General features: G+C 43.9%; 51 protein-coding genes (2 of these 51 cut by a window edge). 23 read left to right on the top strand and 28 right to left on the bottom strand.

The annotated features are described in order from the left end of the window. The 3 genes in view from L2W36_RS03605 to L2W36_RS03595 are tightly spaced (at most 26 nt apart) and all read right to left on the bottom strand, a layout consistent with a single transcriptional unit that may run on beyond the window. Window positions 1-812, bottom strand: the 5' portion of a protein-coding gene (locus L2W36_RS03605) for an aldehyde dehydrogenase (RefSeq protein ID WP_236109349.1). Its footprint begins 673 nt before the window's first position; 812 of the gene's 1,485 nt are visible here — the first part of the coding sequence; it begins with the start codon at window positions 810-812; its stop codon lies beyond the left edge, outside the window. Window positions 813-838: 26 nt separating this feature from the next. Beyond that, window positions 839-1,396, bottom strand: coding sequence for an HTH-type transcriptional regulator PuuR (gene puuR, locus L2W36_RS03600; protein WP_006070391.1), 558 nt, complete (start codon window positions 1,394-1,396; stop codon window positions 839-841). Window positions 1,397-1,412: 16 nt separating this feature from the next. After that, window positions 1,413-2,159 (bottom strand): gamma-glutamyl-gamma-aminobutyrate hydrolase family protein, encoded by a 747-nt coding sequence (locus L2W36_RS03595; protein WP_038222015.1) that lies wholly within the window; start codon window positions 2,157-2,159, stop codon window positions 1,413-1,415. A gap of 347 nt (window positions 2,160-2,506) precedes the next feature. Here L2W36_RS03595 and L2W36_RS03590 point away from each other — a divergent pair, with 347 nt between their 5' ends. The 3 genes from L2W36_RS03590 (at window position 2,507) to katG (ending at window position 7,921) form a co-directional block, all read left to right on the top strand. Continuing rightward, window positions 2,507-3,853 carry a glutamine synthetase family protein gene (locus L2W36_RS03590; RefSeq protein WP_006070389.1) on the top strand — a complete coding sequence of 449 codons (1,347 nt, stop codon included), beginning with the start codon at window positions 2,507-2,509 and terminating at the stop codon, window positions 3,851-3,853. A 17-nt stretch (window positions 3,854-3,870) separates the two neighbouring features. After that, entirely contained in the window at window positions 3,871-5,346 is a 1,476-nt protein-coding gene (locus L2W36_RS03585; protein ID WP_006070388.1) for a Na+/H+ antiporter NhaC family protein, read from the top strand. 370 nt (window positions 5,347-5,716) lie between these two features. Then, entirely contained in the window at window positions 5,717-7,921 is a 2,205-nt protein-coding gene (gene katG / locus L2W36_RS03580) for a catalase/peroxidase HPI (RefSeq protein WP_236109348.1), read from the top strand. A gap of 76 nt (window positions 7,922-7,997) precedes the next feature. Here katG and L2W36_RS03575 read toward each other — a convergent pair whose 3' ends face one another. Next, window positions 7,998-9,185: an MFS transporter gene (locus L2W36_RS03575; protein WP_236109347.1), complete on the bottom strand. Its 1,188-nt coding sequence runs from the start codon at window positions 9,183-9,185 to the stop codon at window positions 7,998-8,000. 83 nt (window positions 9,186-9,268) lie between these two features. On the opposite strand from L2W36_RS03575, the gene L2W36_RS03570 reads away from it, so the two are divergent. Then, the gene (locus L2W36_RS03570; protein ID WP_236109346.1) at window positions 9,269-10,258 is read left to right on the top strand and encodes an endonuclease/exonuclease/phosphatase family protein; all 990 of its coding nucleotides are present in this window, start codon (window positions 9,269-9,271) and stop codon (window positions 10,256-10,258) included. 88 nt (window positions 10,259-10,346) lie between these two features. Next, on the top strand, window positions 10,347-10,844 hold the full coding sequence (locus tag L2W36_RS03565) for a GNAT family N-acetyltransferase (protein WP_031494714.1): 498 nt from the start codon (window positions 10,347-10,349) through the stop codon (window positions 10,842-10,844). Between the two features lie 57 nt (window positions 10,845-10,901). Here the strand turns inward: L2W36_RS03565 and pcp are convergent, their stop codons facing one another. Beyond that, entirely contained in the window at window positions 10,902-11,540 is a 639-nt protein-coding gene (gene pcp / locus L2W36_RS03560; RefSeq protein WP_236109345.1) for a pyroglutamyl-peptidase I, read from the bottom strand. Between the two features lie 83 nt (window positions 11,541-11,623). On the opposite strand from pcp, the gene L2W36_RS03555 reads away from it, so the two are divergent. After that, the gene (locus L2W36_RS03555; protein ID WP_006070382.1) at window positions 11,624-11,869 is read left to right on the top strand and encodes a hypothetical protein; all 246 of its coding nucleotides are present in this window, start codon (window positions 11,624-11,626) and stop codon (window positions 11,867-11,869) included. Between the two features lie 64 nt (window positions 11,870-11,933). Here L2W36_RS03555 and L2W36_RS03550 read toward each other — a convergent pair whose 3' ends face one another. The 8 genes from L2W36_RS03550 to L2W36_RS03515 form a co-directional block, all read right to left on the bottom strand. Beyond that, window positions 11,934-14,069: a TonB-dependent receptor gene (locus L2W36_RS03550; protein WP_236109344.1), complete on the bottom strand. Its 2,136-nt coding sequence runs from the start codon at window positions 14,067-14,069 to the stop codon at window positions 11,934-11,936. Between the two features lie 185 nt (window positions 14,070-14,254). Beyond that, complete coding sequence (locus L2W36_RS03545) at window positions 14,255-15,592, bottom strand: lysine N(6)-hydroxylase/L-ornithine N(5)-oxygenase family protein (RefSeq protein WP_236109343.1); 1,338 nt, start codon at window positions 15,590-15,592, stop codon at window positions 14,255-14,257. Between the two features lie 11 nt (window positions 15,593-15,603). Beyond that, window positions 15,604-17,382, bottom strand: a complete 1,779-nt coding sequence (locus L2W36_RS03540) for an IucA/IucC family protein (protein ID WP_236109342.1) — start codon at window positions 17,380-17,382, stop codon at window positions 15,604-15,606. 3 nt (window positions 17,383-17,385) lie between these two features. Continuing rightward, complete coding sequence (locus tag L2W36_RS03535; RefSeq protein WP_236109341.1) at window positions 17,386-18,231, bottom strand: GNAT family N-acetyltransferase; 846 nt, start codon at window positions 18,229-18,231, stop codon at window positions 17,386-17,388. 15 nt (window positions 18,232-18,246) lie between these two features. Beyond that, window positions 18,247-19,989 carry an IucA/IucC family protein gene (locus tag L2W36_RS03530; RefSeq protein WP_236109340.1) on the bottom strand — a complete coding sequence of 581 codons (1,743 nt, stop codon included), beginning with the start codon at window positions 19,987-19,989 and terminating at the stop codon, window positions 18,247-18,249. A 270-nt stretch (window positions 19,990-20,259) separates the two neighbouring features. Next, window positions 20,260-22,251: a Fe(3+)-hydroxamate ABC transporter permease FhuB gene (fhuB, locus tag L2W36_RS03525; RefSeq protein WP_236109339.1), complete on the bottom strand. Its 1,992-nt coding sequence runs from the start codon at window positions 22,249-22,251 to the stop codon at window positions 20,260-20,262. Between the two features lie 11 nt (window positions 22,252-22,262). Next, complete coding sequence (locus L2W36_RS03520) at window positions 22,263-23,189, bottom strand: ABC transporter substrate-binding protein (RefSeq protein ID WP_443088376.1); 927 nt, start codon at window positions 23,187-23,189, stop codon at window positions 22,263-22,265. A gap of 21 nt (window positions 23,190-23,210) precedes the next feature. Beyond that, entirely contained in the window at window positions 23,211-23,978 is a 768-nt protein-coding gene (locus L2W36_RS03515) for an ABC transporter ATP-binding protein (RefSeq protein ID WP_062456110.1), read from the bottom strand. 117 nt (window positions 23,979-24,095) lie between these two features. Here L2W36_RS03515 and L2W36_RS03510 point away from each other — a divergent pair, with 117 nt between their 5' ends. From L2W36_RS03510 to L2W36_RS03500, 3 genes are all read left to right on the top strand, one after another. After that, complete coding sequence (locus L2W36_RS03510) at window positions 24,096-25,286, top strand: MFS transporter (RefSeq protein WP_236109338.1); 1,191 nt, start codon at window positions 24,096-24,098, stop codon at window positions 25,284-25,286. Between the two features lie 124 nt (window positions 25,287-25,410). Continuing rightward, window positions 25,411-26,142, top strand: a complete 732-nt coding sequence (locus tag L2W36_RS03505; RefSeq protein WP_236109337.1) for a carbonic anhydrase — start codon at window positions 25,411-25,413, stop codon at window positions 26,140-26,142. 298 nt (window positions 26,143-26,440) lie between these two features. After that, window positions 26,441-26,692, top strand: a complete 252-nt coding sequence (locus tag L2W36_RS03500) for a hypothetical protein (RefSeq protein ID WP_006070371.1) — start codon at window positions 26,441-26,443, stop codon at window positions 26,690-26,692. Window positions 26,693-26,748: 56 nt separating this feature from the next. On the opposite strand, the gene L2W36_RS03495 is transcribed toward L2W36_RS03500, so the two are convergent. Next, the gene (locus L2W36_RS03495) at window positions 26,749-27,609 is read right to left on the bottom strand and encodes an SMP-30/gluconolactonase/LRE family protein (protein WP_236109336.1); all 861 of its coding nucleotides are present in this window, start codon (window positions 27,607-27,609) and stop codon (window positions 26,749-26,751) included. A gap of 149 nt (window positions 27,610-27,758) precedes the next feature. Continuing rightward, window positions 27,759-29,393: a mechanosensitive ion channel family protein gene (locus tag L2W36_RS03490; protein WP_236109335.1), complete on the bottom strand. Its 1,635-nt coding sequence runs from the start codon at window positions 29,391-29,393 to the stop codon at window positions 27,759-27,761. 138 nt (window positions 29,394-29,531) lie between these two features. Here L2W36_RS03490 and L2W36_RS03485 point away from each other — a divergent pair, with 138 nt between their 5' ends. The 4 genes from L2W36_RS03485 (at window position 29,532) to L2W36_RS03470 (ending at window position 32,376) form a co-directional block, all read left to right on the top strand. Beyond that, window positions 29,532-30,071, top strand: a complete 540-nt coding sequence (locus tag L2W36_RS03485) for an NUDIX domain-containing protein (RefSeq protein WP_006070368.1) — start codon at window positions 29,532-29,534, stop codon at window positions 30,069-30,071. 95 nt (window positions 30,072-30,166) lie between these two features. After that, the gene (locus L2W36_RS03480; RefSeq protein WP_062456122.1) at window positions 30,167-30,505 is read left to right on the top strand and encodes a hypothetical protein; all 339 of its coding nucleotides are present in this window, start codon (window positions 30,167-30,169) and stop codon (window positions 30,503-30,505) included. A 218-nt stretch (window positions 30,506-30,723) separates the two neighbouring features. Further along, complete coding sequence (locus L2W36_RS03475; protein ID WP_124941467.1) at window positions 30,724-31,872, top strand: iron-containing alcohol dehydrogenase; 1,149 nt, start codon at window positions 30,724-30,726, stop codon at window positions 31,870-31,872. Between the two features lie 195 nt (window positions 31,873-32,067). After that, entirely contained in the window at window positions 32,068-32,376 is a 309-nt protein-coding gene (locus L2W36_RS03470; protein ID WP_006070365.1) for a DUF6482 family protein, read from the top strand. Between the two features lie 71 nt (window positions 32,377-32,447). On the opposite strand, the gene sigZ is transcribed toward L2W36_RS03470, so the two are convergent. After that, a complete protein-coding gene (gene sigZ / locus L2W36_RS03465) occupies window positions 32,448-32,987 on the bottom strand; it encodes an RNA polymerase sigma factor SigZ (protein ID WP_198559383.1) in 540 nt (179 codons plus the stop codon). A 34-nt stretch (window positions 32,988-33,021) separates the two neighbouring features. After that, window positions 33,022-33,948, bottom strand: a complete 927-nt coding sequence (rarD, locus tag L2W36_RS03460) for an EamA family transporter RarD (RefSeq protein ID WP_006070363.1) — start codon at window positions 33,946-33,948, stop codon at window positions 33,022-33,024. Window positions 33,949-34,336: 388 nt separating this feature from the next. On the opposite strand from rarD, the gene L2W36_RS03455 reads away from it, so the two are divergent. Continuing rightward, window positions 34,337-35,473, top strand: coding sequence for a glyceraldehyde-3-phosphate dehydrogenase (locus L2W36_RS03455; RefSeq protein WP_236109334.1), 1,137 nt, complete (start codon window positions 34,337-34,339; stop codon window positions 35,471-35,473). 71 nt (window positions 35,474-35,544) lie between these two features. Here the strand turns inward: L2W36_RS03455 and L2W36_RS03450 are convergent, their stop codons facing one another. The 3 genes from L2W36_RS03450 to L2W36_RS03440 form a co-directional block, all read right to left on the bottom strand. Further along, window positions 35,545-36,462, bottom strand: coding sequence for a DMT family transporter (locus tag L2W36_RS03450; protein ID WP_038227399.1), 918 nt, complete (start codon window positions 36,460-36,462; stop codon window positions 35,545-35,547). 229 nt (window positions 36,463-36,691) lie between these two features. Next, a complete protein-coding gene (locus L2W36_RS03445; RefSeq protein WP_236109395.1) occupies window positions 36,692-37,606 on the bottom strand; it encodes a LysR family transcriptional regulator in 915 nt (304 codons plus the stop codon). A gap of 6 nt (window positions 37,607-37,612) precedes the next feature. After that, a complete protein-coding gene (locus tag L2W36_RS03440; RefSeq protein WP_031493923.1) occupies window positions 37,613-38,068 on the bottom strand; it encodes a MarR family winged helix-turn-helix transcriptional regulator in 456 nt (151 codons plus the stop codon). A 105-nt stretch (window positions 38,069-38,173) separates the two neighbouring features. Here L2W36_RS03440 and L2W36_RS03435 point away from each other — a divergent pair, with 105 nt between their 5' ends. From L2W36_RS03435 to recQ, 3 genes are all read left to right on the top strand, one after another. Further along, window positions 38,174-38,596 carry an organic hydroperoxide resistance protein gene (locus L2W36_RS03435; RefSeq protein ID WP_062456143.1) on the top strand — a complete coding sequence of 141 codons (423 nt, stop codon included), beginning with the start codon at window positions 38,174-38,176 and terminating at the stop codon, window positions 38,594-38,596. A 270-nt stretch (window positions 38,597-38,866) separates the two neighbouring features. Next, on the top strand, window positions 38,867-39,667 hold the full coding sequence (gene nagB, locus L2W36_RS03430) for a glucosamine-6-phosphate deaminase (RefSeq protein ID WP_031493925.1): 801 nt from the start codon (window positions 38,867-38,869) through the stop codon (window positions 39,665-39,667). Between the two features lie 332 nt (window positions 39,668-39,999). Further along, window positions 40,000-42,132: a DNA helicase RecQ gene (gene recQ / locus L2W36_RS03425; RefSeq protein ID WP_236109333.1), complete on the top strand. Its 2,133-nt coding sequence runs from the start codon at window positions 40,000-40,002 to the stop codon at window positions 42,130-42,132. 323 nt (window positions 42,133-42,455) lie between these two features. On the opposite strand, the gene L2W36_RS03420 is transcribed toward recQ, so the two are convergent. Together L2W36_RS03420 and L2W36_RS03415 are read right to left on the bottom strand one after the other, a co-directional pair. Then, window positions 42,456-44,642 carry a malate synthase G gene (locus tag L2W36_RS03420; RefSeq protein ID WP_236109332.1) on the bottom strand — a complete coding sequence of 729 codons (2,187 nt, stop codon included), beginning with the start codon at window positions 44,640-44,642 and terminating at the stop codon, window positions 42,456-42,458. Window positions 44,643-44,755: 113 nt separating this feature from the next. Continuing rightward, window positions 44,756-45,709: a LysR family transcriptional regulator gene (locus tag L2W36_RS03415; RefSeq protein ID WP_038222008.1), complete on the bottom strand. Its 954-nt coding sequence runs from the start codon at window positions 45,707-45,709 to the stop codon at window positions 44,756-44,758. A 173-nt stretch (window positions 45,710-45,882) separates the two neighbouring features. Between L2W36_RS03415 and L2W36_RS03410 the strand changes: the two genes are divergently transcribed. Beyond that, entirely contained in the window at window positions 45,883-47,481 is a 1,599-nt protein-coding gene (locus tag L2W36_RS03410; protein ID WP_236109331.1) for an isocitrate lyase, read from the top strand. 139 nt (window positions 47,482-47,620) lie between these two features. Then, entirely contained in the window at window positions 47,621-48,187 is a 567-nt protein-coding gene (locus tag L2W36_RS03405) for a hypothetical protein (protein ID WP_181359005.1), read from the top strand. Window positions 48,188-48,268: 81 nt separating this feature from the next. Here L2W36_RS03405 and L2W36_RS03400 read toward each other — a convergent pair whose 3' ends face one another. Further along, window positions 48,269-48,559, bottom strand: coding sequence for a hypothetical protein (locus L2W36_RS03400; protein WP_006070351.1), 291 nt, complete (start codon window positions 48,557-48,559; stop codon window positions 48,269-48,271). Window positions 48,560-48,793: 234 nt separating this feature from the next. Continuing rightward, entirely contained in the window at window positions 48,794-49,237 is a 444-nt protein-coding gene (locus L2W36_RS03395; protein WP_124941471.1) for a DUF2753 family protein, read from the bottom strand. Window positions 49,238-49,416: 179 nt separating this feature from the next. On the opposite strand from L2W36_RS03395, the gene L2W36_RS03390 reads away from it, so the two are divergent. Further along, on the top strand, window positions 49,417-49,674 hold the full coding sequence (locus tag L2W36_RS03390) for a type B 50S ribosomal protein L31 (RefSeq protein WP_006070349.1): 258 nt from the start codon (window positions 49,417-49,419) through the stop codon (window positions 49,672-49,674). Between the two features lie 9 nt (window positions 49,675-49,683). Further along, window positions 49,684-49,827, top strand: a complete 144-nt coding sequence (gene ykgO / locus L2W36_RS03385) for a type B 50S ribosomal protein L36 (protein ID WP_006070348.1) — start codon at window positions 49,684-49,686, stop codon at window positions 49,825-49,827. Window positions 49,828-49,933: 106 nt separating this feature from the next. Here the strand turns inward: ykgO and L2W36_RS03380 are convergent, their stop codons facing one another. Together L2W36_RS03380 and L2W36_RS03375 are read right to left on the bottom strand one after the other, a co-directional pair. Then, on the bottom strand, window positions 49,934-51,193 hold the full coding sequence (locus tag L2W36_RS03380) for a metal-dependent hydrolase family protein (RefSeq protein ID WP_236109330.1): 1,260 nt from the start codon (window positions 51,191-51,193) through the stop codon (window positions 49,934-49,936). A 163-nt stretch (window positions 51,194-51,356) separates the two neighbouring features. Further along, the gene (locus tag L2W36_RS03375; RefSeq protein ID WP_236109329.1) at window positions 51,357-52,064 is read right to left on the bottom strand and encodes a GntR family transcriptional regulator; all 708 of its coding nucleotides are present in this window, start codon (window positions 52,062-52,064) and stop codon (window positions 51,357-51,359) included. 184 nt (window positions 52,065-52,248) lie between these two features. On the opposite strand from L2W36_RS03375, the gene L2W36_RS03370 reads away from it, so the two are divergent. Further along, entirely contained in the window at window positions 52,249-53,577 is a 1,329-nt protein-coding gene (locus L2W36_RS03370) for a 6-phospho-alpha-glucosidase (RefSeq protein ID WP_038227418.1), read from the top strand. 57 nt (window positions 53,578-53,634) lie between these two features. Then, entirely contained in the window at window positions 53,635-55,188 is a 1,554-nt protein-coding gene (locus L2W36_RS03365; RefSeq protein WP_236109328.1) for an alpha-glucoside-specific PTS transporter subunit IIBC, read from the top strand. A gap of 178 nt (window positions 55,189-55,366) precedes the next feature. Here L2W36_RS03365 and L2W36_RS03360 read toward each other — a convergent pair whose 3' ends face one another. Continuing rightward, the gene (locus L2W36_RS03360) at window positions 55,367-57,532 is read right to left on the bottom strand and encodes a glycoside hydrolase family 3 N-terminal domain-containing protein (protein ID WP_236109327.1); all 2,166 of its coding nucleotides are present in this window, start codon (window positions 57,530-57,532) and stop codon (window positions 55,367-55,369) included. A 5-nt stretch (window positions 57,533-57,537) separates the two neighbouring features. Then, window positions 57,538-57,671: the end of a hypothetical protein gene (locus L2W36_RS03355; RefSeq protein ID WP_236109326.1), read on the bottom strand. The gene runs 352 nt beyond the window's last position; 134 of the gene's 486 nt are visible here — the last part of the coding sequence; its start codon lies off the right edge, out of view; the stop codon is at window positions 57,538-57,540.

Raw genomic sequence — 57,671 nt, 5'->3', positions numbered from 1 at the left:
GCGTTCTTACCACCAGCCTCAGCCCAGACACGTTTTAGGTTAGTTTCACCGGAGGCAATCATAAGATGACCAGCCACACGAGTTGAGCCTGTAAAAGCGATACAATCTACATCTTCGTGACGTGCCAACGCTTCTCCCGCTTCATGGCCATAACCAGTAATAACTTGAAATGCACCCGCTGGAATACCTGCTTGATTCGCCAGTTTGCCTAAGAAGATTGCCGTTAATGAAGACTTTTCTGATGGTTTTAGGATGACACTGTTGCCCGCAGCCAAGGCTGGACCTAACTTCCAACAACCAATCCATAGCGGGAAGTTCCACGGAACAACAGCAGCGACAACACCGATCGCTTGATGAGAGATAAAGGCGTGAACATCTTTTTCTGTAGGTGCAACTTCACCATAAACTTTGTCGATGGCTTCCGCATACCAGCGAATAGATTTCGCTGCGCCGGGAATATCCGTCGACACACTGTGTGCAATCGGCTTACCAGTATCAAGTGTTTCTAATAGCGCTAATTCTTCAACATTTTCATCAATAAGAGCAGCAAACTTCAACAGTACGTCTTTACGCGCCGCTGGAGCAATTTGACTCCATTCACCTTGTTTAAATGCTTGTCTTGCGTAATCTACAGCACAATCAACATCGGCAGTTTGGCAACGTGCAATATTAGCAATGATTTCATCGGTAGCTGGGTTTACGACCTCTAGCGTCTTGCCATCTGCTGCTGCGGTATACTCACCATTTAGAAACGCTCTTTGCTCGATATTTAGAGCATTTCGTTGTTCAATCCATTGTTGCTGCGTTTTCATACGCTCTCCTTGGTTACCTCAAGGCGCTAGAATGCTTTTGGCGTGTGTGCACTTATCATTCTGCAAGCCTTATCGGAGTGATTAGTAAATTTATGTGGAATCGTTGTATCAATAACGTAAGACTCCCCTGCCTTTATTAGGTAGGTCTCCCCGTTATATTCAAGTTCAACTTCACCACTTAATACGGTGCCGACTTCTTCACCTTCATGCTTGATATTGGATGCGCCCGTTGTACTGTTAGGCCCATATTCTTCAATAAGAAAGCCTATTTCTTGTTTATTGCTGCCATTGTTAACCAACTTCATTGAGACATTTTCACTGCCAATTTCAATGAGGTCTTCTGGTTTAACCACGACCTTAATCTCTTTATTTTCTTGTTGCTCAAGAGTAAAAAACTCTGAAAGAGACAACGAAAAAACGTTCACTATTTTTTGCAGAGAACTCACCGAAGGACTCACTTTGGCATTCTCGATTGAAGAAATAGCGCTGTGGGTGATGCCCGCTTTTTCTGCCAGTTCTCGTTGTGAAAGTCCTCGCTCTTTTCTTAGTTGAGCGATATTTTTACCAATCTGGTGGTTATCCATGCATTCAGCCTCTAAATTACTGTGAAGCTGACATAATAAATTCTTTAAATAAAATTTGTGAGAAATGATTGTGTTTTGCTTGCCATTCTGGGTGCCACTGCACGCCAACAAAATATTTTTGACCAGGCAGACTAAAAGCTTCTACAAGTCCATCAGGTGCTTTAGCTTCTACTTTTAAGGTTGTAGCCAGCTTATCAACCCCCTGATTATGAAGCGTATTTACTTCAAACTTCTCCGTTTGATTCCACTCTGCTTTCACTAACCATTGCTGAAAGACGCCGTCATTTTCAACATAAACAGGATGAGCGGGCGCATACTTCTCATTGAAATCTTTTGATTCGCTTTCACGATGGTCATCGAACCCCGCTTCGTGAACTGCAGGGTTTAGGCTTCCCCCTAACGCCACGTTCATCTCTTGGAAACCACGACAAATACCAAGGCACGGAATGTTCATATCTATAGCACGACGTATAAGCTGAATAGCTAATTCATCTCGTGCTTCATCTTTCTTTAATTCTTCATGTGAACCGTTGTATCGATGAGGCGCCACATTGGAATGACTGCCAGGGAATAACAGTCCATCACAAACCGCCAACACTCTATCTAACTCACTGTCTTCTATTACAGATGGAAGAATGATTGGTGTGCCACCGAAGTCTTTCACTGCTTGAAGGTAGAACTCATTCAATGCCTGTATCTGATATCCAGCGAGCTCTTTCTTACAGCTTACGAGTCCTATTATCGGTTTTCTTATCTCAGACATTGTCACACTCACGTTCGATTTATTTAACAAAAACCGTACAACCCATGTACAAAATTATCAACACAAGTGTTCAAAATAGGTTCCAAATCGTGACTTCGATCTCTGTTTTGTTCAAAAAAAACACTAATTTCGCTCGATATATTGAGCAAAAGGCGATCAGCTGTTACAAATTAGTTAACGTTTAACAAGGTCGAAATAATCACCAAATTAAACAAATCACAATAAAAACAATTACATAAGTTTATAGAACAGCCAAAAACCCCATTTAAGACATGGCTTTTGTGTTCTTTTTGTTAAACACTAAGCTAATTTTTCATCAAAGAGTGGGGCCACTAGGAGTAGTAAAGATGGATACCTATTTACAGGAAGTTAAAAATTTTCGACAAAGTTGGCCAGAAATTAAGTACGTTGACCTCATTTTCACGGACGTCAACGCAACACCACGCGGTAAACGCATACCAGTAGATTCCTTAGACAAGTTAGTGAAAGGTGTTGCTCTTCCTCTTTCTACTATTACGCTCGATACCAAAGGTGCTGTTGTTGAATCAGCAGGATTAGGTGAAGATCTTGGCGAACCTGATAACCTTTGCTTTCCTGTCGCTGGCACTTTGCTACCAACTGCAAAGGAAGGTACCGGACAACTGCTACTCAGCATGATGGAAGATGACGGAAAAACCCCTCACCGTTTGTTTATCCGCAACATCATCGACCGTATGTTGAATACTTTGCATTCAAAAGGCATGTTTCCAGTTGTTGCTTTAGAGCTCGAGTTTTACCTCATTGATAAGGAACGCGGTGAAAATGGTGAACTGCAAACCGCTATTAATCCGACGAAGAACCGACGAGAAAGAGATACCGAAGTTTATGATGTCGATGGGCTTGATGATTATGCTGACTTCCTAGCTGAGCTTAACGCTGCAGCTGCTGATCAAGGTTTAAATACGGCTGGTGCGCTATCAGAATCTGCACCGGGTCAGTTTGAAATTAACTTTAATCACTCGCAAGACGTACTTCGCGTATGTGACGAAATCATTTTCTCTAAGCGTCTTATTAAACAAATCGCCCACAAACACGGTTTTGATGCCACATTCATGGCAAAACCTTTCCTTGAAGAAGCAGGAAATGGACAACACATGCACATCAGCCTTATCGATGAGCAAGGCGATAACCTGTTTACCAATAAAGACGATGACTCTGCAAGCCCACTGTTCTACCAAACTATGGCTGCAATGTTATCGCAGATTTCGGATGCGATGGCCCTCCTATGTCCTAACGTGAACTCTTACCGCCGTTTTGTGCCTGGTGCTTACGTACCAACAAAAGCGGATTGGGGTGAGAACCACCGAGGCGTAGCCCTTCGTGTTCCAATTAGCGATGGTAAAAACCGTCGTATTGAACATCGCATCGCAGGTGCGGATGTCAATCCATACATTCTCGCTGCAGTAGTACTCTCAGCCGTATTAGCGAGTGATAACTATACCCAAGAACAATGTCCACCAGCTCTTAGTGAAAACGCCGTAGACCTACCAACGCGTATGTCTGATGCACTGACACAGCTTGAAGCCAGTGAATTAGGTGCCTTTTTCTCTCAAGACTTTATTGATATGTATCTCGCTTGCAAACGAAGTGAACTGGCCGAATTCGAACGCATTATTACACCGTTAGAAATTGATTGGATGCTTCACTCTGCATAACGAAAGGAATGAGTTTTATGACTACGCAGACAAAGGCGCTGGAGGCGCCGCTCAAAATAAGCAGTAAACATTTGGCGGTTAGCCTTACAATAGTCTTCCTGTTTATAACCTTTACCTCGATTGGACTCAATCATGTCGAAGGCGAAAGCTACGGCTGGTTGGCACTGTTACCGACATCGTTAGTACTTGTCTTTGCATTAACCACACACCGTACCGTTGAAGCACTATTCAGTGGCACCATTGCCGGTGTTCTACTGCTTGACCCTACTCAAGCAGTAGAACAGATCGTTGGCATTTCGATGGATGTGATGATGAATGAAACCATCGCATGGATCATTCTCGTCTGCGGTCTAATGGGTGGCCTGATTGCGATTCTAGAAAAAGGTGGCAGTATCCTTAGCTTCAGTGACATGCTGGTGAACAAAGTTAAGAGCCGCAATCAATCGCTATTGATGACATTTTTTCTAGGTATTCTGATTTTCATTGATGACTACTTGAACGCCATTGCGATTTCGTCATCAATGAAGAAAATTACTGATGGCTATCAGGTTTCACGCGAGAAGCTCGCTTATCTTGTTGACTCAACGGCAGCACCTATCTGTATTCTGGTCCCAATTTCTACTTGGGCTATCTTCTTCAGTTCTCTATTGGAAGCCAATGAAGTTGCTGAACCAGGACAAGGTATTGCTGCGTACATTCAAGCCATTCCGTATATGGCTTATGGCTGGGTAACGTTGGCGATTGTTTTCTTCGTAGCTATTGGCAAAATGCCAGACCTAGGCGCAATGAAAAAAGCAGAAGAGCGCGCTCGCAACGGTCAAGTTAAACCAGATGGCGCAACAGATATCGACTTTGGTGCTGACATCAAAGCACACTCAAACCCGACTATGGGACTAATTAACTTCCTATTGCCAATGGTTGTTCTGGTCGGAGCCTCTTGGTACTTCGGTATTGACCTATTAGCAGGTGTGTTTGTTGCCATTATCTTTACTATCTGTTTCTACGGCATTCAAAAACTAGTCACCATGAATGAACTGTTCGATGCAGTGTACGATGGCATTAAGGTCATGTTACTGCCTCTAGCTACAGTGATTGGCGGCTTTATGCTTAAGAGTGTTAACGACTCATTGGGGCTAACACAGTACGTAATTGAGACTGTAAGCCCATACTTGTCAGCACAGTACTTCCCAGCCCTGATCTTCCTAGTAACAGGCGGCCTTGTCTTTGCATCAGCATCATCCTGGGGGACCTTTGCGGTCGCAATGCCAATTATTCTTCCTCTCGCGGAGCAAATTGGTGTTCCACTGCACTTAACCATCGCCGCTATGCTGTCAGCATCAGCAGCAGGTAGTCATTCATGTTTCTTCAGTGACTCCACGGTGCTATCGGCTCAAGGATCTGGATGTACATCAATGCAACATGCCGTAACGCAGTTCCCATATGCGTTGATTGGTATTGTCGCGACCACCCTATTCTTCATAGTCGTTGCATAACAGCGATCTAAGAATGCCAAAGGGATACCTACTCAGCGGGTATCCCTTTTCTTGTTCCGTTCTCTAGCTTTTTGATTTCGAAAAAATAGCACCTGTTCTCACTTTCCTACAAATATGTGTCTTACACTCTTGAAGCATTTAAACATAATAGCTTTACATTTTGTAAGTTATTGTAAAGAGTATCATTCTTATTTAATTGCTTGATTTAAATCAATTTTACTCAATCATTTTTGTTGTTTTATTGTGATACAAACGACCATACTGTAACTACAATAATCGGATGTATTACATTGGAATGGACGTGCACAGTGTTAGTTATTTTCCTTATTCGCATTCGCTTTTAAGGACATTTCAAATTATGGAGATGAAAATGAAACACCATAGTGGCGCAGGAAAAGGGCAATGCCCAGTGATGCATGGCAGTCATACTCGAGTTGGTGGTAAAGGTACACAAAACCGACAATGGTGGCCTAATCAACTTAACCTCAGAATTCTTCATCAGAATGATAAAAAAGGTAACCCGTACGATCCTTCCTTCGACTACAAGAAGGCATTTCTAACACTTGATCTAAAAGAAGTTAAGCAAGCTATCGAAACGGTTCTTACCGATTCAAAAGACTGGTGGCCCGCTGACTATGGGCACTATGGTCCCTTTATGATTCGTATGGCCTGGCACTCGGCTGGCACTTACCGTACGGCGGATGGACGTGGCGGTGCTAACTCAGGCAACCAACGTTTTGCACCACTAAACAGCTGGCCAGATAATGGTAATTTAGATAAAGCTCGTCGCCTGTTATGGCCAGTAAAACAAAAATATGGCAAAGCTCTTTCATGGGCAGATCTATTTATTCTTGCAGGTAATGTTTCCATAGAATCAATGGGGCTAAAAACCTTTGGTTTCGCGGGTGGCCGTGAAGATATTTGGGAACCTGAGGAAGACGTTTATTGGGGCATGGAAAGTGATTGGTTAGGCGATGAGCGTTACTCCGGCGATCGTCAACTAGAGAATCCACTCGCTGCGGTACAGATGGGACTTATCTACGTTAACCCTGAAGGACCTAACGGGGAGCCAAGCGTCCTTGCTTCTGGCCGTGATATCCGAGACACATTCGCTCGAATGGGCATGGATGACGAAGAGACCGTTGCACTTGTTGCCGGTGGCCATACATTCGGTAAAACGCATGGTGCAGGCGATCCTGAACTGATGGGCCCAGAACCGGAAGCGGCACCAATGGAAGAAATGGGCTTCGGTTGGCGTAACCACTTTGGCAGCGGCTTGGGAGATGACACAACAACCAGTGGTATCGAAGGAGCTTGGACTCCAAACCCAATCCAATGGGACAACGGCTACTTTGATATGTTGTTTGGCTACGATTGGGATCTTGTTAAAAGTCCAGCTGGCGCTTGGCAATGGGTACCTGTAGGGGTTCCAGAAGACCATATGGCCCCAAAAGCTCATGATGCATCACAGAAAGTCACCACTATCATGACCACTGCCGATATGGCAATGCGTATGGACCCTATCTACGGGGAAATTTCTAAACGTTTCCATAATAACCCAGACCAATTCGCAGATGCTTTTGCACGCGCTTGGTTCAAATTGACTCATCGTGATATGGGACCAAAATCTCGCTATCTAGGCGAAGAAGCTCCGAGTGAAGATCTCATTTGGCAAGACCCATTACCTGCAGTTTCTGGTGACATGATCGATGACACAGACATTAAAGAATTGAAGCACAAGCTCCTTACTTCAGGCCTAACCATTTCTGAACTGGTTTACACCGCGTGGTCATCCGCATCGACCTTCAGAGGCTCTGATTTCCGCGGGGGCGCTAACGGAGCACGTATTCGCCTTGCGCCTCAACGCAGCTGGGAAGTAAACCAGCCAGCGCAACTTGAACGTGTTCTAGCAACCCTTGAAGCAATTCAAGAGGAGTTCAATCAAGCTCATGGTAACAAAGTGGTTTCCATTGCTGACCTGATTGTCCTTGGCGGTAACGCTGCGATTGAAAAAGCCGCCCTAGAAGCAGGTACTAACGTTGAGGTTCCATTTACTGCTGGTCGCGTGGACGCAATGGCTTCTCAAACCGATGAAGCATCCTTTAATGTTCTCGAACCCGTAGTCGATGGATTCCGCAACTACGCACAAAAAGCCTACTCAGTGTCTGAAGAAGATTTACTGCTAGATAAAGCTCAACTGCTAACACTAACAGCGCCAGAAATGACTGTTTTGATTGGTGGTTTGCGTGTTCTAGGCGCAAACTTCGGCAATAGTGAGCATGGCGTTCTTACAGAGCGTAAAGGTGTTCTTAGCAATGATTTCTTCATCAACCTAACCGATATGAATGTCGAGTGGCGTCCGAGTAACGAAGAGGCTACCGAGTTTGTCGGATTAGAGAGAGCAACAGGTGCAACCAAGTGGAAAGCCACACGCGCTGACTTGGTGTTTGGTTCAAACTCGCAACTGCGTGCGTTGGCAGAAGTATATGCTTGTGATGATGCCAAAGAGACCTTTATTTGTGACTTTGTTTCCGCCTGGGTCAAAGTGATGAACGCGGACCGTTTCGACATCTAATTACGATAAACCCATAAGCAAAAGCCACTTGTTACCAAGTGGCTTTTTTTGTTTCTAGGATCGGTTCGGCATGAACCTAATTCCAGTTAAGTACTCTTACCTCATTGCCTTCTTCAGGCTTTCGAGGAATGTTAAGTGACAACAATAGTGAAATCGCGGCCATACCTGCGCCTATATAGAACACACTTGAAGGTGAAATCAGCCAAATGAATCCAAAGGTAACAGGAATGACAACAGCTGCAATATGGTTAATGGTAAAGGATACTCCCGCCGTAGACGCCATATCCGCTGGGTCTGCGATTTTTTGGAAATAGGTTTTGATAGCTAACGCTAACGCAAAGAAAAGATGGTCAATAACGTAAAGCGCCGCGGCCCATTCTGCCGTTTGAACCAGTCCATAACCCACAAAAACAAAGATCAGTCCAACATACTCAAACATAAGAGCCTTACGTTCACCAACAACACCAATAAACCGACCGATTTTTTTAGCAAATAGGAAGTTAAACAAGTAGTTAATCAAGAAAAGGAGTGTGATATCAGAGACGCTGTAACCAAACTTTTCCACCATTAAGAAACCGGCAAAGACGGTAAAGATCTGCCTTCTTGCTCCACTCATAAACGTTAGGGCGTAATACAGCCAGTAACGCTTACGCAGCACCAGCTTTTTAGTCTGAGGGGTTTCCGTTTTAAACTGTGGGAAAGCCAAGGCAATAAACAGCACTAAGACAAAACCAATACCGCCACTAATTCCATAAACCCATACGTAGTCTAGCTTGAACACCTCAACCATCACCCATAGCGCGCCATAGGTTAAGAGCGAAGCTAATGCTCCTACAGAGATGAGTTTACCCAGCACTTCAGGCGCCTCTTCTTTGCTTAACCATTGCAGTGACAAGGATTGCTTTAGTGTTTCAAAGTAGTGAAATCCAGTCGACATAATCAATGTCGTAATTAGCAAACCGGCAACAGAGGGAAACATACCCGTAATCGCCGTGCCAAAGGTCAGTAGTAACAAAGAAACAATCATGAACTTCTGTTCTCGAATGAACAGTAAAACAAAGACGGTAGTGAAGGCTAGAAATCCAGGGATCTCACGAACACTTTGCAATAGACCAATATCGGAACCATCAAAATTAGCTTTCTCAATTACGAAGTTGTTCAGCAATGCCATCCAACTCGAAAACGCAATTGGCACTATAATCGAGATAATAATGAGCAAGTTTTTTGGGGTTCGCCATCCGCTAGCGCTTTGCGTTGAAGACATTATCAATTCCTAAGGAGCTGTTATTTTTAATTTGGGAAATGTATGCTCACGATTAGACATGAGTTTTAGTGGAGTCTAATACGTTGACACAGATAAATAAATTAAAAGTCACCACCTGCAACTTATGTAATTTTGTTGAGCCACCGTTTGCCTATTATGAGATGGAGAACATCTACACGGCAAAACAATGGCAACAAAAAACACTGTGGCTAAAGCAAACGCTGAGCGAACTCAACTCCGATGTCGTTGCTTTTCAGGAAGTGTTTTCGGTTGAAGCGTTGCGGGCTTTAGTTAAATCATTGGGTTATAGTTATTTTACTTACAATACTGAGCCACGGTTAGAGTCCGGATATATATATTCTCACCCTGCTTTAGCTTTTGCCTCTCGTTACCCAATCGTCCGCCATTCAAATCTCACCTCCCTTGCGCCCTTTGAAGGCGAGTTCAGCCGTCCAGCATTACATATTTCCTTGAATATTAAAGGGTTAGGGGAATTGGACATGTACAATGTTCATCTCAAGTCAAAAAGACCAACGCTTCCTGACGAGAATCTAGACGACAAGTCTACTGTCGATGCTTGGCTCGTTGAAACGCAAGGTCAAACACTTTCATCGCTGATGCGAATTCAAGAGGCAGGCGCGTTGCACCAAGCAATAGTGCAAAATAAACGATGCTACCAACGACCTTTTCTACTGCTTGGTGATTTCAACAACAGTATTGGCAGCAACGAGTTCGAACCGTTTCGAAGCCAATACCGTCATCGAAGGAAAGATACCCGCGCAGACATCAAAGCTTATCATTTTCACGACAGTTGGGATTTAGTGCCAAAAGGTAAGCCGGTTCGCCCTGTGGATGAGATTAAGCCACCTATCACTCATTACTATGGTGAATATGGCAGTCGATTAGACCATATTCTTCTATCAAGTGAGTTTTGCCCTAACTATGAACGCTCAATGTTTGAAGTGACTGACTATCAGCTTACTAACAAGCATATTATTGACCCCATATTTGGCATTGATGACCTCAGTACCGACCATGCTTTGGTTTCTGTCTCGTTTGAAACACGTGCCTAATCTCAATCCAATAAGATAAAGCGCTTGCTTATGATAAAAAATTCAATTAGTTATAGGGGTTAACAACATCACAAGCGAGGAGGCTGACATGAACGTTATTATTCGACCAACAGAACTACGAGACGCAGAGGGTCTGAGTCAGCTCTATTCGCAACCAAAAGCACAACGAGAAACCCTGCAACTGCCTTTACCTTCGGTCGCAATGTGGCAAGAAAGACTAAGTAATATGCCTGTCGGGGTGTATAGCTACGTAGCCGAATTAGACGGAAAAATTGTCGGTAATATTGGACTGGAACACTCTCAGCGCCCAAGAACGGCACACTGTGCAAGCTTTGGGATTGGAGTTCATGATGAATATCATGGTTTAGGCATTGGTAGTCGATTGGTGGAAACCGTGTTAGACCTAACAGATAATTGGCTCAATGTTCAAAGGGTACAGATCGAAGTAAACGCCGATAATAAAGCAGCTATCGCCCTCTACTCTAAATTCGGTTTTGAGATTGAAGGTGAGGCGCTGTGCTCAGTCTTTCGAGACGGTGAATTTATCTCGACGTATTATATGGCTCGACTGAAAGATCAATTGTAGTGTCAACTTTACCAAGAACACGAGTTCACCGTGTTCTTGGTACTCGCTTCTCTTCTGTCAGCAAATCTGTCCTGCACCCACTTTACTGTCTTTATCACAATTAAGCGCAACCTGAGCGGCAAGTCTCAGCCCCTCGACAATCTTATCCAACGACATAGTCGGCTGACTGCCGTCAATATCTTGCTCAGGTAACAATGGAACGTGAATGAAGCCATGTTTAATACCACTACCCCGTAAGTAATGTTGCACACCGTAAAATAGGTGATTGCACACAAACGTCCCCGCCGTATTAGATACCTGACAAGGAATACCCTGTTGTTGGAGTTTTAGTGTTATCGCCTTAATAGGCAGCGTACTGAAATACGCATCAGGCCCATCGCGCACAATAGGAACATCAATCGGTTGATTACCGTTATTATCAGCGATACGGAAATCATCGACATTAATTGCAACTCGCTCAGGTGTAATCGCAGCTCGCCCAGCCCCTAAGCCAACCGTTAGAACTACGTCTGGTTGGTGGGTCTCAATAGCGGCAATCACTGTGTCGATAGATTCATATCGTGTGACGGGTACTTTGCATACCTGTATTTCTGCACCCTGGAGCTGCTGATTGGATAATCGCTTGATCGCTTCCAACGCAGGATTAATCGTGTTGTCTCCAAACACATCAAAGCCCGCTATCAACACTTTTTTCATTTACTACCCAGCCTATTATTGGTTTCTTGGTTTAACTTAGGTAGAGTACGCCACCAGTCATTATCTGCAAGAGATAGAATCTGATGAATATTGAAAATGATGTAATTGAAACGCTTGAGCAGCTAGAGAACTTTCTCATTCAAGTAGAAAGTGGTGCATTGGGACTAAAAGATGTCGCTGGCATCGCGTTAGCAACCTCTAATTCTGATGGTCGTCCATTTGTGGCTGTATTAAGCGACAAACACGAGCTCCTGCTAGGTCGTTGGGTATCTCAAGATGTGTATGAAAACGGCAAAGACTTAGTAAGAACAGGCCCAAAACGTAACTAATATCGCCGGCTGATAGAAAGTAAAAAGGTCTAGACTGTGCTAGACCTTTTATTTATCACAACAATTAGTACTTAACTTGATAGTTCAAAGTAAACGTACGTCCGCGACCTTTGTAGTCATACAGTGCTGGAGTACCGCTATACCAGTATGTTGCACGCTGGCTCCAAGTGGTTTGGTAGTCAGCATTGAACAGGTTCTTGATACCAAACCCAAGGCTACCTACTGGCAGCTTGTAGCTACCCATTAGATCAACAACGGTATAACCTTCAAGTTTACGATCATCCGCATCTTTATAGTCAAACGTTGACAGGCTTTGTAGCTTCACGTTGTAGTTGTCTTCATACCAGCCTAGCCAAGCACTTGCTTTTGGAACGCTGGCTTCCATCGCTTTATACGCTTCCCAACCAGAGTCTGCTTTCTCTTCAGAAACCACATAATGCCCTGTAGCACCTAGTTGAAGATTGTTGGTTGCCCAATACGTTAACTGAGCTTCCGCACCGTAGATACGGATTGGGTTGGATATACCTTTAATACTTTGATCAGCCGAGTATTCAACCGAACCATCAGAGTATGAGTAGTATGCAGCCGTTTGCAGTGACACTTTATCCCAATCGCTACGATACCCCACTTCGTAGCTATTGGTACGAATTCCATCTAGTTTAGTATCGTTAACATTGACCGACGGATCTTTGCCGTAGTACTTCGCTGGGTTTGCTAGGTCAAAGCCCTGAGAGAAGTTAGCCCAAACTTGCGAGGTTTGATCTAGATGGTAAATAGTGCCCAAGTTGAACAAGTTTGCAGAGTAGTCCGTTTCACCACCCGGAACGAGCGCTGTACTCGCATTTTTCTTGAAGTCATCTACTTTGGTGTTCATGTACTGATAACGATAGCCACCCTGAAGCGTCCAGTCGGTGGTCAGTGCGTATTCAGCTTGAACAAAACCCGCTAAGGCATAGGTATCAATTCCTGGATAACGTCCTTGAATAGAATCAATTTTGTTAACCAAGCCACCAGTATTTTCCGTGATGGTTTGATTGTAAAGCGCCTGATCGCTAGAGAATCGGTCAATAAATCCATCAACACCATAGGTTAATTGCAGTTTATCAAACGACTTACTTAACGCCGTTTTTAGCGCGAAGATATCGGTATTTTGGTTAGATGAACTTAACTTAAGTGATGTTCCACCATCTTGGGTGTATGGCGAGAACGTATGGTCTTCCTTACGATACGACAGCTCGGCGATGAGCAAATGATTCAGAAAGCTTTGATTGGTGTACTGTGCACTTAGCATATAGCGCTCAGTACCTTGCTGACGATCAGCTTCATAACCTTTGCGTACATCAACAAACTTATAGACACCACTGTTGTCCTGTTCAAAGTACAAACCGTAAGGCGAATCTTGTTGACTATTGTAGTACTGAGCTAATAGGTTAAGGTCTTGAGTATCAGTAAGGCTAATTTGCATATTACCCAATAAGTCGACTGTCTCGTTGAACTGAGTCGAGCCTTGAGTGATATCAGGCGTCACCATTTTACCATTCGCATCGTAGTAAGCTTGAGTCTTGGTGTAAGCAACCGATGCACGACCACGCACTTTGTCGCTACCGCCAGAAACAGACTGAGCGAGCTTATAATCACCGTCTTCACTAGAGTTAAAGCCTGATGTACCCCCGACAAATGATTCAAATTGAAGATCGTCGCTTTGTGCTTTTTTCGTCACAATATTAATGACACCACCACTCGAACCAGCGCCATATACCGACGTCGCACCTGATAGCACTTCAATACGTTCAATATTAAACGGGTCAATGGAGTCTAACTGACGACTAATAGAACGAACAGACTGCAGTGACACACCATCAATCATTACCATGATGCTTCGACCACGTAGGTTTTGACCAGAGTGCGTTCGACCACCACTACTTACATCTAGTGAAGGCACAGTTGCCGCAAGAATTTCATCCAAACTCTTACCTGCGCGATATTGTTCTTCAATTTCCTCTGCACCCACATACCAAACCGTACCTGGAATTTCACTAATACTTTTTGGAGTGCGGCTCGCTACCACCACCATTTTTTCATCGGTATTCGTAGCGGTATTTGACGATTCAGTTTCCGCCACTGCTGAAGCTGAAACACCTGACACTATCATGGTCGCCAAAATGGCGTTAAGGGGGAACTTCCTTGAGCTGATTTTCATTTTATGACTCTTTTACATTTTTGGTTATTAACTCTAATTATCGACTGCGCTATTGATGTAGCACGTCCGCGCCACAAGCGAAACGAATGATAAATGATAATTATTACTATTTCTATTATTAATTTGTCACGTTTTGCAATAATTAGTCGTTAATAACCCATTTATATAATTGATATTTTTGTTATTTAAGAGGTAGCTAATTCTTTTAATGCTCTATCTTCATAACGTTCCATGTTAATGTTTCCCCAATTCATAAGGCCATTAACAGCCTCGATATCAAATGCTGCTTGATCGGCAACTTGATTTATTATTTTCGCCGCACGCCATGCTGCCAAACTTAATTGTGGCTCAGCAATTCCGTGTGAATGTAAACCTGCATTCACCACAAATACATTACCTATTTCATCGCTGTCACTCATTTCAATAGAAAATGCTCCATTGAGTCGAATCTGTCTGTTTTGGTCACGCTTAAAACTACTTTCAAGTGCTTTAGCACAGGAAGGTAATTGCCCTTGATACCCCGTTGCCAGAATGACTATGTCGGCATTGTCTTCCTCGTCTGTTTCAGTGATTGCGTTAGCGTATTTGAGCTTCAGCCCTTGTGATGTTTCTTCCAGTGCCGTCAAAGTGCGATGGGGGAGAAGCTCTATCCAACGCTTTTCCTTCATAACGTCAAATCGTTGATATAACTCTTGATAAATCTCCAATAGGCATTTCTGAGTAACACCGTCAGATGTAAGTTTTTGATGGGCGATTTCACGTTGTTTTACCTTGTCGTTTAATCCAATAAACGTATCAACGTATTCTGGGGTAAAGTATTCATTGGTAAAGGCAGCTTCATCTAAAGGTTGATAGTTCGCTCTTCTTGTCACCCAGTTTAAATGACTTGGTTTACCCCATTTCTCCCTTAAAACATTTAGGAATATATCGGCACCAGACTGCCCTCCTCCAATAATGGTGACTCTTCTTCCTGTTAAGTTCCGCTCTCTCAAACCAATTTCGGCCGCATGAAATACATTGGCGCCCAGAGAAGGCTTAGTACATTCAGGAAAATACGGGGTTTTACCCGTTCCAAGGCAAATATGTCGGGCACGATAAACCAAATATTTAGTGTGAATATGATATAAGCCATCGTGCTTCTCAATATTCTGTACCGCACTATCAAACACAACGTTAGGCATATTTTTACTTGCCCAAGAAAGGTAATCAGAAAATTCTTGTCGACTAATACAACTCTGTTCCGTACTCAAAAAACGATAATACTTTTTATTAGAGACGAGGTAATTTAAGAATGAATATTCACTCGTCGGACAAACTGCGCTTACAAGATCTTTTAAGAAATGGGTTTGCATATTGGCACCATCCAGTAATAACCCCGGATGCCATGAAAACTCACTTCGCGCCTCTAAGAATACGGTTTTTAGTGTATTAACTTCATTAGACAGCGCAGCAATGCTCAAATTGAAAGGACCTGCGCCTATCCCTACAAGATCGTATATTTCGTGTTGCTTTGAATTTGTCATAGTAGTCGTCCTTATCGCTCTGAAAAATAAAGTGGGTTGTCCATATAAAGATCCATATCCGGAAGCATACGGTCGCTGCTGTTATCGGTATCGTGCCTGAATTTAGACAGATTGAGGCCCAGTTTTAGGATCTGTGGTTTGAATAGGTCCAGTGCTTCATAACGTGAAACAAGCTCCGGATGTCTGGCTTGATATTGACGGATGGTTCTCGCTAATACGGAGTAAAACTCCAGCTCTGTCACCTCAACTTTCTCAAGCAGCGGAGATAAAAATCTAAGTACTGTAACGAAATGACCGGTTTGCAGATCATGAATAATCAGCTCTTCCGGTAGGCGTGTGGTGACTTGCTTGACGATATCTGGCAGTGCATCTAGCTCAGGAATGTCCGTTTGAACTAATCGCATATCACCTTGAAAATCTTTTAATAGAATTCGCTCAGGAATACCGTCTCGACATACAACTGTGACGTTCTGCCCATGAGCGATTAGCGATATTCCATACTTCACCAACAAGTGATAGTAAGGAATCACAACCGCGGTAAACAGTTTTTCCAGCCATAGGGTCGCCGCCAGACCAGACTGCTTGATCAGTTCTAACACCATAGGTTGACCATGACTGTCCATCTCAAACAGCAATGCCATCAAATAGGCGTGTTCACCTTGCTCTAGTTTACTCTCCGCCGACTCTCGCCAAATAACGCCGAGTAACTCGTGAAATCGATAGGGAGCGTCTTGTAACTGTGAATAGGCAATGGACGCTAAATACGCACTTGCTGGCTCTTCCAACGCTTGAGTGCCTTGCTGTTGCAGTTCAGCATCTGTTTCGCATTTCTGCTTTATCCAGCTCGAAGCATAAGGTCCCGCTTGGATATATCGACTTGGAATGCCTCGATAACACGAGGTGTTCATAATAGTAAGAGGAAGTTTGATATCAAACGCTGGAATACCGCTCGAATCATCAATGACACTCAAAGTTCGAATGGATAGCTGGGGCGAGACCTGCTTACCTGCTCCGCCAAGATAAACCAGTGTCTTATCACTTATCTCTTTAATGTAGGCCATCGCCAACTTATTCTTCCACTGCCATGGGTGAACAGGTATCAACAGATAGTCTTCTGGATCCAGTAAATCTGCAGCAAGTTTGTTCTCAAATATAACCATTTCAGATGGAGATAGCATGCTTGCTACAAGATCGTGATTCCAGTTTAAATTGTTAGCAATACCAACTTGTAAACTAGTGCGACGAATCGCCAACCAAACGAGCTGGAAGTGACCACTAAATTCCGGTGCGTAATGTTCTAAGTCACTCACACCCCAGCCTCTTCTTCCTTTGTTGAAGGCGAACTTAGGGTGCCCTGCAATCGCCGCCTGCTGTTCAATTAGGCTCATCGAACACATGTCACTCGCAGTTCGCTTTGCATTCGCAGCCATCATCAAGCAATCGGAATACAGCGTAGCGTTCATATCTTCGACGTGCTCAGCGACTCGATGATCACTCATTGAGAGATGAAGCTTGAGGTCAGCCAATAATAAGTTTGCCTCGATAGCGGTCTTATTTTGCTCTTCACAAACACGCACTAATGAGTCGGTATCAATGCGATAGCTGCCCCATATCTGCTTACGTCCCTGGAAGTGATACTGCGCATTACCGATACGAGCGGCACAGAGGTTTGAATCTGAGGTCTCGCCTATCTCAAACGCACCCTCGTAGTGAAACTCACTGATGATTTTTGCCACCAAATTCCGATTGGCGCGCGACCAATACTGAGAAATAGCCTGACTAGCATCCATACCTTATGCCCTCTCACTATCCATCGACCAAGCGAGATCGAAAAACAATTCTCGTTTCATCATCATTAATGCCGAACGTTTGTGTGGAAAGTTGAACTCAAACTGCTTTTCGAACGCACTGCTCGCAAGACGTTTGAATAGCTTCACGTTGTCGAACCTAGGTTCCATGACAATACGTTGCGTTCGAACATCGTCTAAGAAAGCGTAATGACACAAGGCACGCAACCATGCATCGAAGTACTGCTTGCCTCGATAATTTTCGTCGCCAACAAGCAGATGGATTCCTCGATCAAACTCCTGATAATCATAATAAGGCGCTAACCTATCTTGGGCGGCCCAATACACTTCAAAATAGCCAAATGGTTGGCCGTCAATTTCGCCAATCAAGGGCAACGTAAAACCATCAGAGAATCGGTTTTCAACAAACTCTTTGAGCTTGTCTTCCGTCCAAGCTTGCTCCCAGAATTCGGCGACTCGAGGGTTGTTCATCCATTGGGTAAAGCGAGCTAGATCTTTGTCGAAATCAAACGTTCGAAACGATATAACTTTCTCTAACGCCACATCAAATCGACGGTAAACTTCACCTTCGGGCTTAGGTGGACGTGTAGCCAAATAGCCTCTCGTAGGGTCGTCTTGCTGCTTACTATAAGGAAAACGATCAGAGGGCTGATGGCAAAGGCCGGTGAGGTTAATTTGGAAGAAACAAGCTCTATCAATTCCCGTTTTATCTAACCACTGCATCGGAAAACCTAAAAGCTGGCATTCTTGTTCTGTTAGCGAAACTGTCCCTAAGTCGGGGTGATGAGTAAACTGCGTCTCAACGTCACGCACAAGTTGTTCTGTATTCACGACGTAATCCTTTAATCAACGTGATAAATAGTTAGGAAGTTCAAAATAGATAACCGAAGGATCGGGAATGGAGTTCTCGTTGAAACCTTGCAGGTAACAATAGAAGTTGCCTTTGCAGCACAAAGTGTCAGAGTTGAGCACATAATGCAGGCAGTCTGTATCGGCTGGGGCAGATTGGTATAGTTGAGTTAGACGCTGCTTCAACAGGTCAAATAGAATCGCTTCTTCAACTAATGGCGATAAGCTTGCTATGACGCCGTAACATGAATTCAAAATCAGATAGTAAGGGAAATAGCGGTTTACTTTTGCTCTATCCCAATAGTTCTCTGTCGTTTCTGGGTTCCCCAATTGCGGGAAGTGTTCAAAAGCGAGTTTGGTAAACCCGACACCTTGGCAGTCTCTAAAGTAACCTTTGGTTGGCATACCTTGCTCTAGCTCTACAACGATATTCTGTTGATGAGCAAGTAACACAATACCCAACTGGCTTTGCAACTCGAAAATCGGTACTACAACATTGTCACAAAACGCTTCAAACCACTGTGTTGCCAATGTTTCGGCATCTGTTTGATTTTGCTGTGCCAACATAAGAAGTTCGTTGGACAATGCATAGCCGCTTTGCTTGTAAGGAGTCTGCTGGCAAAGGGTCGCAAGCACGCCATGAGATTTCATCGGCTGTTGGTCATCAACCACAAACGGGTTGTCGCGCACGGTCGCCAATGATTCATCGATAACCTCACCCTTGTTGTCCTTTAAACCAAAGTAACTGGGCTCGTGGATGATAGACAATCCATTGGCAAAATATTTCCTCGCATCTTCAGAGAGTGATTGGCAAATATCTGCAAGTGCCGTCCCTCTCTTCACTTCCTTCTCAGATAACAAGCGAATCGAATTGGTCAATTTCACACTCAGCGAGAACTTGAGCATAAATGGTGCAGTCGGATTATAAATAGCGCGAGTGGATGACGTTGCAAACCATGTAGAGTGTCCTAGTCCAAGATCAATTAGCTTTCCTGAGTTTGTCAGTTCCTGAACTTGAGGCAGCGCTAATAGCTGTGTCGCTTGCCAAGGATGCATCGGGAGAACCTGCCAACTGGTACTATTTAAATACGGTTTGGCGGTGTCAGGTAATGTCGTTTCGCTCACCTGAAGCTGCTTAACATACTCTCGCCAATCACTACCCGTTGCCGAACCACCAAATACATACTCATTGCGCACTGCAAACCAACGTAAAGCAAAATTGGCTTTTAACTCTGGAGATAATTGTTTACTGATTTCAAGGCTAAGATTGGAGCGACTTTTCGGCGCTGGGTGCAACGAATGCCCGACATACAAACTCTGCTCAGATTCCTCAAACGATGTTTGCTGATCCCCTAGACTTTGACCATACTGCTCAAGTGCCACCCAGGTATTGCGATGACTTTCCGATACAGCTCCGAGGAAATGCTTGCGCTGCGTAGTGTCGATGCTACCTACAATGTCGTCATTGGCAATGATGAGTTCACAGGCCTGCTGGAAGCTTAATGTCTCTGCGTAATCACCACGTGAATTGCGCAGCTCAATTGATGGTGAATAACGGTTAATACCGGTGCTAGACTCACTCAATACCTCAACAATAATTAACTTGCCGTCTCGAATTGGAGCGCAAAGGTACTTGGTAGCTTCCTTACTCACAATCTCAACTAGAGCAGACTCACGATACAGTCCATTCCAAAAACAGTTCGCCGCCACATCAGTAAAATGGGCATGATGGGTTGTCATTTTTCTTACCTCTTCCTTAACCCCGATAATCAGATGCGAATGCTAATGATTATCACAATCAACATCAATATATTGAATCTTTACCGAAATAGCATCAAACAGAGAAATAGCCATCACCCAACAAGGGACGAACGTGAAAAGAAACAAGTGTGCAGATAAGATCGGGGAAATTACGTGGAACAGGATGATAGAATCATCAGAAAGCAGAAATGAAAAATGGCACTAAAATGTGCCATTTTTATGATACCAGTCACATTTTACTGCGTATTTTTAAGCCTTTCGTAGTAGAAGGAGGAAGTAACCACCACCAACAACAGAAGCCATTAAACCCGCAGGAAATTGCCATGGAAACCAAAGAGTTCGACCAAGCCAGTCAGCAGATACCATCAATATCGCCCCTACAAAACAAGCAACGATAAGTTGGTTCTTCGCTTTATACTGGCCTAATGCACGAGCGATGTGAGGGGCAAGCAGTCCGACAAAACTGAGGGGACCAATGACCAGTGTCGACAGAGCCGTCAGCAGAGACGCCATCACTAGCAAGAACAATCGGGTACGCTTGGTATTCACTCCAACCGAGACAGCAGATACCTGCCCTAGATTTAGAATATCCAACCAACGACTCGCGATAAACGTCCCGCCTCCCAATACCACAACGCCAATAGCCAATGCCGACACATCACTGTAACTCGCCAAATAAGTTGAGCCCGACAACCATGTTAATAGTGCTTGAACATTATCTTGACCAGATGACAACGCCACCCGAAGGATAGCATCTAACGCCGCGCTCACAGCAATACCCGTGAGAAGTAACTGCGATGGGGCATAGTTCGAGCGTTTACTAAATTGCAAGATCACCATCATTACTAGTGCCGCACCCACTCCCCCATAGAGGATTTGTTCGCCTCTTGTTGGTGTGAAGCCAAACCACGCGCAAAGCACCAAAGCCAATGCTGCACCAGAGCTAATACCCATTACTTCTGGACTCGCCATTGGGTTAACTGTGATTCGTTGTACCATGGTCCCCGCTAAAGCCAGTCCACAGCCCGCAAATATTGCGCCTAAAACACGAGGAAGACGAAGGTTGAGAATATTAAGGTCCGCTGTAACACTCCAACCTAAATGAGTTCGCCCCAAGAACAGCGCACAGCTTGCTATCGTGAGTAATATCGCAGCAAGAATCAAAGAAACTAGAACAAAAGGTTTTGGATTGTAAGCTTTGCTAGCAACTTCTTCTGCCTTAAAACTGGAAGCAAATTTGTGTTTAGTCAGCAACCAAAGAAGGCATGGCGCCCCAAACAACGCCGTCATGGCACCGGTTGGCAATAGTTCACTTGAGACACCTGAGAATGGTTGAATGATCAGATCAGCGGTTAACAGCAGTAATGCGCCAACACCACCGCTAACAAACACTCGATGCACGAACCGTCTAGCACCAAGCATTTTTGCAATAGTGGGAGCGACAAGACCGACAAAGCCAATCACTCCCACTGTCGCCACAACAACCGATGTCACGATAACCGCGAGCGTCAGGCCGATGGCTCGAACTCTAGCGACATTCACGCCAGCCGACTCAGCAACTTCACTACCTAGTTCTAAGGCAGAAAGCGGCCGTAGCATTGCCATGACCACCACTAGAATCACACTCAACACAGTTAAAATGGTGATGCTATTGTCCCAACCTTGCTGGGCGAGCGCGCCAGCTCCCCATACAAACAGACTAGTTAGCTGCTGCTCATTAAGCATAACCAACATCATGTTGGTCGCCCCCAAAAACAAAGTCACCACCATACCAGCCAGCACCATTTGCAAAGGAGCGAACCCTTTTTTAGCGGTCAACAAGAACACTAACGCGGCGGCAACCATACCGCCACCAAAAGCAAAGGAGTACTGAACAATACTGCCACCAGCGATACCAAACAGCAGACTGGTCGTCATGCCAAGTTCTGCTCCAGCAGCCACGCCAAGTGTTGTTGGAGAGGCCAACGTATTTTGCAAAAGATGCTGCATCAAGCATCCCGCAATTGCCAACGCGGCGCCACATAGCAGCGCCATCGATAAGCGAGGGAAAAAGGTAAAATGGAGGATCAGTTGACGGTAATCACTATCATCTCGATGAAAAAAGTAGGTCTGCCACTCTGTCGCCGATAATTGGTAGGGTAGCGCGTTATCTACTAGCCAGATCAACGCCACTAATCCAAAGAGCACTAAAACAAGAGCTTTAATGTTATAGGAAGTGCGCTGTTTTGCTGTTAACTGCATCTGCAAACCTGTTAATGACCAAGTGTTGATACTTGATTGACGACTTCATCACTGAGTCTCTGCATCGCTATCAAACTGCCAAATGTCCAAACTTTAGGAATAATCTTCACGCGATGTTCTCGTGAAAATGCCATGGCTCCCCACAGTGGAGACGCGTTAAGTTGCGCTTGCTCTTGTTGGGTAAGCGGACCAAAAATAAGTACGTTGCTGTCTTGATACTTGGCAAGCTGTTCAACACTTGCAGAAGAAAATCCCCAACTGTTAGTTGGGCCATTCCAGCTATTTTTAAGCGACATAGCCGAGATAGTGTCATTCATCAGAGAACCTGTACTGTGGACTCGAACATGTTTATCGCCAATAAAGCGCACCATTAGGAATGGTTTACCGTTGTTCAACTGCGCGACCTTAACGCCATTATCTGCCAGCTTTTTCTCTGTCTGTGCAATCACCGACTTGGCTTGTTCTTGTTTATTAAATACCTCTCCCAACATAGTCACTAATGATTTAGCATTCTCGTAAGGTTGTTGCTTGTCGTTGTAAATACTCATCGCAATGGTTGGTGCAATAGCATTCAGTTTTTCATAAGCAGGCGCTAAATGACCACTCATCAGAATAAGGTCAGGTTTTAAGCTAGCGATAAGTTCTAAGTTTGGTTCACGGCGTGAACCTACATCGATCGTGTCTGAGGGTAATGCCGGCGACCCTACCCAATCTTGATAGCCTTTGACGTCAGCCGCGGCAATCGGCTGCACACCAAGCGCTAGCACCGACTCAGCTAACGCCCAATCAAGCACCACGACACGCTTCGGAGTTTGCTCGAATGTCACGGTTCCCAATTCATGCTGAACTGTTTTTGCCATGGACAACGTTGACACCACACTCAGCATAAATGCCATGAGCGTAGTAATGATGAATTTTGATTGAGTTCGGTTTAACACAGTGAGCTTTCCTTGATTGGGTTAACGAACGTAGCTGATGACGTTCTGAGTTTGTGGATCAGTAAAGGTAGAGAGAGGCATCCCGTAGATTTCTGATAGTGATGTTTCATTCATCACCGCTTCTGGCGAGCCATCAACAACAATTCGTCCTCGTTTAAGAGCCACCAGACGATCACTAAACCTCGCAGCCATATTGACGTCATGGATTACCATAATCACCGTCAAACCTAGGCTCTGGTTTAATTCTCGAATCAGTTTCAGTAACTCATATTGATGGGTAACATCGAGTGCGGAAGTTGGTTCATCAAGCAAGATACATTCGCTTTGTTGAGCCAATAGCATAGCAACCCAAGCACGCTGCCTCTCACCACCGGATAACGTACTCACAAAACGCTCAGCGAACGGCTGCAAGCCAACACGTTTAATTGCATCTTCGACAAGCTGATAATCTTCAGCGGTATATCGGCCTAACACTCCTTTCCACGGATAACGGCCAAACATCACTAGTTCACGAACTGTCACACCATCGGTGATAGGTGGATGTTGAGGAAGGTAAGCCACTTTCTTAGCAAACTCTTTTGGTGAGTAGTCATCAATGATTTTGCCTTCTAAGGTCACCTTTCCTGATGCAGTTTGATTCTGGCGGCTAAGCATTTTAATCAAGCTTGATTTGCCACTACCATTGTGACCTAACAGTGATGTGACTTCCCCTGCGACAAAGTCCAAATCAAAAGGGACTAAGATTTCAAGTGAGCCTATTTGGAAGCTTGCTTGCTTTAATGAAAACATAATAAATTGAGCATCTTATTATTAAAGCAATTAATATAATTGCAAATGAGAAAGATTTGTATGCGCATTGTAATTACTTTAGAGTGTTCTGTCACCACTCTATAAAATCTCATTGCTATGCTCGATACTCGTACCATTCAAGCGCAACAACGTCCGACCCGCACTCTATGGCTAATTGGCACATTCGCTTCGCTGATCGGTTTCGGACAAAATGCGCTACTTGTCTCCCTACCGATACTAGTAATGACTACAGATATTGACTTAGGCACATGGTCGATACTAATTGCCATTGGAAGTGTTCTATTTCTACCTAGCGCTCCATTCTGGGGAAAGCAGAGCGATAAATCCGGACCTAGGAAAGTGGTCTCTATCGGATTGCTAGGTCTTGCTGTTACCTTTATCGGTTTTGCTTTGATCATCCATGCCCTAGAACAGAGCTGGATTTCAACGACGACAAGTATTTTGTTATTGGGTACATTGAGAATAATCTATGGTTTGACGGTGTCAGGATTAGTTCCGGCCAGTCAACACTGGGCAATACAAACTGTTGGGAAAGAAAATCGGTTGAGTGCGATTACCTCTGTCAGCGCCGCACTTAGCGTTGGCCGAATTGGTGGACCATTGCTATCCGTCGCCTTAGTAAAGTTAAATCCGTTACTTCCTTTCGCTTTCGTCGGTTCCTCCGCATTATTCCTGGTGACACTATGTCTATTGCAACCTTCCATACCGTCGACAGTAAGCCCCAAGAAGATAAAAAGTCGCGCGCTTCTCGGCAGCATTAAGAACTATATCACCATTGGGCTTTGTCTCTGTGCAGCCGTTGGTGTACTGCATTACTCGTTAACGCCGTTGCTGCAAAGCATACCTGAGTTAACACCCGAACAATGGTCAGATTGGGTTGGCTATTTGCTGACAACCAGTGCAGTGGCAACGTTATTGACGCAGCTATTTGTAGTAAAGAAAAAGCTGTTCTCAGTCAATCAGATGCTGACTCTGGGTGCCACTCTCACACTCATTGGCTACGGACTGTTTCTGGTACCTAGCATTACCATGTACCTAATTGCTATCATCGTTGTTTCTTCAGGTAATGCTGTAATGGCTCCAGCCTACACAGCAAAAGCAATGCAACATCATAGTGAAAATCAGGGACAGATCAGTGGGCTTATTGCAACAGGACACACTATTGGGTTTGGATTGGCAGGCCTTATCATGTCATTGAGCGCCTACTTAGACGTTGCTCCAATAGGGTTTAGCATCTTGCTTGCTGGTTTGATGATTTTACTTACATTTCGACAGCTCAAGACATAGTCTTTTTGGTTAAGATTGGAGCAGAATCGCAAACTAAATATGCAAATAATTGCATTTTGAAATTATCCATTATTCTAGCGCCAGAGTATTCACACTCTCTACGTCAGACAAGGATAATCATCAGATGAAAAATAAGATAACACTCGCTCTAACTCTCACGTCACTACTGCCATTCTCTCAAGGGGTAGTCGCGCAAAGTTGGGGATATGGCGCGGATAACGGCCCCGCACACTGGGGTTCATTCAGTAGCACATGCAGCCAAGGTAAAAATCAAAGCCCCATAGATATAGAAACACAATCGCTTACTGCAGCAGAGATGACGCCACTTGAGTTTGACTATTCAGGTAGCATTGGCAACGTTGTTAATAATGGGCATACCATTCAAATCAATGTCACTGGTAGCAACACCTTGAAACTGGACGAACAAACGTTCACGTTAAAACAGTTCCACTTTCATACGCCGTCTGAGAATACCATTAACGGTAAACACGCCCCACTTGAAGCGCATTTCGTCCACGCCAATGACAATGGTGAACTCGCGGTTGTTGCCGTTATGTACGACATAGGAAAACGAGAAGACTCCGCCCTATCGGCTCTTCTGAATACACTGCCAGCAAATGGCCAGTCGATAAAAGTGGAATCCGATGTAAAACTTAAATCTCTGCTTCCAAGAGTTCATAGCTATTATCGTTACAACGGTTCACTAACCACCCCACCATGCAGCGAAGGAGTACGTTGGATTGTCTTAACTGACCCACAATTTATTGAACAAGCACCTCTGGAAAACTTATCTGATACTATGGGGAATAATGCACGTCCTATACAACCACATAACGCCCGCCTCATTCTAAAGTAACTCAGCTCTAAATTGACAAGGGTGCACACTGCACTCTTGTTTTTATTAACAAAATCATTACATTAGTGGTAGATTTTTTTGATCAACCTTCCAGAAATACGAATCCCAACCTTTCGAAAATTAACTCTTTGAACTGCTTCAAAGTTTACCGTACGCGTAGCGTGTAACTTAACTGTTAAACAAAATTTAGAATATGTTGCAATGATGAGATTTTGAATAACACGATGTTCAAAAGCATTCCTTACTGAGAATAGTAGGTTAGCCTTGAATAGCGGTGGGCAAAACAAGGGGGTGCAGTATGCAACAGTGTGAGATCAACGTATACGATATGAGGAATAAGCAGCGGTTTATCGTGCTCAATATCGGCTTTAGCGATACCACCAAAGCAGACTTTATGTGGAGCAATATGCCCACAACGAGTTGCCGAGATTACATTTCTCACCTGGTGGTGTCTGGCAACGTGGTCGCCAAAAAGTATATTACAGAAGATGACTTAAGTGACATGAACCGAGCAGCGTATCGCCAACAGCAGATGTCGATGAGTTGTTAACAGCGGTGCACTCAGATGCACCGCTATGACTACATTCGGTATGCGCCGTTGCGAGCTTATACCACCACGGCTGCTAGTGTTTCTTTTAAACCTTGTGCTACGTTTTTAGCAATCAGAAGCTTGCCTTTCTCCTTACTGCCTTCTGCTGAAGTCACAATAAGATCCGTTAACTCTTCACCACCAAAACCAACCATTGTAGGATTTTCTGATGGCACAGCAATCACGTCAATAACGTCGCCATCAGGTGAGATTTTAACCACGGATTGACCTGCATACATAGCTACCCAGTAGTTCCCTTCAGCATCTACACTTGCACCATCAGGACGACCATTGTGTTCAGTAAGGTCACAGTGCACTAGTTGCTCACCATATTGACCTGTTTCAGCGTTGTAGCTGTGTTTATACACTTTACTTGAACCTGTATCTGCCCAGTACAACCATTGACCATCTGGTGAAAACGCTAGGCCATTACATGTCCAAGCGAACATTGGTAGCGCTTCAATCGTGCCATCAAGATGTAACTGATGGAATTGCCCTTGGTCACCAACCTTGGCGCCATTGCGCGTACCTGCTATAAAGCGTCCGCCAGGTGCAGTGCGACCATCGTTGTAACGCATGCGTGGAAACTCAGAGACTAACGGTGCCAAAGACGTTTTTTCTGCACCCCAATTGCTAATGTGATACATACCTGACTTAAGCGCTACGATGAACCCTTGCTCACCATGCATAGCGAAACAACCAATAGGTTCGCCAAACTCAAGTTTTTCGTTCACACCATCTTTTTGACGCCAAAGCTCTCCGTCACAGATGTTGACCCACATCCAAGATTCATTACGCCAGTCCCAGCGTGGACATTCCGCCAAATCAAAATCTAGATCGACGAACTTTTCAAACTGAATAGGTTGTGCCACGTTCATGTCCTTTTTGTATCAATTAAGGTTGGTAATTTTCTGGCACTGTTGTAACAAAATCAGCGCTAGGGTGCTAGCGCTGATTAACAATTTGAAGGACAAATTATGTAAGCAAGGGACGGAGAATCGCCCCTATTGAATAATCAGCGAAGAATTCAGTCTCTATCGCCCGCGACTTTGAGCTGATCGGGATTGTTAAACTGGAAGTCGGACTTTAGATACGTGGTATTCGATGGTAAGGCAAATTTGGCTTCATGCTCAGCGACTATCTGATTTATCTTCATCAATAACTCTTGCTGGATGGTCAAGAACGCTTCCCGCTCTTGGGTATCAATGTGGGCGAATACATCAATATCCAGACTGTAATCGCTGAACGAAGAAAAATGTACTCTGAGTGGTGATGCCAAAATCAACTCATGCTCTTCCAACATTGAACGAATATCGCGGGTCAAGCTCACCATCGTTTCCATTGGAGTTTCATAGCGAAGATTGAGAGTCACCAAAAGTGGATAACGGTCCCTGCGGCTGAAATTGATGATTTGCATTTTCACTAGATCGCCGTTAGCGATAGTGACTTGCGTTCGGTCTTTAGCGCGAATCAATGTAGAACGAACACCAATTTGCTCAACTACTCCAGAAACACTACCTACTTTACAAAAGTCCCCAACAGACAAAGACTTGTCCATAAATAGAATGACCCCGCCTATCAGGTTTTCCATTGTAGGTTTTATCGCCAGAGCAATTGCCATACCACCTAGACTTAGCCCGGTAACAATCCCATAAACTGGAACACCCAAGCGATGTAAACCGAACCCAAGAATGGCCACCCCACATAAGGTCCCAACAATGGTTCCCGTGATTTGACTCAAACTCTTTTTCAAGCCGCTAACCTGGCCATTGCCTGCGAATAACACTTTACAGCTTGAAGATGCGACGATGTATGCGACTTGTGCAATCAAAGGCCAGAACAATAACTCCCCTGCCACATTAAGAAGGTTCATCAGACCACCAGTTAGATTGAGCTGATAATCAGCAATCCATGTATAGCCAAACAATCCTAGTGCCATCAAAGAGGGCTTCAACAGCGCATGGTGCACCTGTCGATAAACCAAATACGCGTAACCTGTAAGAAGAGCGGTTAATAATAGGAACGCAACCCATTGCCATACAGCTTGATCGGCGATCTCAGACATCATCGAGGGAGGTAACGAGTCAATGAGTGAAAACCACGTTGGCGGAATCAATCGTCCTGCACTCAATGAATAATATTGATAATAATCAGGCGTGGATTCCAACTTCGAAGGTAAGTGTTTCACTAACGAGTAATAATAATGAAGATTCGCTACCGTCTGTCTTGAGAACAGATAATTACCAGACTCTTGTTTTACTATTTGTATATTGGTGTTCGGAATCGTCCAACTTTGAACGTCTTTAGAATCGGGTATCATTGCCGGGTCAAAGCTTGGGATACGATCCAGAACCTCTTTCATTAACATTACCGATTCCATCGCAACTCTATGACGATTGAGATCGGAAATGGCAGAAAGATCGAAAGTTTGTGAGGCTTTATCGAACAGCGCGAAGATATTCTGCTTTTGCTCCACACTTACATTAGCAATATCGCCATATACTTCTCCCAGAGCCAAATTCGCCTCAGTCACTCGCTTAAGATAGCTTTCATAAGTTGCTTTTGGCGTACTGGTATCCGGGGGGGCTAATGGAAAAGCACTCTCTGCCCAAGAAGTCATGACGACACTATAACTCAAAAATACTATCAGCCACTGTTTCATTTGGTCATCCATTAACAGTATGATTTTCTATAAGAATAGGATCTAATTCTTTGAATTCTCGTTTTTTCTTATTGAAATTGTAAGAGATAGAGGTAATGTGATTTATCTCTCCTAGAACAATTTAAAGGCCGGAATTGCATGACCATAAAAACGCTAGATTCAAAAGTCGTTTATAAGAACAATTGGATGACCGTTCGCGAAGATAGAATAGAGCGACCCAGTGGCAAAGAAGGAATCTATGGCGTAGTAGATAAACCAGATTGCGCGGTTATTATTGCTCTTGACGGTCAGAACATTCACTTAGTTCAACAGTTCCGATATTCGGTGGGCGATCGCTTTTGGGAGCTTCCTCAGGGGGCCTGGGAGTCTAATCCCGACGCCGATCATCTGGATCTCGCCAAGGGTGAGTTATTAGAAGAAACCGGACTTGAAGCTCAAAATATGACATATGTAGGCAAGCAACTCATCGCGTACGGTTTCCTCAATCAAACTTGCCACATTTACTTCGCCACTGAACTGACTCAAAAGCAACAACGCCTTGATAGTGAAGAAGAAGATCTCATCACTCAAGCCTTCACGATCAAAGAGTTTGAAACCATGATCATCGAAGGAAAGATCCAGGATATTGTTACCACGGGCGCATGGGGACTGACCAAAATGAAAGGCTTGATACCTTAGAAAATCGGAAACTGGTCACAAAAGTACTTATAAAGTTCGATATTAGGTAATTATATCCCAAGCTAGGAGAATACGACCCTGATTGAGGAATGACTATGGATCAGTTAACTCTTCAAGAGTGCTTAATCGACACACTTCGGCGACTGGAAAAATACAAAACTACGATGTATTTGAGAGAGGACGCCTATGATCTCGAATCTGCGATTAAAAAGCTCACTGAGCAGCTTTTTAGTCTTCAGATACTGAGCGAGCTAAAAGGGTCAATTGACGATATTTCTTCCTCTATTGAGCTCCTAAAAATGGTCACTAAAGAAGCGGACCGATCATTAGATCAGGGCTTTGAACTTGATGATGCACGAAAGTTAATTGCTCACACTCTTGAAGCTGATAGAGCCTTATCTAAAGTAACACTTGGTGAACTTGGTCACATCTAACCATCTGTATTGTTAATAGCTCAAGGTGCTCATTACCACAAATAGCGATAAATCACTTCACCAAAAAGTCTTAACCAATTGTTTTAAAAGGTTTAGTACATTATTCGCACTAATTTTACTTCATACTAACCCATTGATTTACATCATAAGAACTTACTCTTACCCATGTTAGCTTCTCGCCATCATATACATCAGGTCGAATAGCAAGGAGCATTCAAATGAGCAGTTCTATTATCCTTCCCTCTACCAATTTGTTAGGCAGCGGTTGTTTGTCTCAAGCCGTTGATACCATTCACCAGCAAGGCTTCAATAAAGCACTGATAGTGACGGATACCGTTTTAACTCAAATTGGCCTAGTGGCAACGATTACTGATCAACTCGCCGCCAAAGGCATATCTTTTACCATTTACGATGGAACACAGCCTAACCCTACCATCGACAATGTAGAACAAGGTCTAGTTACGTTAGTAGACAATGATTGTGATCTTATTATTTCTGTTGGTGGTGGCTCACCTCATGATTGTGCGAAAGGTATCGCCTTGGTCGCAACTAATGGTGGCAAAATCACCGACTATGAGGGAATTAACAAAGCACGCAAATCACCCTTCCCCTTAGTTGCGATTAATACCACAGCTGGTACCGCTTCTGAGATGACGATGTTTAGTGTCATCACGGATGAAAGCAGACAAATCAAAATGGCGATCGTTGATCAAAAGGTAACCCCATTGATTTCGGTCAACGACCCTGAGTTAATGCTTGCCATGCCGAGCTCACTGACCGCTGCAACAGGCATGGATGCACTTACTCACGCTATTGAAGCTTACGTCTCAGTTGCCGCGAACCCGATCACAGACACGGTTGCATTAAAAGCAATTGAGCTGATTAACAAACATTTGCCAACGTGCGTCAGCAACGGAAGTAACCTCAAAGCTCGGGAGCTGATGGCTTACGCTCAGTTTATGGCAGGTATCGCATTTAACAACGCGCTTCTTGGCTACGTACATGCGATGGCTCATCAGTTAGGGGCAACTTATCACCTTCCACATGGTATTTGTAATGCCGTACTCCTTCCTCATGTTCAACGTTTTAATCTCACGGCTAACCCTGAAAAATTCGTCGATATTGCGCAAGCAATGGGCAAAGAGGTTCATGGATTAACGACAGAGGAGGCAGCTGAGCTGGCAATTGAAGCGATGGATGAGCTTGCAAGAAAGGTTAACATTCCTGCGACGTTAGCAGAACTAGGCGTTAACCAAGGTGATATTGATAAACTATCAGAAAGTACACTGAATGATGTTTGCTGTTTAACCAATCCTCGTCAGGCGACTAAACAAGAAATCGCGGAAATATTCCAAGCGGCATGGTAGGAGAATTGAAGTAGTCACAAACCATAGATACAAGGCATAGCATCCCTGCTACGCCTTGCATTTACATTGTAAACCAAATTAAAAATCACTAACAAACACCTTCTCAACCTGATGTACCCAAAGCCTACTAGACCATTATTTGAACAATTTACCAACTAGCATCGTATGAGATTTGTCTAGCAAGGAGGAGTTAGCATGAACACAAAATTAAGCGCTTTGGAACAGTTTGCTCAGTTTGATAAGTTGGTCATACACTCACTTGAAATGTCGCTATATCAAGCATCGGTGATTATTGATGGTGACGAACACTACATTACTGAAGAAAATGGGCGACTGATACGCAGCCACAATATCGTTGATATGCGCAGATTGTGCCACAACATTGAGGCAAAAGAAGTGGTTCTAAGACAAGATAATGCGTATGACGAAATGATTGGAAGCCCGATTAGAGTGGGTGAAAACACTTTAGAAGTGCCCTTGGGAAGTTTTAGCTCGGTAATGTAATATCTCGCGAATAAAGTAGGGTGCAGTGCCAGGCAATCGGCACTGCACTGAATTCAATTGAGACTGAATACCTAACACTTATTACATTTCGACTGTTTCGCTTCGTAATCCATGACAGCGCCTTGCGAGTCAAAGGAGAAACGGCAGCATTGCTCATACACAGTTTTCAATTCTGTGCGACTTTTTTGCACTCGCGACTTCAGTGTTGAGTAACTAACACCTAGTTCCTCAGCGACTTCTTTCTGCGACTTACCCTCAATATCTATCGACTGTAAAAGCTCGGCCGAAGAATCAGACAATGAGCTCATCAATGGCTGAATACAACTCGCGAGTTGTTGCTTGGCATCTTCTTCTGAGCTTTCGTGCCACAAGGTTTCTCCCTCTGCCAAAGAAGCTTTACCATTTGCTCGATAGAAATCGATTACGGAACGATTAGCGATTTGGAATAGCCAAGATTTGATGCTGTCTGGGTTCTGTAGCTTATCGAGATTCTGATACGTTTTTATCAAAATTTCCTGCAGCACATCTTCCGCATCCGATTCGTTGGAAATCTTACTTCTCAAGAAGTTTCGCAAGCCTGATTGATATTCTGACCAAATCTTTTCTAACATCATCAATTCTCTATGCTAATACTTGGTAAACTGATTATTTCACGGCGCCGTGAGAACGGGCGCGTTTTAATCCATCTATGGCTAATATTAGTAAAGCAACCATCACCAATAAATACGTCGGCATATCACTCGCAGCCACACGCTCCCCTAACAGTAGTCCTACACAGAATACTAAAACAGGTTCAACATACCCTAACAAGCCAAAGAGCGACATAGATAAAGACTGTGACGCAAACAAAAAGAGCAACATAGGAACTGAGCCAGCTACCGCCAAGCCAACATAGTAAATCCAAACCGATGCATCCAATTGCTGGATATAACTCCACGGTTGAAGATAGAGTGTGGCCCCTAACGCAAAGGGCAACAGGAATAAATTATCGAGCGCAAAACCAACATCGCTTTTGACACCCAAAGTCCTCCTATGAACGAAATAAACTGGATAGCCAAGCGCAATCAAAAGCACTATCCACGATAACCCTTCAGCCATCATATAAGCGTATATCACCCCGGCACCAGCCACACAGCAAGCCAGAGTTTGTAGCGGTGTCAGTCTATCGCCATAAACAAATCGCCCAACCACCACCAGCACTAAAGGTAGAGAGAAGTAGCCTAAGGCGACTGACAAGGTCTCCCCATATAGAGGTGCCCAAACAAAAATCCAGTATTGCGGTCCAACGAGTAACGCAGAGAACAAATACCGATGCCAGCGGTTGACTTGCTTTAGCGCGCTAAAAAGCATACCAATTCTTCGGCTCAGTGTAAGAAACAAGAGCACAACAAGCACGCTCCAGATAATACGCTGTGCCGCGATCCAATGCCCTTCGCCTCCCGCAACATTAAATGCTTCTAACTCGGGCTGAAATTGAACATAAAGAGGCAATAAGCCAAACAAGCATGAGGCTAAAATCGACGCGCTAATCCCCTTCGCTGTGTCGGACAAGCTTAAGAACTTATTAATCATTGGACGCTTTTTATTTGTTAGGAATAACACGCGGACATTACCGCATTTTGAGCCTATTTTATATAGGATTTTTCGATGTCTGATTCACTTTTTATGCACTGTTTGCTGTGATAATTATCACTACTTTATATCTTTTGCTTCCTTTCTTGCTCTACTCAGCCCACTAGAATTTATTGATTCAATTAGAGCACAGTCTCAAGGCCACTAGAGTAAACCTTCTAATGTCCAACTAAGACTCATAAAGCATTCGAATAGATGGCAGTTGGAGTATTTACTCATTCATCGTTAAACTACACAAATCTGACTTAGGAAGACCAGAATCCTTTATAGAATAAAGGAAAAATAGGGAGTCAACTTTCACCTAATAGGCCTAACTAAGTAACAAAACATGCAAATACCCAATAGAACCTACCTATTCGCTTTACTGTCACTACCACTTGTTTTCATTTCAAAAAACACCAGTGCGGGAATGATGGACAGTTTTATCGACCCTACGGACGGCAGACTGGATGGCAGCCAATTTATCTTGGATAACGCCGCTGGTTTTTTGCCAGTTCCCCTTACAGTCACTGACCCAGCAGTTGGCGTCGGTGGTGGTGCAGCGTTGCTTTTCTTCCACGAATCAGACGAACGTAAAGCGAAACGCTTGGCCGGTGAAAAAGTTGAAGATATTCCAGCCAGTGCTTCCGGGTTGATGGCGCTTGGAACAAGCAACGGCTCCCATCTTTATGGTGGTTTTCATTCTGGCAACTGGCGTAACGACAAAATCCGTTATCTTGGCGGTTTGTTTGGCGCACAGTTCAACTTGAAAATGTACGAACAAGATACCCCTCTCGATCTAAGTTTAAAAGGATTGTATTTCTTTCAGGAGATTGATTTTCGATTAGGAGAGTCAAACTTCTTCCTTGGTGGCGCTTACAGCTATATGTCTTCGACATCGACCTTCGACCAATTGAGTGAGCTAGCATTAAACTCTAGAGATGGACGAGTGGGCATTCGAGCGATGTACGATAGTCGCAACAACCAGTTTTCCCCAAGAGAAGGGACTAAAGCGGGTATCAAACTGGATTACCATAGAAAAGCCTTCGGGGGTCAATTTGACTACCAAAAATACAATGCTTATTTCCTCAACTACTCGAGACTTTCATCACAATGGGGGCTAGGCCTGCGCGCAGATGTAAAATCTATTTCGGACAACGTTGACCCACGAGCAGAAGTGTACGCCAAACCATTTATTGAAATGAGAGGCATAGCAGCAATGCGTTATCGTGGCGACAATACAGCCTTGGGTGAAATCGAACTGAGCTATGACATTGATAATCGCTGGACGATTCTTGGATTTGCTGGTGCAGGTACTGCATTCAATTATGATGAAAGCATCTCTAGAAGCAAAGTATATTATACCCAAGGTGCCGGTTTTCGATACTTGCTTGCCCGTCAGCTTGGTTTGCGTATGGGTATCGACGTCGCAAAAGGACCTGAAGAGTGGACAACCTATATTCAGTTCGGTAGCGCATGGAAATAAACCTTTCCTCCGCTATGTCTAATGTGGCTAGATGTGGCTAGTTGGGTAACCAATCTAGCCACAGTGATATCTTAGTTTGCCTGTTTCATACTGTATACCGAGTACAGTACTAAGCATAACCCAACGGCGTGATAGACAGTAAATGCCTCACCTAGAACAAACACCGCCGCTAATGCCGTAATGCCGGGACCTATATTTGAGGTGACACTCAATTCGGTCGCGGTTAGTCGTGCCATTCCAGCTGCGATAAGGTAAGAGGGAAGCACTGTGCAGAAGATTCCTAATATAATACCCAGCAAAATTAGAGGAAACGACCAGTCACTCGGACTAATCCCTGATAAGGACAAATGCACTAGGATCGCTAATCCGGCGCTACCCATACCAATACTGGTAAACAGCTCGCTTCCTATCTTACTTATGATGTTTTTACTTAACATTAAGTAAGCGGCAAACACGATGGCCGATGCTATAGCCAAGCCACTCCCCTTCCATACTTCTCCGCCAAAAGACTGTAAGTCGTGAGCGATAATAAAACCAATACCTAAATACCCTATACCAACGGCTTTAAGCACAAGCTTGGACGGCGCTTGTCCCAAAAATACCCAAGAAAATAGCACCACGAAGCTGGGGAATAGGAATATAAGTAACCGTTCGAGTTGAGCACTGATGTACTCCAATGCGGCTATATCTAGATAACTGGCAACGTAGTAACCTAAAACGCCTACTAATGCGGCTTGCCACCCATGACGTCTAACGTGCTGGCGCTTTTCCGCTGAACGACAAAGAATACAAAGCACCAATAAATAAAAAGGCAGCGAGCTAAATGCGCGCAACGACATGATGGTTGTAGCATCGCCACCATATTGAAAAGCGATTTTAATCAATATCGGCTTGAGTGAGAAAAGCGCCGCTCCAGATAAAGCGAACATTAACCCTTTAACATATTGGGGCTTCGATGACGTTTGGGATGATTCTATCGCGTTGCTCATTCTTACTCCCTTTCAATAAAGGCTACGAGAATAAGCGGTGTGGACTGGCTACGCTTTACTCGTAGCCAGGCACAGAAAAACCTACCGAGCTACTGGTATATCGAGTAGAAGCCAGAGGTAGTTAGACTGTGCAAACATATGAATTTCCTTAGTGATGAAATAACAGACTATTTCATCACCTATCAATATGCAACTGCCAATACGGTTTTCATAAACAAGCAGCTAAGGGTTAAGCGAGATTTCGAAGATAATTACATAGCCATGCGATGGCATGATCGTTAATGCTAGCTCGGTTCCACACCAAACTGTATGCCACCTTACCGTATTCAAAAGGCAAGGGGTTTGCTACCAATCCTTTTGCTTGAAGCGCAATATCGGCCCATTTTTTAGAGCAAGTAAACAGCAAATTGGATTGATGACACAGTACAGCTGCCGCACCAAAGTCTGAAACATTCACTTTTACATCTCTAGCGCGATATTTCTGGCGTAGAGTCTGCTCAAAATAAGGGCGATTAAGTTCGGCATCTGAAATACCGATATGCTGACTATTTAGGTAATCATCAATTGTCAGTTCACGTCCTGCTAACGGGTTGTCAGAAGACATTAGGCAAACCAATTCATCTTCCAGAATCACTTCCCAAATCAACTCTTTGGTATTGGTTGGGGCTTGGCTCACATCGTGAGGGAGAATAATGAAATCTACTTGGCCACTGTGCAAAGCGTCGAAGCCAAATCGAGCCTTTGTCATGATTTGGAGTTTGGCCTTTGGCGTGCACTCTATGGTCAGCCGCGCCAAGGAATGCGCGAACAACTCAAAAGTGCTTTCTCTCATCGATAGGCTGAATCGGCCTTCAAATGAGTTTGGTTCAAATCGTGTTTGGTTCAATAAACCGTTCATACTTGCCAGCATAGAGTGAATCAATGGCGCGATTTTTACGGCATAAGGGGTTGGCGTGAGTTGAGAACCATCACGGTAGAACAATTCATCGTCTAATATTTCACGTAACTGAGTGATGGTTTTGCTCACACTGGATGGCGTAACCGACAGTACTTCTGCTGATTTGGTGACACTGCTTGTGTCAAGCATGACATGAAGCGCCAGAAGGTGCTTAAAGCCTACTTTTGATAATCCTTCGATATCCATCAAGTACTAATCCATTAGGTTATTGGTTAATTGCTCACAGATTCGTTTCAATGTCAGCGCGTCTTCCAGGTCCAATTGAGCCTTACATGCAATGGAGTTTGGGACTGACATGGCTTTGTCACGCAGAGCAAAGCCCTGTTCTGTGACAGTAATCATTCTCGCACGCTCGTCTGTTTCACTGCGTTTTCTCTCCACAAGCCCTTTCTGTTCAAGTCTTTTAAGTAAAGGAGTTAGCGTTCCAGAATCCAACTTCAAGTCTGCACCAATGTCTTTAACGTTCATCGGGGCTTTCTTCCACAATACAAGCATGGTCATGTATTGCAGATATGTCAGGTCAATCTGTTCCAAAATTGGTCGATAAGCACGCGTCAACGCATTGCTTGCGCTATACAGTGCAAAGCAAACTTGCTTATCGATATCTAATGACTCTAGCTGGTCGAACTTCATATCTTTCCAAACCATTTATTTATATTGCGCACAATATACTTGCAATCACTCTTATTTGGCAATATGATTTGCGCACAATCTAATTACACACAATCATTATTAATACATAAGGAATGAATCATGTCTGCACTTTATACAACTTCTGCTACCGCTCTTGCTGGACGTAACGGACAAGTGACTACAGATGACGGTCTATTAGATCTTGCATTGTCATATCCTAAAGCACTTGGCGGCACGGGAACGGCGACTAACCCAGAACAGCTTTTTGCTGCTGGTTATTCAGCGTGTTTTTCGAACGCAATCCTTCATGTTGCTCAGCAGCAGAAGCTTAGCCTAAAAGCAGCGCCGACAAAGGCAACGGTTGCATTAAAAGCAAACGAACAAGGCGGGTTTGTTTTGGATGTTGCGCTTGATGTGACATTAGATATGGAAGATGCCGCTGCTATTGAACTGGTTCGTGTTGCACACCAAGTATGCCCATATTCAAACGCTCTACGAGGCAATGTCGATGTTGCAGTTACTGCAAACGGTCAAGCTATCTAAAGAATTCTAGAGGGTGCATCGCGCCCTCTTCGCTTTTCCCCTCAAAAATGACCTAGCTTACGTGTTGTAACCACTTTATTTACCTATCGAAATTTTTAACTTTCATCCCTTTCACTTTGTCGATTTTGTCGACATAAAGCTAATGAAAAGCGATCCCGATCAAGAAAAATCGCAAAATTCACAGAAAAGTAATAGCCGACTCGAAAAACTTATTTTATAATGCGAATTAATGTTTCAGAACAAACTAAATTCTATTATTAGGGGATCAACATGAGACTTATTCCATTACAAAACGCAGAACAAGTAGGTAAGTGGGCAGCACGCCATATCGCAGAGCGTATCAATGCATTCCAACCAACTGCTGAAAAACCATTTGTTCTAGGTTTGCCAACTGGTGGAACACCTCTTTCTACATACAAAGAGCTGATCGCACTATACAACGCTGGTGAAGTAAGCTTCAAAAACGTTGTTACTTTCAACATGGATGAGTACGTTGGTATCGACCCTGAGCACCCAGAATCTTACCGTTCGTTCATGTACAACAACTTCTTCAATCATGTAGACATCCAAGAAGAGAACATCAACCTTCTTGACGGTCTTGCTGATGACATCGATGCTCACTGTGCTGCGTACGAAGAAAAGATTCGTTCATACGGCAAGATCAACCTATTCATGGGTGGTGTGGGTATTGATGGTCATATCGCATTCAATGAGCCAGGTTCTTCTCTAGCATCTCGTACTCGTATCAAAACTCTGACAGAAGATACTCGTATCGCTAACTCTCGTTTCTTCGATAACGATATCAATCAAGTACCTAAGTACGCACTAACTATCGGTGTGGCGACTCTTCTAGATGCTGAAGAAGTAATGATCCTAACTCTAGGTCACAACAAAGCACTTGCTCTACAAATGGCAGTTGAAGGTTCTGTAAATCACATGTGGACAGTGACAGCACTTCAAATGCACCGCAAAGCGATCATCGTTGCTGACGATGCAGCTCAGCAAGAGCTTAAAGTGAAGACTGTTCGCTACTTCAACGAACTTGAAGTTGAGAACATCAAAGGTCTATAAACCAACTTTTTGAACAAGGGTAATGGAACTTTTTTGTTACCCTTTGTTCTAAAAAGACGTCACTTGCAACAAAAAGTGACTAGCAATGGAGTGCTAACGTATTCCAAAGCTCCGTATAAGTCGGGCTTATATGCCAAGCTAAGCCCGACTATCTCTTCTTCCCCTTCTTTCCTACTTAATCCGTTTTTTTGATTTCTAAACCATCGACTACAACTTTTATTGCATCCTTTCATTGAGTTAACCCGAGTAACCTCAAGTGACAACAGACTGCGCTTGAAAACGATCGTCACGATTGAGAAACTGTGTCGACCTATCCGAATATAGCCAAACCAATGACTCCACAACAATTACTCAAATCCCTTTTTGGTTATGATGAGTTCCGTCATCAGCAAGAGTCCATCATCAACACTCTTATATCAGGAAACGATGTACTGACCTTAATGCCTACTGGAGGCGGTAAATCGATCTGTTATCAGATCCCTGCCATTTTGCGGCAAGGGGTTGGGATTGTTGTGTCACCACTCATTGCTTTGATGCAAGACCAAGTCGATGCCCTTCATCAGATAGGTGTAAAAGCCGCATATTTAAACTCAACTTTAACGCCCTATGATCAGCAGATTGTCGAACAACAGCTAAGATCTGGCGATATCGATATTTTGTATGTAGCTCCAGAACGACTGATGCTGGAGCGAACGCTTAGTCTGCTAGAGCAGTGCCATTTATCATTATTTGCCATTGATGAAGCACACTGCGTTAGCCAATGGGGACACGACTTTCGTCCTGAATACCAAAAGCTAGATGTCCTAAAGCAGCGCTTTCCTTCTGTTCCACGAATAGCACTTACCGCGACTGCGGATAGTCGGACACAGCAAGAAATTATCGAACAGCTGGCCTTGGAGAACGCCGAGGTCTTTGTTCACAGTTTCGATAGACCAAACATTCAATACCACGTCTCAGACCTTAGTAATGCCAAGCAAGAACTCTGGTCATTTATCCAAGCTCATCATCCAGAAGATGCAGGTATTATCTATTGCCTGTCCCGAAAAAAGGTGGAAGAAACAGCTCAATGGCTCAATGAGTTAGGTAAAGTTGCCCTCCCTTATCATGCGGGTATGTCTGCGGATCAGCGAGCGTTGAATCAACAAAGGTTCTTACGAGAAGATGGCATCATCATAGTTGCCACGATTGCGTTTGGTATGGGGATTGATAAGCCTAATGTACGTTTTGTTGGACACTTAAGTCTGCCGAAGAGTATCGAAGCCTATTATCAAGAAACAGGACGTGCCGGACGTGATGGACAGCCAGCCAATGCCTGGATGGCATTTGGCATGCAAGATATGGTATTACAACGCCAAATGGTGCAAAACTCCGACGCTTCGGAGCAATTCAAATTTACTTCCATTCAAAAACTCAATGCACTGCTAGGCTACTGCGACCTTGCCACTTGTCGCCGCCAAGCACTCTTGGCTTATTTTGGAGAATCACTGGAACAGCCGTGCGGTAACTGTGATAACTGCCTTACACCACCCGAGACTTGGGATGGACTCAAAGCGACTCAAAAAGCACTTTCTACCGTGTTTCGTACCGATCAACGCTTTGGTGCTAGCTATTTAATTAATATTCTACTTGGCAAGTCAGACCAAAGAATTGAACAGAACCAGCACCATAACGTCTCTACGTTCGGTATCGGCACCGAACTAAATGCGAAGCAGTGGCAAGGCGTGTTTCGTCAGTTGCTTGCCATGAACCTGCTGGAAGTACACGGCGATCATGGCAGTCTCCGCTTGACCGAACATTGTCGACCATACTTGAAAGGTGAAGCCCCCATCCAATTACGAAAGCTTCGTAGTTCTAGTTCAAAAGCTCGCTCTAGTACTAAAGGTCGCCGTACTGGACTTTCAACAGGAGACATCAAACAGTTTGATGTATTAAAACAGGTGCGCTCATCCTTAGCGACAGAGCAACAAGTTCCGGCCTATATCATTTGTAGCGACGCGACACTAGAAGCGCTATCGATTGAGAGACCTCAACAACTTGACGAGCTGCATCAAATCTCAGGTTTTGGCGAGACTAAAATCAGTAAATATGGTCAGCGCTTTATTGATGCTATCGAACCCAAAACAGAGCAAGAAATCATCTTAAATGAGACTGAGCTTGAGTCACTGACACGACTTCAACAAGGATTAACGCCTGACCAGATTGCGACTGAGCGGAATATAAAACTAGCAACGGTATTGGCTCATTTAGCCAAAGCGATAGAAATCAATGCCTGCCAACTCGAACAGGTCGTCGATATTAGTGAGGCAGAGTTTGATACCATCACAACAGCGGCAATTAGCTTAAATACATTACAAGATTTCAAACTCAAGCCGCTCTATGAGCACTTCGATCAGAACTACGACTATGCGGTTTTGAAGTGTGTAGTAGCAAAAATCTCATCAAACGCAAAAAATTCTGTGAAATAAAAATGAAAAATCAGTTTTCAAGTTTGCTATTCGCTTTACCACTTTAGTCTAATGTTCCAATAGGAGTGGTGAATATATGATCAAACTGTTTCTACATCACTATGTAGCCAACGATCCTTAAGATTTTTGTATTGGGAGACTCAGCCCTCCCGAGTTTACTATTACTATCTTTCACACCGAGACTATGTTCTCGGTGTTTTTTTATCTGTCATTTTTCCACCCGACGTTCAAAACCCTTTATCGCAAGATAAAAAAAACCGCGCTCTAAAGCGCGGCACCTTGGGCTCGGTTTAATTGTGGGTGTATTTTTTATAGTTGATTGTTTAGTGTTGGGTTGCTTTTAGCTTCAAGCGCATCGCATGAAGAACAGGCTCCGTGTAACCATTAGGTTGTGCACAGCCTTCAAATACAAGCTGGCATGCGGCTGAAAACGCAATGCTACTTTCAAAATCAGGCGCCATATTTTTGTAGTTAGGGTCACCTGCATTTTGCTCATCAACAACCGCAGCCATGCGCTTCATGGTTTTCATAACCTGCGCCTCATTACAAATGCCGTGACGTAGCCAGTTGGCGATATGTTGGCTAGAGATACGTAGTGTCGCTCTGTCTTCCATCAGGCCAATATCGTTGATATCCGGTACCTTAGAACAGCCAACACCTTGGTCAACCCAGCGTACAACATAACCTAAGATACCTTGCGTATTGTTATCTAGCTCGCTTTGGATATCTTTCGCCGTCAACTTTTGATTGCCTAGCAACGGAATCGTCAAGATGTCGTCCACATTCGCTCGAACTCGCTCGCGTAATTCTTTTTGGCGGCTAGGCACACTCACTTTATGGTAGTGCAGCGCATGGAGTGTTGCCGCTGTTGGTGATGGAACCCAAGCGGTATTAGCACCAGCTTGAGGGTGACTAATTTTAGCTTCCATCATCTTGGCCATATTATCAGGCTCAGGCCACATCCCTTTACCGATCTGTGCTTTACCTTGCAATCCACAGGCAAGACCAAGGTCAACGTTTTGATCTTCGTATGCACCAATCCAAGTCATACTCTTCAGCTGTGCTTTAGGAGCGAAGGGGCCAGCTTCCATACTGGTATGAATTTCATCACCAGTTCGGTCTAAGAACCCAGTGTTAATAAACACCACACGATCTTTCGCAGCGCGGATACACTCTTTCAAGTTAACCGACGTACGGCGCTCTTCATCCATAATGCCAACTTTGATGGTGTATCTCTCTAAACCGAGGGCATCTTCAATACGACCAAACAGTTCATTGGTAAATGCTACTTCTTCAGGGCCGTGCATCTTAGGCTTAACGATATTAATGCTGTTAGCGGTTGAGTTTTGATACTGGCTGTTGCCTTTCAAGTCATGCATTGCAATTAACGATGTAATCATGCCATCCATGATACCTTCAGGCACTTCATTACCTTGCGCATCAATAATAGCCGGGTTCGTCATTAAGTGGCCCACATTTCGTATAAACAACATACTGCGGCCTTTGAGCGAAATTTCTCCGCCTGACACGCTAGTATAGTGACGGTCGGGATTGAGACTACGAACAATGGTTTTACCATTTTTCTCAAGCGATTCTTGTAGATCGCCTTTCATCAGCCCTAACCAGTTTCGATAGGCAAGCGCTTTGTCTTCACCATCCACTGCAGCTACTGAATCTTCGCAATCCATAATCGTAGTCAGTGCCGCTTCCACCAGCACGTCCTTGATACCCGCGGCATCAACACTTCCAATAGGAGCTGTCGGATCGATTTGAATCTCAATATGCAGATTATTATGCTTCAACAAGATGCAAGATGGTGCGCTTGCATCCCCTTGGTATCCAATGAACTGATCACTGTCGATCAACGTAACTTCCTCACCGTTTTCCAACGTTGCGGTTAACGTATTGCCGATACTGACGTTGCTGATACTGTATTTAGTCACGTCTTTATGAGAGACACCATTTAGCGGTGCTGCTTCATCAAGAAACTCTCGGGCATAAGCCACCACTTTTGCTCCACGAACCGGATTAAAGCTTCCACCTTTCTCTGCACCATCATTTTCACTGATGACGTCTGTTCCATAAAGCGCGTCGTAAAGACTTCCCCAACGAGCATTAGCAGCATTCAAGGCAAAGCGAGCATTCATAATAGGAACAACCAACTGAGGACCTGCTTGCGTTGCAATCTCAGGTTCAACACTGGCAGTGGTGACTTGGAAGTCATCGCCTTCTGGTACTAGATAACCAATCTCTTGTAGGAACTGTTTGTATTCTGTTGCATCTATTGCATGCCCAGCCCGCTCTTGGTGCCAAGCGTCAATCTGATGCTGTAGATCATCACGCTTAATTAACAGCGCGCGGTTTTTAGGCGCTAAGTCTTTAAGAATGGACTCAAAAGATTGCCAAAAGTCGTTAGCATTAATGCCAGTGCCAGGCATCACCTGTTCATTAACGAATTGGTAGAGGGTGCTATCAATGTTCAAGCTTCCCTGTTGAATACGATTGCTCATAAAATCTCTCTCGAATTAATCGATGACTATTCAATAAATTTACGTAACAGACGAAAATTTAGCTAATTTATGCCATTTATAGTGAACATTCACATAATAAATACCCAATTTCACTACTCTGTTACACCACTTTCTAACTCGTTTGCCACACTCTTAATCAAGCGTCTCATCCATTGGTGATCCGGATTACTTTGCAAAAGTGGGCTCCATGCCATCTTCACTTCAAAAGGCTCAATCGCAAATGGTGCTGGCTTTATCAGAAGCTTAGGATTATGACGCTGAAGCTGCGCCGCTTTGGTTGGAATGGTAAGGATCAAGTTTTTCTGCTGGGCAAATAGGATGGCCGACAAATAGTGTCGAGTGAACACCGTAATGTTGCGGGTCTTACCAATACGCATCAGCGCTTCATCAATCCAACCAAGCTTTTGTGCTTCACTTGGATTAATCCCAACCCCAGTCCCCATCCCGGTTTTACTTACCCAAATGTGTTGCGCTTTCAAATACGACAATAAGTCAAAATTATCTGCAATCGGGTTATCGCAACTGAATAAGCATGAGAACCCGTCATGCCATAAGCTCATTTGGTGGAATGACTGAGGAATATCATCAAAGCGGTTGATGATGATATCCACCGTTCCTTGCTCTACATCTTGGTAGCTAACATCACTAGGCGTCATGATATCTAGACGGATTTTCGGCGCTATTTCACTTAGCCGCTTAAGCAAAGGTTGAATAATGGTGGATTCCGCATAGTCACTAGCCATTATGCGAAACACCCGCTCACTGTCATCGGCATGGAATTCAGTGGTCGGCTGTAGTGTCTTTTCAACGTTTGCCAAGATATTACGAATCACTGGTTGCAGCTTTTGCGCACGCTCTGTCGGTATCATTCCCTCGCTCGTTCTAACCAACAACGGATCTTCAAACAGATCACGTAATCGGCGTAAACCATTACTCATTGCGGGTTGGGTAATACCCAACTGATTTGCTGCTCTGGTGACATTTCTTTCCCGTAGCAACATGTCTAAATACACAAGTAAATTAAGGTCTATACGAGCAATATTCATATAAAAAATACCGAATATAATAACTATAAATTAACAAAATTATCACACATGCGGCTACGATTTGTCCATAACAACAAATTAAACGGGTCGTCCAATCTAAAACATGAAGCCCTTGGAGAAAGACGACTAAGCCATTTGGCCAATAATATCCAACGTGAAACTAAGGAATAGTTATGTCGCAAATCACTCAAGATATCGAAATGATAGAAGTTGCAAAACGCGCTGCTGGTGCTCCATGGGATGCTATTAACCCAGAATCTGCTGCTCGCATGCGTGCTCAAAACAAATTCAAAACGGGTCTAGATATCGCGCAATACACTGCAGATATTATGCGTGCTGATATGGCGGCCTACGATGAAGACAGTTCTAAGTACACTCAATCATTGGGTTGCTGGCATGGTTTCATCGGTCAACAAAAACTGATTTCTATTAAAAAGCACTTCGGTGGCAAAACCGACCGTCGCTACCTATACCTTTCTGGTTGGATGGTTGCAGCACTTCGTTCAGAGTTTGGTCCACTGCCTGACCAATCAATGCATGAGAAAACATCGGTTGCTGGTTTAGTAGAAGAGCTTTACACCTTCCTACGCCAAGCCGATGCTCGTGAACTGGGTGGTTTATTCCGTGCTCTTGATGCTGCTCGTGAAGCAGGTGATTTGGATCTACAAGATTCTATTCAAGACCAAATCGATAATCACGTAACGCACGTTGTGCCTATCATCGCGGATATTGATGCAGGCTTTGGTAACGCAGAAGCAACTTACCTAATGGCAAAACAGATGATCGAAGCTGGTGCTTGTTGTCTTCAAATCGAAAACCAAGTAGCGGATGAGAAACAATGTGGTCACCAAGACGGTAAAGTAACGGTACCTCACGCTGATTTCCATGCCAAACTTCGTGCACTACGTTACGCTTTCCTTGAGCTAGGTATCGATAACGGTGTTATCGTTGCACGTACTGACTCACAAGGTGCTGGCCTAACAAAAGAAATCGCAGTAGTTAAAGAGCCAGGCGACCAAGGCGACATCTACAACTCTTACCTAGACGTGGAAGAGATCGATGTAGCAGATATGAAGCAAGGCGACGTTTGTTTCAACCGTGAAGGTAAGCTGGTACGTCCTAAGCGTCTACCTTCAGGTCTATATCAATTCCGTCAAGGCACTGGTGAAGACCGTTGCGTATTTGACTGTATCGAGGCGATTAATGCTGGTGCCGACCTACTGTGGATTGAAACTGAGAAACCACATATTGGTCAAATCAAAGAGATGATGGACGGCGTACGTGAAGTTCACCCGAACGCTAAGCTAGTTTATAACAACTCACCATCATTCAACTGGACACTTAACTTCCGTCAGCAAGCTTATGATGCAATGGTTGAAGCAGGTGAAGATGTATCAGCATACGAGCGCGCTAACCTAATGAGCGCTGAGTACGACGAAACTGAACTGTCTAAGCGTGCTGATGAAAAGATTCGCACTTTCCAAGCGGATGCCTCTCGTGAAGCGGGGATCTTCCACCACCTAATCACGCTACCAACATACCACACTGCTGCATTGTCAACTGACAACCTAGCGAAAGAGTACTTCGGTGAGCAAGGCATGTTGGGCTACGTAGCAAATGTTCAACGTAAAGAAATCCGTCAAGGTATTGCCTGTGTGAAACACCAAAACATGTCTGGCTCAGACATGGGTGATGACCACAAAGAATACTTTGCAGGTGAAAATGCGTTGAAAGCAGCCGGTGAACTTAATACTTCTCACCAGTTCGACTAATTAAGGTGGCGATTTGCTCTCTACACACTTATGAGAGTAAATTGATAACACACCTAGAGAGTGAGAATTGCGCCCCAAGACGCAGTCTCACTCTCCACTTCTGTTAGACTAAATTCATTCATGTTTATTGAGAATGCCTATGACTACAGTTCCTTCCTATCTCCAAGATGCTAAAGAGTTACTATCACAAGATGGCTTTGCAACCAGTGATGTTTGGTACCACGGCACCTCATCGGCGCTACTGAGCTCAATCCAAGGACAAGGGCTTAAACGCTCCGGCGACAAAGCTCTTAACCAAGCCGCGAAAAAGACAATGGCAACGATAGGAAACAATTACACCGAATCTGTCGAGCCTGTTTTTCTGACTCAAAGCAAAGAATTGGCTTATTATTGGGCGCAGCAAACCGTTCGAGACCGCAGCGTTCGTTTTGAAGGTGAAGAAGAACCTATCGTCCTTGCGGTGAATTTATCAGAAAAACAACGTGCCAAAGTAAAGCCCGATGTGGGGGCGATGAGCCTACTAATGATGAGCGTAGGTGAGCGGTTTATGGCGCACTTAGCGCAGATTTATCAAAGCAACAATATTGAAGGTCCCGATATTGACCTGCGAACCGCTGATAGAATGGATTACTTAAATAAGCTCGGCATGGCCTATATCGATCAAGACGTCAGCCTTGCTTGTGTTAGCGTTGTTTCTGAAGCATAACGTCTGCTAGTTTTCCCCCAAGATTTCGAAACCGAGATATCAAATCTCGGTTTCTTTCATTTAACGAACATAGATTTCGCCTTACATTCGCTTGTGGCCTGATGTATTAAGCCCATCACCTTCATGAATCACATTGCCATTGATGGTTATCGAGTCTGGACAGGTCAACGTTTTGCCCCATTTAAGCTCTACGGGCTCTTCGGTACTGCCTTTATAAAGGCAGGTTTTTACTTTTGTGCTGACCACATTCCTAACCAATACTTCCGCTTCACCAACATACTCACCATGTCGCGGCGTTTGCTCGTTAGCAAATGAGAATGATGAAAGTGAAAGAAGGACCGAAGCCAATATGATTTGAGTAAGTTTGCTCATGGTAATTCCCCTTGACGTTAATCGTTAGCGAATAGCCGAATACTCCTTTACTCTGCTCATGTCGAATACTATAAGGTGTTTTTTTGACCAATAAAAAACACGTACCATCAGGCAAACTGATACATTTTCATAAGCCGTTGTTTCTTTGCATTGAGAACAACGAACTATCATCACATCTCATATGTAGTCAAAGATTAAAAGAGAATTGCATATAGGAGAGACAACTTAAACCGTTCAGTGAATTTTAAACTTCACGATCAACTCACAATCATTTGTCGTTTGCATGTTAGCTATATGATTTGCAACCTTTGGATTCGGATGACGTTTAAGAAATTCGACCAATGCAGACTTACAACACCCCAACGAAGAGATAAAACGATCACAACTAGTGCGCGGGCATTGGGGTAACAAGGTCATCACTTCTTCTGAAGCTAGTTGTAAGTACTTCAATTCATACTCACTGTCTCCTTGTGCACGCCAAAAGTCAGCAAGGTTATGGCAGGACATTACTTTAACCGCCAGCAGATCTTCCAACTCTTCAAGGTCTGATGTATCAAATTTCATCTGCTGTGATTCAGACAACGCGATTTGGTAGTGGGCGACCGCTGCCATCAACTCCCCTTGTTTCTCCGCTTCGTCGGCTAACAGTGTATGTCTTTCCCATTTTTTCATATCCATCGGTCTAACCTTCAACTCTCCTTACCAAGAAATTAGATGATATTGATTATCATTTAAATATCAACCGTAACTTTGTTATGGATTAGTCATCACACAGACCACTATTGAAATTTCTGTTGCATTCTTCATTCGATAACGATTATCATTTGATATGTTATAACATAACAATTAGGGGTATTATGAAACCGAATATTCATCCAAATTATCGTCAGGTTATTTTTCACGATACGAGCGTAGACAAGTACTTTATCGTTGGCTCAACGCTGGAAACAGACCGAACTATCGAGTGGAAGGATGGTAAAACCTATCCGTATATGACTATTGAAGTGTCATCGGAATCACATCCTTATTACACAGGAAAACAAAGAGTTATTCATAAAGAAGGACGAGTAGCTAATTTCAATCGCCGCTTCGGCCATGTCGCCACCAACAAGTAAGGAACACAAATGAAGGTACTTAGCTCACTCAAAAGTGCTAAACAGCGCCACCATGATTGCCAAGTCGTTAAGCGCCGCGGTCGTATTTATGTAATATGCAAATCCAACCCAAGATTTAAAGCGGTTCAAGGAAAAGTGAAGAAGAAAGCCTGACTGCAAGTTATCGGTAATAAAAAAGGGCAATGAATGATGACTTCACTGCCCTTTTTTGTATATTTGCTCGTTCTTTTACATTGAAGAAAGTCCCGCTTTCATAAGGCTAAAGAGTGTTTTTGTAAACGACACCATCCTTCATGATGATTTTTTGTCTATCGCAATTCATGACACAATCCACACCATTCAGCGGGTTACCATCGATAATCAATAGATCCGCGTAAGCTCCTTCAACGATCTGACCCAGTTTCCCTTGCGGGTATGGGTGCTGGTACGTTGACATCTCAAACAAGCGCCCACAGTTTGAAGTTGCCATACGCAGCGCAGTTATCGTATCGAAGGTTTGCTCGATAGCCGCCAACTCATTAAGTTGAGTCGCGTGCACATCTTTCTCACCCACACAATCAGTACCGAATGCCAAGTTTTGGATGTCATATTTCTTAATAAGCTCAGCGGAGTAAAACATAGCTTTACCAACTCGCTCAGTTTTGCGATAAGTTTCTTCATTTGGCAGCGGTATTTTTCGCTCTGCAATTAAGGACGACGTGAAGTATGACGGGATAACCCAAATCCCCTTTTCTTTGATAGTTTGTGCGATATCGTCATCCATGATTGTAGCATGTTCAAAAGACATGACTCCCGCTTCAGCAGCTCGGCGCATCGCATCTGCGGTATGAATATGCGCCGCTACGTAGGTTCCATAATCAGAGGCCGCCTCAACAGCCGCTTTCATTTCATCCAACGTGTACTGCAATGTATCTAGTGGATCGAATGTTGAGGAAGCACCACCACCGGCCATAATCTTGATTTGAGAGGCGCCCATAAACAACTGCTCGCGTACTGCTTTTAATACTTCAGCACGACCATCCGCGACTTTCATCGCTCCCAGTTTCATCATCGGTGAATCTTCGTGGTCACCTTTGCGCTCTTGAGCTCGGTTTTGGCGGTAGTCAGAATGACCACTCGTTTGAGAAATAGCCGCCATAGACGGCAAAATGCGAGGTCCTAATGCGTAACCATTATCGATACTGGTTTTGAGTCCAAGCGTATTACCAGCCACGTCACGAATGGTGGTGAACCCACGCATTAGCATCTCTTCGGAAATCTTGGCCGAACGAATCGCCACTTCCTCACGTGTCATGGTATCAATAACATTAAACGGTGCAGAGAGAGTAATATGTACATGGGCATCAATCAGACCAGGCATAACTGTGCCACCCTTCGCATCAATAACTTCATCAGCAACTGAAAGGTCAATATCACCAATCTCTACTATCAAATTGTCTTCAATGAGAATCGATACATTCTCTATCAGCTTGTCATCGACACCGTTAAATACATTTGTATTGATAATCACTTTTTTCATGATGGCTTCCTCTAGAACACTATTAAGTTGATGGAGGCATCATAGACAAAGCAAAGGATAGTGAATTGCCATTTGGCGACATAATTGCTGATTATTTAGGCAGACTAAATATCCCTAAAGGGTTTCACCCTTGATAATACTGCCACACAATTTACTTCTTAAATTACCGATAGGCTATATAGTCAAAGCTGTACTGATTTACTCTAAAATAGTGCACCGTATACTCAAACACGATACCACTTTCTAGCTCACCAACAGAATCGACGCGAATAACCGGATCGGCCATATCCATATTGAGTTCGTCAGCGGTTTTTTTATTCAATATTTCGGGCTTGATCGATTGACGAGAAAGTTTGATTTTTAGTCCTTTCGTCTTTTCTATGTAGTCGTATTTGGAGCTGCGCATGGCTTTAATACTAAGATCGGGAAATAGAGAAACGGGTAAATACGTGTGTTCTAGCACTTCAGGCTCATCATCTATCATTCGTAAACGGCGGATTGAATACACCTCTTCTCCAATTGAAACTTTAAGCTTATCTGCCACTAGCTCATTGCATTCAATAAGTTCAAACGTAATTATCTTCGAGCTTGGCGTCTTGCCTTGTGCCGAAACCTCTTCTACGAAGCCGCTCAACTGCAGAGCATTATGTTGCGCCTTAGGTGCTTTAACATAAGTACCGCTGCCCCTTTGGCGAAACAATAAATCTTTATCCACCAGTAGTTGCATTGCTTTACGAATAGTCACTCGGCTTACATCAAACTCTTTTTGCAGCTCGCCTTCAGTTGGCAAGATAGAGCCTGCTGACAGTTCACCATTACTGATCTTTTCAATCAAAGTATCAGCTATCTGCAAGTATCTAGGTTTACTCATCTCATCTCCTTAATCTCCATGCATGATAAAAGTAAACTGTGATCGACGATACATTTAAAATACTTTTAGGCTCGATTATTGTGAAGGATATTATAATTCACACTCAAAGTATCTTATATGTATTGCCCAAAATAATACTTTTAAGATACTTTTATGTCATCAAGTTAAACATCAGGACATTTCAATGAACAAGCAAAACCTAACCGTTGTTGGCGCAGGCAGTACCTACACGCTGGGTATGATGAACAGCCTAATTGCAGAAAAAGATACCTTTCCTTTAAAGCGTGTTGTTTTTTATGACATTGATGCTGAGCGCCAAGAATCAAATGCCAAAGCGACAGAGATTCTATTTAAAGAGCATTATCCGGAAGTTGAAGAATTCATTTACACAACAGATAAAAGTGTCGCATTCTCAAACTCAGACTTCTTCTTTATTCAGATTCGTACTGGCGGCTTAGAAGGGCGCGAACGAGATGAGCAAATTCCGCTCACTCACGGCTGTGTCGGTCAAGAGACATGTGGTGCTGGCGGTATGGCTTACGGCCTTCGTTCTATTGGTGACATGATTGAGTTGGTTAACGATATCCGCTCGTACTCAAAAGAAGCATGGATCCTTAATTACACCAATCCAGCAGCGATTGTTGCAGAAGCACTTAACCGTGAATTCCCAGATGATAAGCGCATCCTGAATATTTGCGATATGCCAGCCGCTATCATGGTGAGCTACGCAAACCTATTGGGTTGTGAGTTCTGGGATCTAGTACCTGAGTACTTTGGCCTAAACCACTATGGTTGGTTTACCAAGATCAAAAATAAACAAGGCCAAGATCTGACGGATGAAATCAAGAACATTATCCTACACCAAGGAATTAGTGCCGTTGATCCTGAAATTGCTGATGATCCGTCATGGCAAGCCACATTCCAAAATATGAAAACGATGCTTGAGGATAACCCAGAGTATCTGCCAAATACCTATCTCCAGTACTACTTGTATCCAGAAAAAATGGTCGCAAAAGAGCAGATCAACAACACTCGAGCACGCCAAGTGATCAACGGTCGTGAAAAGAGAGTGTTTGAGTTAAACCAACGCATTATTGATGCTGGGACAACCGCTAATGAGACCTTACACGCTGACATTCATGGGCGCTATATGGTTCGAGTAGCAGCATCCCTAGCATACAACATGGGCGACACTTATTTGGTCATCGTGCCAAACAATGGTGCGATTTCAAATCTTCAGGATGATGCCATGGTTGAGGTGCCTTGTGCCCTAACTAATGACGGCCCTAAAGCGTTTGCAGTTGGAACCATTCCAACATTCCAGAAGGCCATGATTGAAAGTCAGTTAGGATACGAAAAATTAGTCGTAGATGCATGGTATGAAGGTAATAGACAGAAGTTAATCAATGCATTAACCCTCAACCGTACCGTTATTAATGTCCCTAAAGCTAAAGCTATCGTTAACGATCTTCTAGAAGAAAATAAAAACTATTTGCCACAATTTTCCCAATAACTTGAACCACCTCTAAGCAGGAAGGAACTCCTGTTTAGAGGTACTTTTGAGGTCACTATGAAAGACATGATACAAAGATTTGGGGCAGCCATGTTTGTCCCTGTTTTGCTATTCCCTGCGGCAGGTATGCTGCTTGGATTTACCGTTATGCTCCTAAACCAAGATCTGTTCCCTTGGGCAGTTCCTGGTTCAACATGGCACAGTGTTTCCACCATTTTGCTACAAGCGTCATTAGCTGTTTTCAAAAATATGTCTCTTATTTTTGCAGTTGGCTTACCCATCGCGCTAGCAAAATCAGCGTCAGGTCGTGCGGTACTGGCCACCCTCGTCTCTTACATCACTTTTAACTACGTTATTGGTGGAATACTACAATTTTGGGGGGCTGATCTTGGCGTCAATTATGTTGCTGGTGAGCGTGGTCTAACTGAAATTGGCGGTATCTTAACACTGGATACCAACCTTTTAGGTGCTATCGTTATCGCGAGTGTATCGGTTTGGGTTCATAACAAATACTTTGACCGTAAACTACCGGACTGGGCTTCTGTGTTCAATGGCACCCCATTAGTGGTTATTATTAGCTTCCCTATGATGGTTGCACTTGCTGTTATCACATGCTTTGTATGGCCAACTATCCAAGGTGGTATCAATGGTCTACAAACGTTCTTAGTCAACTCAGGTTCGTTCGGTGTTTGGGCATTTACTCTTCTTGAGCGTCTATTGATCCCTACTGGTTTGCATCACTTTGTTTATGGTCCTGTATTCTATGGTCCAGTCGCGGTTGACGGCGGTACTGTTGCTTACTGGATTCAACACATTCAACAATTTGCAGAAAGCAGCGCACCCTTAACTGAACAATTCCCTCAGGGCGGCCTCATGTTAACTGGTATGGGCAAAGTGTTTGGATGTACAGGTATCGCACTAGCCCTTTACTCAACCGCGAAACCAGAAAAGAAGAAGATGGTACTAGGACTTGTTCTAGGTGCAGCCATTACCGCAATTCTGACAGGGATTACCGAACCTATTGAGTTCACATTCCTATTTATTGCGCCTGCTTTATTTGTTTTACATGCACTACTTTCAGCAACAATGGCGACGCTTGCCTTTATGCTTGGTGTATCGGGTAACTTCCAAACTGGATTAATCGACTTTGTTTTCCAGAACTGGCTGCCATTAGGTGCAAACCACATGGGTACGTATGTGATTCAGATAGCACTAGGTCTCACCTTCACGGCTATATATTTCTTCAGCTTCCGTGCAATTATTCTGAAGTACAACTTAATGACTCCTGGGCGCGATGATGCGGAAGTGAAATTTGTGTCAAAGGCAGAGTATCGCGCATCTCAAAAAGGAAATACCGTAAATGGCAGCGAAGACGACCAAGCCAATGCATTCATCCAAGGCTTAGGTGGGTGCGACAATATCGAGTTATTAACTAACTGTGCTACACGTTTACGTGTGAAAGTCAAAAACGCTGAGTTGGTTCAACCGACATCCTATTTCCAACAACAAGGTGCTGTTAACGTGGTTCGCAATGGAGAGAGTTTCCAAATTATTGTTGGCTTGACCGTACCACAAGTTAGAGAACAGATGAGCCAACTCATCCAAGTTTAGTTCCCCTACTATTTTCGCAATTAAACAAAAGCCTCTGCTTTAAAAGAGGCTTTTGTTTTTTAGACATATATAACTGGTTTGAACGATTGTATCTTACTGTAGAGGAAACAATCTCAATATTCGTCTCTGTCTACATAAAGGGATGAATTTCATTTTGGCGTTAATAACGGAGAAGAAATTACTGGCTGTCGATAACATCAATCAGAGCTTGCAACTGAGCCTCTGAGTCCCCCCCAATGTATATTGTTACTGTAGCTGTTTCTTGCATGAACGCACCTTTGCTACCATAGAACGCAAACTCATCAGGGGTCAAAACAAATTCAACAGTTTTTATCTCTCGAGCCTTTAGATCTACTTTTTCAAATGCTTTCAACTCTCTACGTGGACGAGTAGTTGAAGTACCACGTTGGGAGATATAGCATTGTACCACTTCGCTCCCATCTAGTTCAGATTCATTGGAAACTGTCACTGAAACATGAACATTTTTACCCACAGTGATAAGATTTTGTGTTACGTGCATATCGCTGTAAGTGAAGCGACTATAGCTTAACCCATAGCCAAATGGATACAGCGGTGTGTCTTGGCAGTCTTTATATGGTTGATACTCTTGATATGCCCGCATTTTTCCAAGCTCTTTACGCGCGTAATAGATTGGTACCTGACCAGTCGTACGCGGAATTGTCATAGTAAGCTTACCTGATGGATTGACCAACCCGTTAATAACTCGTGCCACGGCATTTCCAGTTTGAGTGCCGCTTTGCCATGCATAAATTAAAGCATCCGCGTATTGCTCTATTGCCGGAGAAGGGATTGGGCGTCCCGTACATTGAACAACAATAAGTGGCTTACCAGTTTTACCTATTGCTGAAATAAGCTGTTCTTGACCTGCAGGCAACACTAGTTCTGCTATATTACGTGCCTCGCCCGTTCTTCTGTGGCTCTCTCCAACACACAACACCACAATATCAGAGCGATGTGCACATTCGACCATCTCGTCACTAAATGCGCTACTATCAGTAAGGATGGTATTTTGCTTTGAATAAGCCTTTAATCCGTCAACAATTGAAACGACATCATCACTGCTTCCATCTAAGCACCATGATCCCAAATGTTGTCTTTTTGAGTCAGCATGTGGGCCTATAACCGCCACTTTTAGACCAGAGTCACTGATTGGAAGGATGTTGTCCTTATTTTTTAACATTACTAGGCTTTGTTCAGCGAGTGCCAAGGCTTTGCTCGAATGTTCTGGTCGACCAAGCACACTGAGGTGACGCTTCGGATCAACATAAGGGTTCTCAAATAAACCAAGACGAAACTTGGCTCGGAGAACTCTTCGAGTCGCGTCATCCAAGTACTCTAGGAGCGACGGGGTCATTTCTATTGCTTTAGACAAATTCTTTTCATAGGCTTCATCTGGCATAGCCATGTCTACGCCCGCCTCAAGTGCCAACTTAGCAGCATCAACAGTATTACGCGCAACACCGAAGTACTCTAGGTCAGCAATTGATCCCCAATCACTCACCACCAATCCGTCAAACTCATGTCTATCTTTAAGCCAACCACGAACTAAGGATTTAGCCCCAGTCACGGGGGTGCCACCAAGATCATTGAATCCAGTCATCAACGAACCTACACCCGCATCAATTGCAGCTTCAAAGGGAGGTAAATAGACGTTATGTAAACTGTTTTCGGAAATCTCAGTAGTATCATAATCTCTTCCTCCTTCCGAAGCGCCATAGCCAACAAAATGTTTTGCACATGCCAGAAGGCTCTCTGGATGAGTTAAGTCATCTCCTTGAAAGCCACGAACAACAGCTTTGGCGATTTGACTCGTTAAATACGGGTCCTCACCATTACTCTCTATTACTCGTCCCCAACGAGGATCACGGACAATATCTAGCATCGGTGCAAACGTCCAATTAATCCCTAACGAGGCTGCTTCAGCGGCAATGCAACGATAGGCCTCCTCTATCAACGATGGATTCCAAGAACAAGCTTGTGCAAGTGGAATCGGCAACACTGTTTTCTGACCGTAAATAACATCACGAGCGAAAATAATGGGTACACCAAGCCGGCTTTCTTCTACTGCTACTTTTTGAATTTCATTCAACTGATTGGGGTCAACTGTCTCGCCAGGCATATTCCCGGCCCATGCAGTGTCGGCTAAAATCCGTGAACCTCTCAACCCTTTGCGTATTGTTTCTAAGTAAGCGGCTTTATGAGCCTCATACTCTAACATTGGAGTCTGGCATAACTGTCCAACTTTCTCTGTTAACGTCATCCGCGACAACAGATCTTCCGTTCGGATATCAACAGATAAGGATGAGTCTTTATACTTTTCCATGGTTATCACTCCATCTCTAGCCTAGGTTGATAGTTGGGAAAAGCTTCCAACAAGAACTCGTTCATTTCATCTGCTAACACAGTATTTCCATTCTGTAATGCGACCAGACGTAACTGCTCTACAGCCTCTGGTACATATC

It is taken from the genome of Vibrio sp. McD22-P3, from assembly GCF_021568915.1.
In the GTDB taxonomy this organism is placed as follows: domain Bacteria; phylum Pseudomonadota; class Gammaproteobacteria; order Enterobacterales; family Vibrionaceae; genus Vibrio; species Vibrio mediterranei.
Note: the sequence above shows the minus strand (reverse complement) of the source record. Positions and strands in the feature narration are given on the sequence as shown.

Bases quoted from the DNA above. Each gene is read 5' to 3' on its own strand.
- L2W36_RS03485 (WP_006070368.1), top strand. From the start codon at position 29,532: ATGACCATAAAAACGCTAGATTCAAAAGTCGTTTATAAGAACAATTGG.
- L2W36_RS03440 (WP_031493923.1), bottom strand. From the start codon at position 38,068: ATGGTTTGGAAAGATATGAAGTTCGACCAGCTAGAGTCATTAGATATC.
- L2W36_RS03555 (WP_006070382.1), top strand. From the start codon at position 11,624: ATGAATATTGAAAATGATGTAATTGAAACGCTTGAGCAGCTAGAGAAC.
- L2W36_RS03380 (WP_236109330.1), bottom strand. From the start codon at position 51,193: ATGAAAAAAGTGATTATCAATACAAATGTATTTAACGGTGTCGATGAC.
- L2W36_RS03360 (WP_236109327.1), bottom strand. From the start codon at position 57,532: ATGGAAAAGTATAAAGACTCATCCTTATCTGTTGATATCCGAACGGAA.
- L2W36_RS03435 (WP_062456143.1), top strand. From the start codon at position 38,174: ATGTCTGCACTTTATACAACTTCTGCTACCGCTCTTGCTGGACGTAAC.
- puuR (WP_006070391.1), bottom strand. From the start codon at position 1,396: ATGGATAACCACCAGATTGGTAAAAATATCGCTCAACTAAGAAAAGAG.
- L2W36_RS03540 (WP_236109342.1), bottom strand. From the start codon at position 17,382: ATGGATGCTAGTCAGGCTATTTCTCAGTATTGGTCGCGCGCCAATCGG.
- L2W36_RS03545 (WP_236109343.1), bottom strand. From the start codon at position 15,592: ATGACAAATTCAAAGCAACACGAAATATACGATCTTGTAGGGATAGGC.
- L2W36_RS03365 (WP_236109328.1), top strand. From the start codon at position 53,635: ATGAAAGACATGATACAAAGATTTGGGGCAGCCATGTTTGTCCCTGTT.
- sigZ (WP_198559383.1), bottom strand. From the start codon at position 32,987: ATGTTAGAAAAGATTTGGTCAGAATATCAATCAGGCTTGCGAAACTTC.
- L2W36_RS03445 (WP_236109395.1), bottom strand. From the start codon at position 37,606: ATGGATATCGAAGGATTATCAAAAGTAGGCTTTAAGCACCTTCTGGCG.
- nagB (WP_031493925.1), top strand. From the start codon at position 38,867: ATGAGACTTATTCCATTACAAAACGCAGAACAAGTAGGTAAGTGGGCA.
- pcp (WP_236109345.1), bottom strand. From the start codon at position 11,540: ATGAAAAAAGTGTTGATAGCGGGCTTTGATGTGTTTGGAGACAACACG.
- L2W36_RS03420 (WP_236109332.1), bottom strand. From the start codon at position 44,642: ATGAGCAATCGTATTCAACAGGGAAGCTTGAACATTGATAGCACCCTC.
- L2W36_RS03590 (WP_006070389.1), top strand. From the start codon at position 2,507: ATGGATACCTATTTACAGGAAGTTAAAAATTTTCGACAAAGTTGGCCA.
- katG (WP_236109348.1), top strand. From the start codon at position 5,717: ATGAAACACCATAGTGGCGCAGGAAAAGGGCAATGCCCAGTGATGCAT.
- L2W36_RS03575 (WP_236109347.1), bottom strand. From the start codon at position 9,185: ATGTCTTCAACGCAAAGCGCTAGCGGATGGCGAACCCCAAAAAACTTG.
- ykgO (WP_006070348.1), top strand. From the start codon at position 49,684: ATGAAGGTACTTAGCTCACTCAAAAGTGCTAAACAGCGCCACCATGAT.
- recQ (WP_236109333.1), top strand. From the start codon at position 40,000: ATGACTCCACAACAATTACTCAAATCCCTTTTTGGTTATGATGAGTTC.
- fhuB (WP_236109339.1), bottom strand. From the start codon at position 22,251: ATGCAGTTAACAGCAAAACAGCGCACTTCCTATAACATTAAAGCTCTT.
- L2W36_RS03515 (WP_062456110.1), bottom strand. From the start codon at position 23,978: ATGTTTTCATTAAAGCAAGCAAGCTTCCAAATAGGCTCACTTGAAATC.
- L2W36_RS03585 (WP_006070388.1), top strand. From the start codon at position 3,871: ATGACTACGCAGACAAAGGCGCTGGAGGCGCCGCTCAAAATAAGCAGT.
- L2W36_RS03500 (WP_006070371.1), top strand. From the start codon at position 26,441: ATGCAACAGTGTGAGATCAACGTATACGATATGAGGAATAAGCAGCGG.
- L2W36_RS03495 (WP_236109336.1), bottom strand. From the start codon at position 27,609: ATGAACGTGGCACAACCTATTCAGTTTGAAAAGTTCGTCGATCTAGAT.
- L2W36_RS03475 (WP_124941467.1), top strand. From the start codon at position 30,724: ATGAGCAGTTCTATTATCCTTCCCTCTACCAATTTGTTAGGCAGCGGT.
- L2W36_RS03415 (WP_038222008.1), bottom strand. From the start codon at position 45,709: ATGAATATTGCTCGTATAGACCTTAATTTACTTGTGTATTTAGACATG.
- L2W36_RS03375 (WP_236109329.1), bottom strand. From the start codon at position 52,064: ATGAGTAAACCTAGATACTTGCAGATAGCTGATACTTTGATTGAAAAG.
- L2W36_RS03390 (WP_006070349.1), top strand. From the start codon at position 49,417: ATGAAACCGAATATTCATCCAAATTATCGTCAGGTTATTTTTCACGAT.
- L2W36_RS03510 (WP_236109338.1), top strand. From the start codon at position 24,096: ATGCTCGATACTCGTACCATTCAAGCGCAACAACGTCCGACCCGCACT.
- L2W36_RS03410 (WP_236109331.1), top strand. From the start codon at position 45,883: ATGTCGCAAATCACTCAAGATATCGAAATGATAGAAGTTGCAAAACGC.
- L2W36_RS03565 (WP_031494714.1), top strand. From the start codon at position 10,347: ATGAACGTTATTATTCGACCAACAGAACTACGAGACGCAGAGGGTCTG.
- L2W36_RS03370 (WP_038227418.1), top strand. From the start codon at position 52,249: ATGAACAAGCAAAACCTAACCGTTGTTGGCGCAGGCAGTACCTACACG.
- L2W36_RS03400 (WP_006070351.1), bottom strand. From the start codon at position 48,559: ATGAGCAAACTTACTCAAATCATATTGGCTTCGGTCCTTCTTTCACTT.
- L2W36_RS03470 (WP_006070365.1), top strand. From the start codon at position 32,068: ATGAACACAAAATTAAGCGCTTTGGAACAGTTTGCTCAGTTTGATAAG.
- L2W36_RS03455 (WP_236109334.1), top strand. From the start codon at position 34,337: ATGCAAATACCCAATAGAACCTACCTATTCGCTTTACTGTCACTACCA.
- L2W36_RS03530 (WP_236109340.1), bottom strand. From the start codon at position 19,989: ATGACAACCCATCATGCCCATTTTACTGATGTGGCGGCGAACTGTTTT.
- L2W36_RS03490 (WP_236109335.1), bottom strand. From the start codon at position 29,393: ATGAAACAGTGGCTGATAGTATTTTTGAGTTATAGTGTCGTCATGACT.
- L2W36_RS03480 (WP_062456122.1), top strand. From the start codon at position 30,167: ATGGATCAGTTAACTCTTCAAGAGTGCTTAATCGACACACTTCGGCGA.
- L2W36_RS03595 (WP_038222015.1), bottom strand. From the start codon at position 2,159: ATGTCTGAGATAAGAAAACCGATAATAGGACTCGTAAGCTGTAAGAAA.
- L2W36_RS03395 (WP_124941471.1), bottom strand. From the start codon at position 49,237: ATGGATATGAAAAAATGGGAAAGACATACACTGTTAGCCGACGAAGCG.
- L2W36_RS03505 (WP_236109337.1), top strand. From the start codon at position 25,411: ATGAAAAATAAGATAACACTCGCTCTAACTCTCACGTCACTACTGCCA.
- L2W36_RS03550 (WP_236109344.1), bottom strand. From the start codon at position 14,069: ATGAAAATCAGCTCAAGGAAGTTCCCCCTTAACGCCATTTTGGCGACC.
- L2W36_RS03405 (WP_181359005.1), top strand. From the start codon at position 47,621: ATGACTACAGTTCCTTCCTATCTCCAAGATGCTAAAGAGTTACTATCA.
- L2W36_RS03450 (WP_038227399.1), bottom strand. From the start codon at position 36,462: ATGAGCAACGCGATAGAATCATCCCAAACGTCATCGAAGCCCCAATAT.
- rarD (WP_006070363.1), bottom strand. From the start codon at position 33,948: ATGATTAATAAGTTCTTAAGCTTGTCCGACACAGCGAAGGGGATTAGC.